Annotated in this window: 55 protein-coding genes and 2 tRNA genes (2 of these 57 only partly in view); 25 read left to right on the plus strand and 32 right to left on the minus strand. The window is 69.7% G+C overall.

Features of this window, described 5'->3' with window-relative positions:
* The 3 genes from ACIBNA_RS09505 to ACIBNA_RS09515 form a co-directional block, all read right to left on the minus strand.
* Window positions 1-127, minus strand: the 5' portion of a protein-coding gene (locus tag ACIBNA_RS09505; protein WP_399164642.1) for a hypothetical protein. Its footprint begins 188 nt before the window's first position; the window shows 127 of its 315 coding nt (coding positions 1-127); its start codon is at window positions 125-127; its stop codon lies off the left edge, out of view.
* Entirely contained in the window at window positions 124-720 is a 597-nt protein-coding gene (locus ACIBNA_RS09510) for an RNA polymerase sigma factor (protein WP_399164643.1), read from the minus strand. The genes ACIBNA_RS09505 and ACIBNA_RS09510 overlap by 4 nt, the downstream gene beginning before the upstream one ends.
* A gap of 80 nt (window positions 721-800) precedes the next feature.
* Window positions 801-1,298, minus strand: a complete 498-nt coding sequence (locus ACIBNA_RS09515) for a hypothetical protein (RefSeq protein ID WP_399164644.1) — start codon at window positions 1,296-1,298, stop codon at window positions 801-803.
* A gap of 230 nt (window positions 1,299-1,528) precedes the next feature.
* Between ACIBNA_RS09515 and ACIBNA_RS09520 the strand changes: the two genes are divergently transcribed.
* The 3 genes from ACIBNA_RS09520 to ACIBNA_RS09530 all read left to right on the plus strand — a co-directional run bounded on the left by ACIBNA_RS09520 (window position 1,529) and on the right by ACIBNA_RS09530 (window position 3,894).
* Window positions 1,529-1,972: a helix-turn-helix domain-containing protein gene (locus ACIBNA_RS09520; protein ID WP_399164645.1), complete on the plus strand. Its 444-nt coding sequence runs from the start codon at window positions 1,529-1,531 to the stop codon at window positions 1,970-1,972.
* A gap of 221 nt (window positions 1,973-2,193) precedes the next feature.
* Window positions 2,194-2,445 carry a hypothetical protein gene (locus ACIBNA_RS09525; RefSeq protein ID WP_399164646.1) on the plus strand — a complete coding sequence of 84 codons (252 nt, stop codon included), beginning with the start codon at window positions 2,194-2,196 and terminating at the stop codon, window positions 2,443-2,445.
* A 15-nt stretch (window positions 2,446-2,460) separates the two neighbouring features.
* Window positions 2,461-3,894 carry a tyrosine-type recombinase/integrase gene (locus ACIBNA_RS09530; RefSeq protein ID WP_399164647.1) on the plus strand — a complete coding sequence of 478 codons (1,434 nt, stop codon included), beginning with the start codon at window positions 2,461-2,463 and terminating at the stop codon, window positions 3,892-3,894.
* A 487-nt stretch (window positions 3,895-4,381) separates the two neighbouring features.
* Here the strand turns inward: ACIBNA_RS09530 and ACIBNA_RS09535 are convergent, their stop codons facing one another.
* Window positions 4,382-4,756, minus strand: a complete 375-nt coding sequence (locus ACIBNA_RS09535; RefSeq protein WP_399164648.1) for a DUF6344 domain-containing protein — start codon at window positions 4,754-4,756, stop codon at window positions 4,382-4,384.
* A gap of 337 nt (window positions 4,757-5,093) precedes the next feature.
* On the opposite strand from ACIBNA_RS09535, the gene ACIBNA_RS09540 reads away from it, so the two are divergent.
* Together ACIBNA_RS09540 and ACIBNA_RS09545 are read left to right on the plus strand one after the other, a co-directional pair.
* Window positions 5,094-5,222, plus strand: coding sequence for a DLW-39 family protein (locus ACIBNA_RS09540; protein WP_003999697.1), 129 nt, complete (start codon window positions 5,094-5,096; stop codon window positions 5,220-5,222).
* 236 nt (window positions 5,223-5,458) lie between these two features.
* Entirely contained in the window at window positions 5,459-6,754 is a 1,296-nt protein-coding gene (locus ACIBNA_RS09545) for a hypothetical protein (protein ID WP_399164649.1), read from the plus strand.
* Window positions 6,755-6,790: 36 nt separating this feature from the next.
* Here the strand turns inward: ACIBNA_RS09545 and ACIBNA_RS09550 are convergent, their stop codons facing one another.
* Together ACIBNA_RS09550 and ACIBNA_RS09555 are read right to left on the minus strand one after the other, a co-directional pair.
* Window positions 6,791-8,350 carry a protein kinase gene (locus tag ACIBNA_RS09550; protein WP_399164650.1) on the minus strand — a complete coding sequence of 520 codons (1,560 nt, stop codon included), beginning with the start codon at window positions 8,348-8,350 and terminating at the stop codon, window positions 6,791-6,793.
* A 241-nt stretch (window positions 8,351-8,591) separates the two neighbouring features.
* On the minus strand, window positions 8,592-9,140 hold the full coding sequence (locus ACIBNA_RS09555) for a DNA-binding protein (protein ID WP_243380052.1): 549 nt from the start codon (window positions 9,138-9,140) through the stop codon (window positions 8,592-8,594).
* A gap of 181 nt (window positions 9,141-9,321) precedes the next feature.
* Here ACIBNA_RS09555 and ACIBNA_RS09560 point away from each other — a divergent pair.
* Window positions 9,322-9,394: transfer RNA gene (locus ACIBNA_RS09560), tRNA-Ala, on the plus strand.
* Between the two features lie 478 nt (window positions 9,395-9,872).
* On the opposite strand, the gene ACIBNA_RS09565 is transcribed toward ACIBNA_RS09560, so the two are convergent.
* The gene (locus ACIBNA_RS09565; protein ID WP_399164651.1) at window positions 9,873-10,562 is read right to left on the minus strand and encodes a DUF5324 family protein; all 690 of its coding nucleotides are present in this window, start codon (window positions 10,560-10,562) and stop codon (window positions 9,873-9,875) included.
* A 387-nt stretch (window positions 10,563-10,949) separates the two neighbouring features.
* On the opposite strand from ACIBNA_RS09565, the gene ACIBNA_RS09570 reads away from it, so the two are divergent.
* Together ACIBNA_RS09570 and ACIBNA_RS09575 are read left to right on the plus strand one after the other, a co-directional pair.
* Window positions 10,950-11,477, plus strand: coding sequence for a peptidylprolyl isomerase (locus tag ACIBNA_RS09570; RefSeq protein ID WP_399164652.1), 528 nt, complete (start codon window positions 10,950-10,952; stop codon window positions 11,475-11,477).
* Between the two features lie 90 nt (window positions 11,478-11,567).
* A complete protein-coding gene (locus ACIBNA_RS09575; RefSeq protein WP_399164653.1) occupies window positions 11,568-12,458 on the plus strand; it encodes a rhomboid family intramembrane serine protease in 891 nt (296 codons plus the stop codon).
* Window positions 12,459-12,715: 257 nt separating this feature from the next.
* Here the strand turns inward: ACIBNA_RS09575 and crgA are convergent, their stop codons facing one another.
* Complete coding sequence (gene crgA, locus ACIBNA_RS09580) at window positions 12,716-12,970, minus strand: cell division protein CrgA (RefSeq protein WP_399164654.1); 255 nt, start codon at window positions 12,968-12,970, stop codon at window positions 12,716-12,718.
* 139 nt (window positions 12,971-13,109) lie between these two features.
* Here crgA and ACIBNA_RS09585 point away from each other — a divergent pair, with 139 nt between their 5' ends.
* Genes ACIBNA_RS09585 through ACIBNA_RS09610 form a run of 6 tightly spaced genes read left to right on the plus strand, consistent with a single transcriptional unit; the run spans window position 13,110 to window position 17,386 of the window.
* Window positions 13,110-13,892 (plus strand): DUF881 domain-containing protein, encoded by a 783-nt coding sequence (locus tag ACIBNA_RS09585; RefSeq protein ID WP_399164655.1) that lies wholly within the window; start codon window positions 13,110-13,112, stop codon window positions 13,890-13,892.
* A gap of 22 nt (window positions 13,893-13,914) precedes the next feature.
* A complete protein-coding gene (locus ACIBNA_RS09590; protein ID WP_399164656.1) occupies window positions 13,915-14,589 on the plus strand; it encodes a class E sortase in 675 nt (224 codons plus the stop codon).
* Window positions 14,590-14,606: 17 nt separating this feature from the next.
* Complete coding sequence (locus ACIBNA_RS09595; RefSeq protein WP_399164724.1) at window positions 14,607-14,804, plus strand: hypothetical protein; 198 nt, start codon at window positions 14,607-14,609, stop codon at window positions 14,802-14,804.
* Window positions 14,801-15,439 (plus strand): aminodeoxychorismate/anthranilate synthase component II, encoded by a 639-nt coding sequence (locus ACIBNA_RS09600; protein ID WP_010032593.1) that lies wholly within the window; start codon window positions 14,801-14,803, stop codon window positions 15,437-15,439. Before ACIBNA_RS09595 ends, ACIBNA_RS09600 begins: the two co-directional genes overlap by 4 nt.
* Window positions 15,436-16,617: a class E sortase gene (locus tag ACIBNA_RS09605; RefSeq protein WP_399164657.1), complete on the plus strand. Its 1,182-nt coding sequence runs from the start codon at window positions 15,436-15,438 to the stop codon at window positions 16,615-16,617. Before ACIBNA_RS09600 ends, ACIBNA_RS09605 begins: the two co-directional genes overlap by 4 nt.
* 13 nt (window positions 16,618-16,630) lie before the next feature.
* Entirely contained in the window at window positions 16,631-17,386 is a 756-nt protein-coding gene (locus ACIBNA_RS09610; protein WP_399164658.1) for a class E sortase, read from the plus strand.
* Window positions 17,387-17,395: 9 nt separating this feature from the next.
* Here the strand turns inward: ACIBNA_RS09610 and ACIBNA_RS09615 are convergent, their stop codons facing one another.
* From ACIBNA_RS09615 to ACIBNA_RS09645, 7 genes are all read right to left on the minus strand, one after another.
* A complete protein-coding gene (locus tag ACIBNA_RS09615; RefSeq protein WP_399164659.1) occupies window positions 17,396-17,998 on the minus strand; it encodes a hypothetical protein in 603 nt (200 codons plus the stop codon).
* A 66-nt stretch (window positions 17,999-18,064) separates the two neighbouring features.
* The gene (gene pknB / locus ACIBNA_RS09620; RefSeq protein ID WP_399164660.1) at window positions 18,065-20,083 is read right to left on the minus strand and encodes a Stk1 family PASTA domain-containing Ser/Thr kinase; all 2,019 of its coding nucleotides are present in this window, start codon (window positions 20,081-20,083) and stop codon (window positions 18,065-18,067) included.
* Between the two features lie 168 nt (window positions 20,084-20,251).
* A complete protein-coding gene (locus ACIBNA_RS09625; protein ID WP_399164661.1) occupies window positions 20,252-21,730 on the minus strand; it encodes a peptidoglycan D,D-transpeptidase FtsI family protein in 1,479 nt (492 codons plus the stop codon).
* Window positions 21,727-23,172, minus strand: a complete 1,446-nt coding sequence (locus tag ACIBNA_RS09630; protein WP_399164662.1) for an FtsW/RodA/SpoVE family cell cycle protein — start codon at window positions 23,170-23,172, stop codon at window positions 21,727-21,729. Before ACIBNA_RS09630 ends, ACIBNA_RS09625 begins: the two co-directional genes overlap by 4 nt.
* Window positions 23,173-23,199: 27 nt before the next feature.
* A complete protein-coding gene (locus tag ACIBNA_RS09635; protein ID WP_399164663.1) occupies window positions 23,200-24,753 on the minus strand; it encodes a Stp1/IreP family PP2C-type Ser/Thr phosphatase in 1,554 nt (517 codons plus the stop codon).
* A 140-nt stretch (window positions 24,754-24,893) separates the two neighbouring features.
* Window positions 24,894-25,403 carry an FHA domain-containing protein gene (locus tag ACIBNA_RS09640; protein ID WP_020273104.1) on the minus strand — a complete coding sequence of 170 codons (510 nt, stop codon included), beginning with the start codon at window positions 25,401-25,403 and terminating at the stop codon, window positions 24,894-24,896.
* 10 nt (window positions 25,404-25,413) lie between these two features.
* On the minus strand, window positions 25,414-26,277 hold the full coding sequence (locus ACIBNA_RS09645; RefSeq protein WP_399164664.1) for an FhaA domain-containing protein: 864 nt from the start codon (window positions 26,275-26,277) through the stop codon (window positions 25,414-25,416).
* A gap of 474 nt (window positions 26,278-26,751) precedes the next feature.
* Between ACIBNA_RS09645 and ACIBNA_RS09650 the strand changes: the two genes are divergently transcribed.
* A tRNA-Leu gene (locus ACIBNA_RS09650) sits at window positions 26,752-26,835 on the plus strand.
* A 792-nt stretch (window positions 26,836-27,627) separates the two neighbouring features.
* Here the strand turns inward: ACIBNA_RS09650 and ACIBNA_RS09655 are convergent.
* The 7 genes from ACIBNA_RS09655 to ACIBNA_RS09685 form a co-directional block, all read right to left on the minus strand.
* Window positions 27,628-30,180, minus strand: coding sequence for an ATP-binding protein (locus ACIBNA_RS09655; RefSeq protein ID WP_399164665.1), 2,553 nt, complete (start codon window positions 30,178-30,180; stop codon window positions 27,628-27,630).
* Between the two features lie 46 nt (window positions 30,181-30,226).
* Window positions 30,227-30,910 (minus strand): response regulator, encoded by a 684-nt coding sequence (locus ACIBNA_RS09660; protein WP_399164666.1) that lies wholly within the window; start codon window positions 30,908-30,910, stop codon window positions 30,227-30,229.
* A gap of 121 nt (window positions 30,911-31,031) precedes the next feature.
* Window positions 31,032-31,643 (minus strand): potassium-transporting ATPase subunit KdpC, encoded by a 612-nt coding sequence (kdpC, locus tag ACIBNA_RS09665; RefSeq protein WP_399164667.1) that lies wholly within the window; start codon window positions 31,641-31,643, stop codon window positions 31,032-31,034.
* Window positions 31,644-31,648: 5 nt separating this feature from the next.
* On the minus strand, window positions 31,649-33,790 hold the full coding sequence (gene kdpB / locus ACIBNA_RS09670; protein WP_399164668.1) for a potassium-transporting ATPase subunit KdpB: 2,142 nt from the start codon (window positions 33,788-33,790) through the stop codon (window positions 31,649-31,651).
* Window positions 33,787-35,451, minus strand: coding sequence for a potassium-transporting ATPase subunit KdpA (gene kdpA / locus ACIBNA_RS09675; protein ID WP_399164669.1), 1,665 nt, complete (start codon window positions 35,449-35,451; stop codon window positions 33,787-33,789). Before kdpA ends, kdpB begins: the two co-directional genes overlap by 4 nt.
* 8 nt (window positions 35,452-35,459) lie before the next feature.
* Window positions 35,460-35,549, minus strand: a complete 90-nt coding sequence (gene kdpF / locus ACIBNA_RS09680) for a K(+)-transporting ATPase subunit F (protein ID WP_399164670.1) — start codon at window positions 35,547-35,549, stop codon at window positions 35,460-35,462.
* A gap of 219 nt (window positions 35,550-35,768) precedes the next feature.
* A complete protein-coding gene (locus ACIBNA_RS09685; protein WP_399164671.1) occupies window positions 35,769-36,095 on the minus strand; it encodes a cation:proton antiporter regulatory subunit in 327 nt (108 codons plus the stop codon).
* Between the two features lie 91 nt (window positions 36,096-36,186).
* On the opposite strand from ACIBNA_RS09685, the gene ACIBNA_RS09690 reads away from it, so the two are divergent.
* From ACIBNA_RS09690 to ACIBNA_RS09700, 3 genes are all read left to right on the plus strand, one after another.
* Window positions 36,187-36,366, plus strand: a complete 180-nt coding sequence (locus ACIBNA_RS09690; protein WP_399164672.1) for a hypothetical protein — start codon at window positions 36,187-36,189, stop codon at window positions 36,364-36,366.
* Between the two features lie 186 nt (window positions 36,367-36,552).
* Window positions 36,553-37,932 carry a TrkH family potassium uptake protein gene (locus ACIBNA_RS09695; RefSeq protein WP_399164673.1) on the plus strand — a complete coding sequence of 460 codons (1,380 nt, stop codon included), beginning with the start codon at window positions 36,553-36,555 and terminating at the stop codon, window positions 37,930-37,932.
* On the plus strand, window positions 37,925-38,644 hold the full coding sequence (locus ACIBNA_RS09700; RefSeq protein ID WP_399164674.1) for a potassium channel family protein: 720 nt from the start codon (window positions 37,925-37,927) through the stop codon (window positions 38,642-38,644). Before ACIBNA_RS09695 ends, ACIBNA_RS09700 begins: the two co-directional genes overlap by 8 nt.
* A gap of 16 nt (window positions 38,645-38,660) precedes the next feature.
* Here the strand turns inward: ACIBNA_RS09700 and ACIBNA_RS09705 are convergent, their stop codons facing one another.
* The 3 genes from ACIBNA_RS09705 to ACIBNA_RS09715 all read right to left on the minus strand — a co-directional run bounded on the left by ACIBNA_RS09705 (window position 38,661) and on the right by ACIBNA_RS09715 (window position 40,773).
* Window positions 38,661-38,888 carry a hypothetical protein gene (locus ACIBNA_RS09705; protein ID WP_399164675.1) on the minus strand — a complete coding sequence of 76 codons (228 nt, stop codon included), beginning with the start codon at window positions 38,886-38,888 and terminating at the stop codon, window positions 38,661-38,663.
* Window positions 38,889-38,991: 103 nt separating this feature from the next.
* Window positions 38,992-39,780 (minus strand): ABC transporter permease subunit, encoded by a 789-nt coding sequence (locus ACIBNA_RS09710; protein WP_399164676.1) that lies wholly within the window; start codon window positions 39,778-39,780, stop codon window positions 38,992-38,994.
* A gap of 66 nt (window positions 39,781-39,846) precedes the next feature.
* Window positions 39,847-40,773 carry an ABC transporter ATP-binding protein gene (locus tag ACIBNA_RS09715; protein WP_399164677.1) on the minus strand — a complete coding sequence of 309 codons (927 nt, stop codon included), beginning with the start codon at window positions 40,771-40,773 and terminating at the stop codon, window positions 39,847-39,849.
* 84 nt (window positions 40,774-40,857) lie between these two features.
* Here ACIBNA_RS09715 and ACIBNA_RS09720 point away from each other — a divergent pair, with 84 nt between their 5' ends.
* On the plus strand, window positions 40,858-41,319 hold the full coding sequence (locus tag ACIBNA_RS09720) for a GbsR/MarR family transcriptional regulator (RefSeq protein ID WP_399164678.1): 462 nt from the start codon (window positions 40,858-40,860) through the stop codon (window positions 41,317-41,319).
* A gap of 368 nt (window positions 41,320-41,687) precedes the next feature.
* Here ACIBNA_RS09720 and ACIBNA_RS09725 read toward each other — a convergent pair whose 3' ends face one another.
* Together ACIBNA_RS09725 and ACIBNA_RS09730 are read right to left on the minus strand one after the other, a co-directional pair.
* Window positions 41,688-42,053 carry a hypothetical protein gene (locus ACIBNA_RS09725; RefSeq protein ID WP_399164679.1) on the minus strand — a complete coding sequence of 122 codons (366 nt, stop codon included), beginning with the start codon at window positions 42,051-42,053 and terminating at the stop codon, window positions 41,688-41,690.
* A 34-nt stretch (window positions 42,054-42,087) separates the two neighbouring features.
* The gene (locus tag ACIBNA_RS09730) at window positions 42,088-42,594 is read right to left on the minus strand and encodes a hypothetical protein (protein WP_399164680.1); all 507 of its coding nucleotides are present in this window, start codon (window positions 42,592-42,594) and stop codon (window positions 42,088-42,090) included.
* 469 nt (window positions 42,595-43,063) lie between these two features.
* Here ACIBNA_RS09730 and ACIBNA_RS09735 point away from each other — a divergent pair, with 469 nt between their 5' ends.
* On the plus strand, window positions 43,064-44,644 hold the full coding sequence (locus tag ACIBNA_RS09735) for an alpha/beta hydrolase (protein ID WP_399164681.1): 1,581 nt from the start codon (window positions 43,064-43,066) through the stop codon (window positions 44,642-44,644).
* A gap of 358 nt (window positions 44,645-45,002) precedes the next feature.
* Here ACIBNA_RS09735 and ACIBNA_RS09740 read toward each other — a convergent pair whose 3' ends face one another.
* Genes ACIBNA_RS09740 through ACIBNA_RS09750 form a run of 3 tightly spaced genes read right to left on the minus strand, consistent with a single transcriptional unit; the run spans window position 45,003 to window position 48,753 of the window.
* The gene (locus ACIBNA_RS09740) at window positions 45,003-45,536 is read right to left on the minus strand and encodes a winged helix-turn-helix transcriptional regulator (protein ID WP_399164682.1); all 534 of its coding nucleotides are present in this window, start codon (window positions 45,534-45,536) and stop codon (window positions 45,003-45,005) included.
* Window positions 45,537-45,595: 59 nt separating this feature from the next.
* Window positions 45,596-48,034, minus strand: coding sequence for an FtsX-like permease family protein (locus tag ACIBNA_RS09745; protein WP_399164683.1), 2,439 nt, complete (start codon window positions 48,032-48,034; stop codon window positions 45,596-45,598).
* Window positions 48,028-48,753 (minus strand): ABC transporter ATP-binding protein, encoded by a 726-nt coding sequence (locus ACIBNA_RS09750; protein WP_399164684.1) that lies wholly within the window; start codon window positions 48,751-48,753, stop codon window positions 48,028-48,030. The genes ACIBNA_RS09745 and ACIBNA_RS09750 overlap by 7 nt, the downstream gene beginning before the upstream one ends.
* A 156-nt stretch (window positions 48,754-48,909) precedes the next feature.
* Between ACIBNA_RS09750 and ACIBNA_RS09755 the strand changes: the two genes are divergently transcribed.
* From ACIBNA_RS09755 to ACIBNA_RS09770, 4 genes are all read left to right on the plus strand, one after another.
* A complete protein-coding gene (locus ACIBNA_RS09755; protein ID WP_399164685.1) occupies window positions 48,910-50,181 on the plus strand; it encodes a sensor histidine kinase in 1,272 nt (423 codons plus the stop codon).
* Window positions 50,171-50,830: a response regulator gene (locus ACIBNA_RS09760; RefSeq protein WP_399164721.1), complete on the plus strand. Its 660-nt coding sequence runs from the start codon at window positions 50,171-50,173 to the stop codon at window positions 50,828-50,830. The genes ACIBNA_RS09755 and ACIBNA_RS09760 overlap by 11 nt, the downstream gene beginning before the upstream one ends.
* A 134-nt stretch (window positions 50,831-50,964) precedes the next feature.
* A complete protein-coding gene (locus tag ACIBNA_RS09765) occupies window positions 50,965-51,696 on the plus strand; it encodes a ScbR family autoregulator-binding transcription factor (protein ID WP_399164686.1) in 732 nt (243 codons plus the stop codon).
* A gap of 145 nt (window positions 51,697-51,841) precedes the next feature.
* Complete coding sequence (locus ACIBNA_RS09770) at window positions 51,842-53,194, plus strand: cytochrome P450 (protein WP_399164687.1); 1,353 nt, start codon at window positions 51,842-51,844, stop codon at window positions 53,192-53,194.
* On the opposite strand, the gene ACIBNA_RS09775 is transcribed toward ACIBNA_RS09770, so the two are convergent.
* Both ACIBNA_RS09775 and ACIBNA_RS09780 read right to left on the minus strand, forming a co-directional pair.
* The gene (locus ACIBNA_RS09775) at window positions 53,139-54,071 is read right to left on the minus strand and encodes an NAD-dependent epimerase/dehydratase family protein (protein WP_399164688.1); all 933 of its coding nucleotides are present in this window, start codon (window positions 54,069-54,071) and stop codon (window positions 53,139-53,141) included. The two genes, ACIBNA_RS09770 and ACIBNA_RS09775, sit on opposite strands and share 56 nt — an antisense overlap.
* Entirely contained in the window at window positions 54,068-55,204 is a 1,137-nt protein-coding gene (locus ACIBNA_RS09780) for a ScbA/BarX family gamma-butyrolactone biosynthesis protein (protein ID WP_399164689.1), read from the minus strand. The genes ACIBNA_RS09775 and ACIBNA_RS09780 overlap by 4 nt, the downstream gene beginning before the upstream one ends.
* Window positions 55,205-55,372: 168 nt before the next feature.
* Between ACIBNA_RS09780 and ACIBNA_RS09785 the strand changes: the two genes are divergently transcribed.
* A protein-coding gene (locus ACIBNA_RS09785; RefSeq protein WP_399164690.1) for a ScbR family autoregulator-binding transcription factor crosses the window boundary here: on the plus strand, window positions 55,373-55,484 show its beginning. 650 nt of this gene lie beyond the right edge of the window; the window shows 112 of its 762 coding nt (coding positions 1-112); the start codon lies at window positions 55,373-55,375; its stop codon lies beyond the right edge, outside the window.

Raw genomic sequence — 55,484 nt, forward strand, 5'->3', positions numbered from 1 at the left:
TCACCCGGTTCGGGAAGATGCCGCTGAAGGTCAAGGACGGGGCCATAAGGCCCGGGTGCAGCTCGGCGAGGCGGGCAATGAACGCCAGCGTGGGCGCCAGCGAACCGAAGCTGGTCTGCTCCGTCATGCCGCCACCGCCTCGGCGGTGAGAGCGCCCCGCATCTGCTGGAGCGCACGGAACTGGACGGTCTTCGTGGCGCCGATGCCCTTGCCCAGCCGAGCGGCCGTCTCCGGCACCGACAGGTCCTCCAGGAACCGCAGCCGCACGCACTCCCGCTGGTACGGGGTGAGCACGGCCAGCGCGGACGCCACGGTCTCCGCCGCCTCGGCGATGTCCAACTCCCGCAGGGCGGACGCCTCAGCGGAGCGGTCCCGCTGGTCACCGTCGGCCATCTCGCTGACCGGGGTCTCCAGCCGCGTGCGGGCCAGCTTCACGTGGTCCAGGTAGATGTTCCGGGCGATGACCATCAGCCACCCCGCGAAGCCGCTGGAGCGGGGGGAGTTGAAGGTCTCCAGGCGGCGCAGGGCCCGCAGGAACACGTCCTGCGTGAGGTCCTCCGCCAGCTGCCGGTCACCACGGGTCCGGTTGTAGAGGAAGCCGAACACGTCGTCGTAGTGCCGGACGTAGAGGGCGGCGAATGCGGCGCGGTCGCCAGCGCAGGCCTGCGCGACGAACTCCGCACCTCCCGCCCTGACCTTGCCGTTAACCTTGTGAGGCACGACCTGTTCTCCTTTGACGTAGGGGTTTTCGGGTGTGTGAGGGCCGTTCCGGGTCGCATCCGGGGCGGCCCTTCCGTGTGTCAGGCGGCGCGCTGCCGCATCGCGTCGAGGACGGCGTGCGGGTCGAACCGCCGCGAGCTGCCGACGTAGATCAGGCCGGGCCAGGTCTCGCCGCGCTGCTTCGCGTCCTGGATCTGCTTGTCGATCCAGCTCCGGGACTTACGCAGGAACTCCGAGAGCTCCCGCTGATCCATCAGCCGCTCGGGCAGCTCCGGCTTCCGCTCCCCCTTGATCTGCGATCTACGCGTAGATGTAGATTCGAGGGTCAAAAAGAGAGAGCTTTCCCCGAAGAGGTCGCCGACCTCCTTGTCGAGTGCTGAGGCGATGAGCTCGGCGGCCCGATCGCTGCACTCTTCGCGGGCCGTCTTGCCCTGCCCGGCGATGAAGCCGACGTAGGCGGCCGACAGGCCCTTGCCCGTCGGGTCTACGTCCTTCGTCTTCGCGGCGAGGCGTGGGATGTCCAGCCCGGCCGCCTTCATGGCGGCCCGCAGCGGGGCACCTTTGTCCAGTCGTCGCATGGTGAAACCTCCGGCGCATGGCCGAACCAGGGGTCCGCAGGTCCTGCTGACCTGCGGTATCTACAATCTACGTGTAGATGCATATCGAGTCAAGGGGTACACACAGGGGCGTGGCTACGCGCGAGAGGGGCGCACAGGGGCGATGTAGATGCGCCGGAGCACCGTCAAGAACGGGTCATCGATCTGCGATCTACTTGCGTATGTAGATGGAAATGCAGGATCCTCAGGACGTGACCAGCCACCAGAACGACCCCGGCGAGCCCGACCCCGCCGAGGACCAAGCCCCCCGCGGCGAGGACCTGGCGGCACTACTTGAGCGCCTCCTCAAACAGGCGCCCGACAGAACCCAGAAGGACCTGGCCACCCAGGCCGGCGTCTCCTACCCGACCCTCAACGCGTGGATGAACCGGACCCGCGGGACCTCCCGCGTCCCCCCGGACACCCTGCGCGCTCTGGTCGACGCCTTCCGTGCCTGGGGGGTGGCCATCACGCCCAAGGAGATGTTCGAGGCGGCCGGCCGACCCGTGCCCGGTCGGGCGGACAAGGAGCGCGAGGATCGACTGCTGGCCCTGTATCGGCAGCTGCCAGAGGGTAGGCAGCGTGACCTGGTCAAGTTCGCCGAGGCCATGCTCCGAGACGCCTCGGCGGCTGTCCGGATTAGTCGCGTCTCGTAGCCGTTGGTAAGGGTTGCCTTAACCCGCATGTCCTGTTTTAAGTCGCACAGTTTGTCTAAATAGGAGGTGTTCTTTCCGGACATAGTTCGCAGTGAAAACAAACCGCTGCGAATATGCCACATCATCTCCTCATCTTCTTCACACACAGGTACGATCAGTCACCCGCTGTCCTCCCGGAGCGGATCATTCCGTGCCCGCACGCACATCCATGGGGGACACCTGTGTGCATCCGTATTGCCGTGGTCGACGATCTCCCGAAGATCGCCTCCTGGGACCCGGACGAGGTCACCATCTTCGTCAACAGGGGCACCCACCCCCACGACCTGATCAGAGAACTGCACGCGATCCTTGCGGTCGACCTCGGCGCGCCAGCCATCCCCGGCGCCGGCCTCTTCTGCTTCTGCGGTACACGCGTTGAACTCCCGCGCGAGCTCACCATCACCGCTGTGCCCGTCGGCGCCTCGAATCTCTGATCAGGAGCACGCCCGATGGTGCGCAAGAAGGCCCAGACCCGGGCCACCAACAACCCACGCCCCAACCCGAGCATGAGGTGCGGCTGCCCGCCCTGCCTGAAGAAGCACCCCGGCAGCCGGCAACCCACCGACGAGCACACCGGCAGCTGGGAAGCCCGATACACCGACCCGTCCGGCAAGGAACGCAGCAAGACCAAGCCGACCTACGACGAGGCGGTGGCCTTCCTGGAGCAGACCCGCACCGAGATGCGGCAGCGCACGTGGATCGACCCGGCCCGCGGCGAGATCACCCTCGCCGCCTGGTGGAAGCTGTGGTGGCCGACCCAGACGAAAGGGGAGCTGCGCATCGAGCACTGGACCCAGCCGCAGCTGCGCGACGAGGCCATGTGGCGGATCCACATCGCTCCGACCCTCGGCAGCTTCAAGCTGTACGAGCTGGCGTGGCTGGAGATCCAAACCTGGACCAATGGCCTGCACGACGAGAACGGCGGCCCGCTCGCCGCCAGCTCGGTCGTGAAGTGCTTCCAGGTGCTCGACAGGATGTTGACGGCGGCGAAGCTGGACCGGCGCATCCCGTTCAACCCGGCCGAGGGCATCCGCATGCCGACCATCCGGAAGAAGCACCCGGAGGACCGGCGGCCGCCGACATACGCCCAGCTCTGGCTCATCCGGAACAAGCTGCCCGAGTACTTCCATGCGCTGCTCATCGTGGCCCAGGAGACCGGGCTGCGGTTCCAGGAGCTTGCCGGATTGCGGTGGTGCAACGTCGACTTCGAGGGCCGCCGCATCCACGTGCGCGAGGTCCTGGTCGAGCCGCGCGGGAAGATCAAGCGGAAGGCCTACCCGAAGAGCGACGCTGGCCTTCGCACCGTGCCGCTCACCGGGCTCGCAGCTCGGATGCTCCGGGAACTTTGGGCAGAGGAGAGTAAGGAGGGCACCCCCAGTCGCGCTGTGTCCGAGCCGAAGGACGGACTGTGCGAGGACGAGCTGGTCTTCCACGGCCGGAACAAGGTCCGGCGTGGGAGCAAGGTGAATGGTGGTGAGGGCGAGCCGTACCGTGCCCCGCTGCGGCGGTCGGCGTTCCGGCGGGTGTGGACGGATGCCATCGAGAAGGCCGGTGTCGTCCGGAAGACGGTCCGCACCGTCACCGTCCAAAAGACGGACGAGGAGACGGGGCGTACCCGGCCGGAGAAGGTGGAGCGGACGGACTGGTGGCCCGACTTCCACGACACTCGGCACGCGTTCGCCTCTCGGCTGCACGCCCGCGGGGTGCCGGAGGTGATCACGCAGGAGATCCTCGGGCACGAGCGCGCTGGCGAGGTGACGTGGATCTACACGCACGCGGCTGCGGACTATGCGGGCCAGGTCCTGGCGGCGCTGGAGGACGGGAAGCCGGGTGTCCCGCAGCAGAGGCCGCAGCGGCGATTGCAGGTGGTCACGGCGGCGTGAGCTACCCCGTGACTACCCCGGAAGTACCCCGGGAAAGGCGTACGTTGCACAGGGGCGGGACGGATATGGGCAAGGTAGAAGAGTGTAGATGCCGGGTTGGGCCGCAGGTCAGCTGACCTGCGAAGATCATCCACTTAGGCCTGAATCCTGATAAGGATGAGGCCACAGGTTCAAATCCTGTTAGCCCCACCAGCGAAAAGACCCCCGGTCCGCTTGGGCCAGGGGTCTTTTGACATCTACGGGGAACATCAGCCGCCAGGGCAGGCGTCAGGTGGCGAGCGACGTACCCGCGGATGGCACTGGCTGACCGTGGTGTCGTTCTTCGCCACGGCAATCAGCTCGGCGATCAAGGCAACCAACTGACCCCGACGTGCCTCCACAGCGCCTCCGCTTGTGACATCAACGCCTGACACAGGCCAGAAGAAGGCCCGGCAGCTTCGAGGAGCTGCCGGGCCTGTACGCGGGTCGCCGGGAGGTGCTGGGGATATCAGCGCTGTAGAGGAGTGAGATGGTCCGCTGGGTCGCCTTCGCCGTCGGCGTCCGTGTCGCCGTCGGTGCAGTCGGCGGTGGGTGATGCCGTTGTGTCCGCGAGCGGGCGGTGGCGGCAGCTGGGGGACTTGCCGTGGGCCTCGGCGCGGATGCGCTGCTTCATCGTGGGGGGCAGGGCCCTGGCGTAGGACAAGGACCAGGGGGCCGTCGCCGGCGCCGTCCGCTGCTGCGGGATGAGCGCGCTGTTGCGCTTCTGCTCGGGCTGCGGTACCGCCGCGGCGGCGGTCGTTGTGACGAATCCGAGCGACGTGCACAGCGCGAGGAAGGCGGTGACGATGGCGGTCCACAGCTTCATGACCTTGTTCCGGGCCATAACCCCTCACTTTCGGGTTGGGCGATTTGCGTACTTTCCTCATGATGTGTATGGGGGTCGAGAAGTGGTGGACCGACGCCCGTGGCGCGGCGATGTTCAGATGAACACCACTCGAATGGACGCAAGAAGGGTGAAAAGGTGAGGAAGGAGGAGAAGAGTGGTCGAAGTAACCGACCGTCGGCGTGTGATCACTCTCCGGTCGGAGCGGCAGACTCCGCTTCTATCCCGGTTCGCCGGGCGGGAGTTGAGGGCCGACTCAGGTCACCGATCGGTATCGGTCGGTGTGTATAGTCGGGCGCCAGAGGTCCCCTACGTCAACGAAAGACGAGGTCGCGCGGTGAAGAAGCTTCTCCTGGTCGCACTGGCCGCCATCGGCGGGCTCCTCGTGTACCGCCAGATCCAGGCGGATCGCGCCGAGCAGGATCTGTGGACGGAGGCGACTGACTCCGTGCCCACGGGTTCGTGAGTCACGACATCCCAAACCGAGCACACCCCGGCCGCCTCGCGGTCGGGGTTTTGTGTGTTTGCGGAGACAGCGGGACGGTGGACACGGCTGCGGGGCAGGATGGGCCACGGTTCCACGGTTTGACGGCTGCGGTGTCACGGCGTTCTGCGGTCCGGTGACGTGAGGGGTGGCGCGTGAGGGGACGGTGTCGTACGGCGTGGGGGCGTTCGGGCGCGTGGCGCGGTCGTCGTCCTTCGGTGGTCGCGCGTGTGGGCGTCGTGGCGGTGGTGCTGGGTACGACGGCTGCCGTGGCGCCCGTACCGGACGCCCTGGCCGCCGCCGGGGCGTCCGGTACGGCGGCGTCGCCGAGCCCGTACGCCTTCGCCGACGACGCCCGGAGCATCAAGGGGGCGCGGAGCACCGGTGAGGCCGTGCTGCTGACGCCCGGCACGGCCTACAAGAGCTCCCTCCCGAGCAGCGGCAAGGTCAGCTACCGCCTCCAGCTCGACGCCACGTCGAACGCGTACGTCTCCGTCACCGCCGTCCCCTCCCCCGGCAGCACCGTCTCCGTCATCGACGGGCTCAAGGTGTCCGTGCAGGACGACGACGGCACCTCATGCTCCGACGACACCGCGAATTTCGGCGCCGCCCGCAGTCCGCACCCGATCGCGGCGTGGGGCCGGCGCGAGATCTCGCCCACCAAGTCGTTGTGCCAGGAAACCGGGAACTACTACGTGTCCGTCGAGCGCGTCGACCCGAAGGGCCAGGGCTCCTCGCCCGACGCCTGGGATCTCGAACTCGTCGCCATGACGGAGCCCCGGACGGCGAAGACCGGGCCGACCAGCGCACCCGGGGTGTGGAACTCCGCCTCGCCCGAGCCGCTCCTGGGGGAGGCCGAGCGCCGCCGGGGCGGTGCGGGATTCGCCGGGGCCACCCCGCTGGACCAGGGGGTCTGGCGGGACGACATCCGGCCTGGCCAGACGCTCTTCTACGAGGTCCCGGTCGACTGGGGCCAGCAGCTCCACGTCACCGCCGACCTGGGCAGCTCGACCTCCGGCGGCACCGGTTACACGCCCGGCGCACTGGAGTTGGCCCTGTACAACCCGGCGCGGGGCCCCGTCGCCGACGTGGGCGTCGGCTACGACGGCGACCAGAAGTCCGGCAGTCTGCCTCCCCTGCCGCCGGTCGACCACGCCAACCGCCACGCCGTCATCGGCCAGGTCGGTGCGATGCGCTTCGCCGGCTCCTACTACCTCGTCGCGCACCTCGCAAAGAGCGTCACCGACAGCTTCGGGGACGGGCCGTTCCTGATGACGCTGCGGGTCCGGGTGAGCGGGGAGGCGCGGGGCGGGCCCGACTACGTGGGGGAGTCCGAGCCGAAGGGCGTCTTCGAGGTCTCCGACCAGGACCGGGAGGCGGCGGCCGAGGGCGTGGCCGGGGGTGACGACACCGCGATGCGGGTCGTCGCCGTGGGCGGGATCGGCACCGGGAGCGCGCTGCTGGTGGGGCTCGGGGTGTGGACCGTGGTGGCTCGGCGGAGGAGCGCGGGGTGAGGGAGCCGGGGGCGCCCGGGCTGGTGCCCGGGGGGCTCAGATTTGGGTCAGGGCCCAGAACCCTACGGCGTAGCAGACCAGGGCGAGGAGCAGGAGCGGGACCGCCACCTTGGCCGGGGGGCCGGGGCGGCGGGGAGGGCGCTGTGCTCGGTGGCGTGAGGTCCGCTGTCCGGGCAATGGGGCTTGCGGGGTCTGCGGGATCTGCGGGGTCTGGGCGGTGTAGGGGGCGGTGGAGGTGTTGGTGGGCTGGTGTGTTGCCGGGGGCAGCGGCTGGCCTGGATAGCCCGCGTGATGCGGGTGGCTCGGGTACGCAGGTGGGAGCGGTTGGGACGGGGACAGGGGGTACGTGGCGTCGTAGGGGGAGTAGGCGGCCTGCTGGTGCGAGGCCTGTACTTGTGCCTGTGCGTCGTGGCCTGGTGTGGGGGAGTTGGTGACGGTGGCCTGGGGCGGCGGCAGGTGGAAGCTGCCGGTGTCCGACATGGAGGGCGGCTGAGCCGGGGTGGCCGGCGGGGCGGTGCCCTGGCGGGGGCCGGGCTGGACGACCACTGCGCCCGGGTCGGACCAGGCGTCGCCGTTGCCGGAGGTGTCCTGCCGGGGCCGCTCCGCGTCCGCCGCCGGACCGGACCGCTCCTCCTCCGCCGCCGAACCTGGTCTCTCCTCGCCCGTCACCGGACCCGGCGGCTCGTCCTCCCTCGGCCGTAGCCCCCGCGCTCGCTCCAGCGGGCCCTCCGGAGCGAACTCCGGGGGGAGCGGGCCGATTTGGTCGAAGATCTCGATCAGCTCGTCGTCCGGGCCGGGCTCGGGCAGGAGCTCCACGGCGGCGGCGAGCGCCTTGCGCGCCCCCGTGGCCGTACGGAACCGGGCCTGCGGGTCCGGCTGGAGCAGCATGGCCACCACCTGCCACAGCGGCTCCGGAATGCCCTTGGGCGCACCGGGCGTTCCGTGCTCGGCGAAGTACTGGATGAGCGCCTTGCTGTCCGGCTTGGCACCCTCCATCAGATACAGCGCGACCAGGCCCACGGCGAACAGGTCGGCGGGGAAGTCCGGCTCCGCGCCCATCATCTGCTCGGGCGCGAGATAACCGGGCGTCCCCACCACGAGGTTGGTCTCCGTCAGACGGGGCTCGCCCAGCCGCATCGCGATGCCGAAGTCGGACAGCCGCAGCCGCGGCCGGCCCGTGCCCGTGGCCTCCAGCAGGATGTTGGCGGGTTTCACGTCACGGTGCACGACGTCCTCCGCGTGCACCGCGGCCAGTCCCGCCAGCAGTTGGTCGAGCAGCGTGCAGACGAAGGCCGGCGGGAGAGGGCCGTAGTCCCCGACGAGGTGGACCAGTGAGCCGCCCGCGACCAGGTCCATGGTGAAGAGGACCTTGTCGTCGTCGGCGGCCCAGCTGGTGGGGGCGAGCACATGGGGATGGTCGATCCGCAGGGCCTGTTCGCGCACGAAGCGCAGCAGCGAGTGCGCATCGCTCTGGAGCAGGACCTTGGCGGCCACATAGCGGCGGCGGCGGTGGTCCCAGGCACGCCAGACGGCGCCGACCCCTCCGCGTCCGATCGGGTCGACCAGTTCGTACCGGCCGGCGAACACCTCACCCATGGCTGTACGTCGCTCCTCCCCCTGTGGTCTCCCCCCTTGCTTCCCCCTCGACGAGCGTTACGACTCCCCGACGGGCGAAACGGCTCCCCACGACTCCCCCGATGAGCGATACACGTCCCCCTCGCGTCGACCGGTCCCCCGTACGGCACACGACCCCTCGTGCCCGCCCGTACCGTGACGCAGCCCCCGTCACCTCACCCGAACCCGGTGCCGAACCCCCTTCGGCGGCCGGGTGGTGGGATCAGTTCTGGTGGGACTGGTAGTGCGCGACCGCGTCCGAGGTGCGGCCGGCTCCGTACACCCGGAGGAACTCCGCCAGTTCCGGGTGGGTCGGGGCGAGGGTCTCCGCGGCGTCGATGATGTCGCCCGCCGCCGCGACCGAGCGCAGCAGCGACTGGATCTCCCGGACGACGCGCTTGACCGTGGGCGCCCCCGAACTGCTCGTCGTCTGTGTGGTGTTGCTGAGCACCGAACCCCCTTGTGACTTCTTGATCTCCTCCATGCGCTCGGTGGCCTCGGCCGCGCTCACGCTGCCGTCCGCGACCTGCCCCGCCAGGTCCTGGAGCAGCTGCACCCGCTGCACCACGGCGGGGTTGCCGATCTTCGCCCGCTGACCGCTCATCAGCTGCGACAGCATCGGCGCGGACAGTCCCAGAACCCCCGCGAGACGAGCTTGGTTCAGACCAAGATCGTCGATGAGCCTACGGAAGAGCGCCCCCAACGGCTCCCCGTACCAGTTCCGCTGCAGTTCCCGCGCTCTTGCGGTGGCTTCCTGCTGTGCGGCGTCCATTGCGTCTCCCCATCGCTTCCCCAAGTACGGCGGTTCGCGGTAGCGAACCACGCCGAGCATCTTACGGAGAGTGGTCGGCGACGGGGACCCCCAATCCTTTTGCGGAATCATGGGGGTGACCCGGTACTCTGGTCTCCGACGCCCGCCGGGACGTGGTTTTTCCGGGCGGATGTTCTCTTCCGGGGCCTTAGCTCAGTTGGTAGAGCGCTGTCTTTGCATGGCAGATGTCAGGGGTTCGACTCCCCTAGGCTCCACCCTCGAGTGCCCTCCGAACTGCGGAAACATGGTTCGGAGGGCATTTTTGCGTGGGCTGTGCCGCCCTGGTCGGTGAGCATCACCGGCTTCTCGCGGGTGGAGCGGGTGACGGGGTGGCCCTCGTGTGGATCTGGTGGCCAGGGCCATGGCTCGGAGAGCGAGGGGTTGTGGCCGGCCGAGGGTCGGGGGCCGGGGCCCGGGCCCGAGGGCCGCCGGCCCGTCGACTGACCGCGTGGCGGCGGCACCGGCGTGCGCGACGACGTCTTCCGGGAGCCCAGGCTGCGGCCGTGGTGCTGGGTCCGGGGCGTTCCTGGTCGGGGTGGGCCGGGCACGCAAAGGCACCTGAGAGGCCGACCATGTTTCACGTGAAACAGCACGGCGGGGCAGGAGACCCCCAAGGCTCTCGAAGCTGAGCCTCAAGTCTCCCGCCCCGCCGTGCCGTTGAGTCCGTGGCCGAGCTTTCGGATCCGGCGGCCGTCAGGAACCGTCGTCGCGCCGGGCGGCCTCGTCCTCGGCCTGCTTCGCCTCGACCTCCGGGTCCAGAACCGACTGACCGCTGCCGTCCACGGAGGTCAGGCGGCCCGACTCGGGAACCTCGGTCGCGGCGGGCGGCTCCACCAGCCAGTCCGGGTTGGCTTGCTTGTCCCACCACTTCCAGGCCGCGAAGGCACCGCCCGCGAGGGCGCCCACAACGACCAGCGTCTTCATGGCCCGGCCGGCCCTCGCCCGCCGTTCCTGCTTGCGGATCAGCTTCTGGACCTCCTTCGACGAGACCTGACCGCGCAACGCGGCCATCGCGGCCACACTCCGGGCAGCGGCCTCGGTCGTGACGGGCACGGCCGCGGCCATCGCCTGCTCGAGCCTCGGCCTGGAGTACTCCGCCGCCTGCCGGGCGGCCTGACGCGTGCGGACGGCGGCCTGGTCGACCTTCGGCGGCACATGCGTGCGGGCCTGCTCCAGATACGGCTGCACATGGGCGCCGTACTGGACGCGCGCCTGCCCGGCGGCCTGCGTCACCTTGGGCGCTAGCCGTACGCGTGCCTCGTGTGCGTAGTGCGCGGCCCTGTCCTTGGCCGTGTCGGCGTAGGGCGCCACCACTTCCGCGGCGTGCAGCACGCTGTCCTTCGCCGAACCAGTCGCGGCGCGCACGCTGTCGATGCGGGTCACGGGTTCCTCCTCCTCGGTGGCGTACGGTATTTCGACTTTCCACCCTTTTACGGATCATGCCTCCCAGTGCGCCGCCAGGCATGCGCGGGCGGGCATCCGGGTCACGGGAGCCGGCTCCGGGCCATCTTCGGTCGGAAAAGCGATCAAGAGCGGACCGAGTGCTGATCGGGAGCCGATCACATGCAATAGCGGATGAATAGGGGGTAACGGGAGCTTGTCGTCGACAATGCCACGGATCGCCGCCGCGCGCCCCCGCCCCGGGGCTACTCGACTGGTTTTTCTGCAAGCGATCGGCCCGGTTTACCCCCGGTGAACGGAGGTCGGGCGACGCGGAGCCCCGTCCATGCGAGGATCAGGGAGTCACGGAAAGACAACGGAAGGCAGATCGTGGCTGAGCAGCTCTACGCCACCCTGAAGACCAACCACGGCGATATCGAGGTCCGGCTTCTGCCGAACCACGCCCCCAAGACGGTCAAGAACTTCGTCGAGCTCGCCCAGGGCGAGCGGGAGTGGATTCACCCGGAGACGGGGCAGAAGACCACGGACAGGCTCTACGACGGCACGGTCTTCCACCGGGTGATCAGTGGCTTCATGATCCAGGGCGGTGACCCGCTGGGCAACGGCACCGGCGGCCCCGGCTACCAGTTCGAGGACGAGTTCCACCCGGACCTGCGCTTCGACAAGCCCTACCTGCTGGCGATGGCCAATGCCGGCCCGGGTACCAACGGCTCGCAGTTCTTCGTCACCGTCTCCCCGACGGCGTGGCTGAACCGCAAGCACACCATCTTCGGCGAGGTCACCGGCGCGGCCAGCCAGAAGGTCGTGGACACCATCGCCGCGACCCAGACGAACCCGCGCACCGACCGCCCGCTCAACGACGTGGTCATCGAGTCGGTCGTCATCGAGACCCGCTGAACGCGGAAGCCCCCGACAGGGAACCAATCGCCCCGCTCGTCCGTAAAGATGAGCGGGGCGGGCTTTTCTCATCACGACCTAGGGGATCTCATGGACGACCAGGCTGCGGGCAGCCCGCAGGACGCCCACAGCGTCCCCATGTGCTACCGCCACCCGGGCCGCGAGACCGGCATCCGCTGCACCCGCTGCGAGCGCCCGATCTGCCCCGAGTGCATGGTCAACGCCTCCGTCGGCTTCCAGTGCCCCGAGTGCGTCCGCGGCGGCTCCGGCACCGGGCACGCGCCCACGGCCGCCATGCCCCGCACGATCGCGGGCGGCGCCGTCACCGCCGACCCCCGCCTGCTGACCAAGATCCTCATCGGTATCAACCTGGCGGTGTTCATCGCCGTCTCCGTCCGCGAGTCGCTCCTGAACGACCTCGTCCTGCTCGGCGCCTGGCCGCCGGCGCCCTTCACGCCCACACAGGGCGTGGCGGGAGGCGAGTGGTACCGCATGGTGACCTCGATGTTCACCCACCAGGAGATCTGGCACATCGCGTTCAACATGCTCAGCCTGTGGTGGCTCGGCGGCCCGCTCGAAGCGGCTCTCGGCCGGGTCCGCTACCTCGCGCTCTACTTGGTCTCGGGCCTCGCGGGCAGCGCCCTGGCCTATCTGCTGACCTCCCCGAACACGGCGACGCTGGGCGCCTCCGGCGCGATCTTCGGCCTGTTCGGTGCCACGGCCGTGTTGATGCGCCGGCTCAACTACGACATGCGGCCGATCATCGCGCTGCTGGTGATCAACCTGATCTTCACCTTCAGCCCGGGCTTCAACATCTCCTGGCAGGCCCACATCGGCGGTCTCGTCGCCGGTGTCGTCGTCGGATACGCCATGGTCCACGCCCCGCGCGAGCGACGTGCCCTGATCCAGTACGGCACATGTGCCCTGGTCCTCGGCGTGGTCGTCCTGTTGACCCTGTTGAGGACGGCCCAGCTCAGCTGAGCGCGGGTGTTGTCCACAGCGGGTGGCGGATCTTGTGCATAGCGTGCGGGAACACATGTGCCCCCTGTCGCCGACCCACGTTTCCGCAGGTCAGGCAGGGGGCGAACAAGCTTTCGAGTTCCGGTACTTCCGTCATACCGGCGTCAACGCTCGACGAGTTATCCACAGATCGTCGTTTCTTTTCCACCTGTGGAAAACGGCTGTGGATAACTCAGCGAACAGCCCTGGGGAGAGCTGCGTTCACCGTCCGGTGGCCGCTACTTCCACTGGGTCGAGACACCGAACCCGGCGGCGATGAAGCCGAAGCCCACCACGATGTTCCAGTTGCCCAGCGAGTCGATGGGCAGCGAACCGTCGGTTACGTAGAAGACGACGATCCAGGCCAGGCCGATGAGGAACATGGCCAGCATGACGGGCGCGACCCAGGCACGGCTGTTCAGCTTGATGGCGGTCGTCTGCCTCGCAGGCGGCGGCGTGTAGTCGGCCTTCTTGCGGATACGTGACTTCGGCACGAGGGTCTCTCCTGTCGATGCGCTGCGTGGCCGCGCAGGTAACTGGGTCGGTCTCGGGGCAGCGTGAGGGGACTCTGAGTGCTCCCCCGGGCGTCCGTTAGCGTAGTGCTTCCGTGGCGCCGAAGGAGATAAGGGTACGTTGAGCAATTCTGCCGACTCCCCCGGGACGGGATCCACCCCTGAGCGCGCGCGCCGTTTCCGGCCCGTGCGGATCCTCGCGGCGGCCGTCTTCGCCCTCGCGGGACTCCTATTCTTCACCAGCTTCAACACCGCCAAGGGCACCAACATCCGCACGGACACCTCGCTGCTGAAGCTGTCCGATCTCATCCACGAGCGCAGCCGGGAGAACGGCGAGCTGGACGAGACCAACGGGGTCCTGCGCAAGGAGATAGAGGCTCTGGCCGAGCGCGACGACGGCAGCACCAAGGCGGAGGACGACAAGCTCGCCGCCCTGGAGAAGCGCGCGGGCACGCAGAAGCTCAAGGGCGAGTCGCTCACGGTCACGCTCAACGACGCCCCGCCGGATGCCACCGCCAAGCTGCCCGGCTATCCCGAGCCGCAGCCCGACTACCTGGTCATCCACCAGCAGGACCTCCAGGCCGTGGTGAACGCGCTGTGGCAGGGCGGCGCCAAGGGCATCAAGGTCATGGACCAGCGGCTGATCTCCACCAGCGCGGTGCGCTGCGTGGGCAACACCCTGATCCTGCAGGGGCGCGTCTACTCACCGCCGTACAAGATCACGGCGGTCGGCGACCCGGGCAAGCTCCAGAAGGCGCTCGCGGCGTCCCCGGCGATCCAGAACTACATGGTGTACGTCAATGTCTACGGGCTCGGCTGGAAAGTCGAGGAGAACGGGCCGGTGACTCTTCCCGGCTACTCGGGCACAGTGGATCTGCACTACGCGAAGCCTGTGGAGGAGTAGAGCCTGGCTGGGGGAGCCGCCGGTGCGTGTGATCGTCAGGACAGTCAGCGAACTGTGTATCACCGTCGGCAGCGTGATCGTGCTGTTCGTCGTCTACGTGCTGTTCTGGACCGGCGTGAAGGCCGACGACGTCATGGACGACCAGATCGAACTGCTCCGGAAGGAGTGGTCGAAGACCCGGCCGACGGCACGCTCCCCCGCGAGCCCTCCGAAACCGGCGCCCTACGCCAGGGGCAAGCCCTTCGCGATCATGTACATCCCGCGTCTTGGTTTCACGTGGAACAAGCCGGTGCTCGAGGGCACGGCGACCGGCACCCTGAAGAAGGGCCTGGGCCACTATGCGGAGACGGCCCAGCTCGGCCAGAAGGGGAACTTCGCGGTCGCCGGCCACCGCCGTACCCACGGCGACCCCTTCAAGGACTTTTCCAAGCTCCGGCGGGGTGACGCCGTGGTGCTGACCGACGGCATGACCTGGTTCACGTATCGGATCGACAAAGGCCCGCACAAAACAGTGCCCTCCGACATCGAGGTGATCGACCCTGTTCCACGTACATCCGGGTACACGCGCTCGGGCCGTTATCTGACGCTGACCACGTGCGAACCGGAATGGGGACACAGTCATCGGCTGATCGTCTGGGCGCACCTGGACTCCACCCAGCCTGTGGACGCCGGGAAACCTGAGGCGTTGCGCGGTTAGTCTGGTGGCTGTACGGCGTGGGTCTGGTGCCGTGGTACGACGGAAGGGACGGCATGTACGGCTGGATCTGGCGGCATCTGCCGGGGAGCATGTGGGTGAAGGCGCTGATCTCACTCGCCCTGGTCGTGGCCGTGGTCTACGTCCTCTTCCAGTACGTCTTCCCGTGGGCGGAACCGCTGCTGCCCTTCAACGATGTGACGGTGGACAGCCAGTGAGCGCGCGCATTCTCGTCGTCGACAACTACGACAGCTTCGTCTTCAACCTGGTCCAGTACCTGTACCAGCTGGGCGCCGAGTGCGAGGTCCTGCGCAACGACGAGGTGTCGACGGCGCACGCCCAGGACGGCTTCGACGGTGTTCTGCTCTCCCCGGGCCCGGGCACGCCGGAGGAGGCGGGCGTCTGCGTCGACATGGTCCGGCACTGCGCCGCCACGGGCGTCCCGGTCTTCGGCGTGTGCCTCGGCATGCAGTCGATGCAGGTGGCATACGGCGGGGTCGTGGACCGCGCGCCCGAGCTGCTGCACGGCAAGACCTCGCTGGTCGAGCACACGAGCCGGGGGGTCTTCGCCGGCCTGCCCTCGCCCTTCACGGCGACGCGCTACCACTCGCTGGCCGCCGAGCCCGCGACGGTCCCGGCCGAGCTGGAGGTCACGGCCCGGACGCACGACGGCATCGTCATGGGCCTGCGGCACCGCGAACTTCCCGTCGAGGGCGTGCAGTTCCACCCGGAGTCGGTGCTGACCGAGCACGGGCACCGGATGCTGGCCAACTGGCTGGTGGAGTGCGGCGACCAGGGTGCGGTGGCGAGGTCGGCCGGGCTCGCCCCGGTGGTGGGCAGGGCCACGGCGTGACGGCGCTGCGCCCCGAGCGCGAGTCCGACACCTCGTACGGGCAGCAGTCGTACGGGGTGCCGGGTGCGTTCGAGGACTGGTCGGGTGGAGGGGCGTACGGTGCTTCTCCGGGGCCGGAACCGCAGCCGCAGTCACTGTCACAGCCGTACATGTCGGAGCCGGAACCGCAGCCACAGCCGTATGCGCCGGAGTCGTACCCGGCGTCGTACGAGCCCGTCCCGGACGAGCCGTACCGGCCTGTCGTCGACGAGGAGACGGTGGCGCTGCGGATACCGGATCCGCCGCCCGCGGCCGGTGACCCCATATCCGGTTCTACGGGCTCTTCCGCCACCCGGCACGACGGACCCGCCCACGGCGGCCGCGCGGCCCGCAGAAAGGCCTCCAAACGCCGTCACGGGCGCCATAGCGGCGCTTCGGAGACCCGCTCGGCCCAGGACTCGGCCCGGGAGGAGCGGCGGGCGCCGCTGTCGAGGGTCGAGGCGCGACGGCAGGCGCGGGCGCGCAAGCCGGGCCCGGCGGTGGTGGCCAGCCGGGCGATAGGCGAGGTGTTCATCACGACCGGCGTGCTGATGCTGCTGTTCGTGACCTACCAGCTGTGGTGGACGAACGTCCAGGCGCAGGCACAGGCCGGCAAGGAGGCCAGCAGCCTCCAGGACGACTGGGCGAACGGCAAACGCAACCCGGGGGCCTTCGAGCCGGGGCAGGGCTTCGCCATCCTGCACATCCCGAAGCTGGACGTGGTCGTGCCGATCGCCGAGGGCATCGGCAGCAAGGGTGTTCTCGACCGGGGCATGGTCGGTCACTACGCCGAGGGTGCGCTGAAGACCGCGATGCCCAGTGACAAGACCGGGAACTTCGGGCTCGCGGGCCACCGCAACACCCACGGAGAACCGTTCCGGTACATCAACAAGCTCACTCCGGGCGATCCGATCGTCGTGGAGACGCAGGACGAGTACTACGTCTACAAGATGGCGTCGATCCTGCCGGTCACCTCGCCCAGCAACACGAGCGTCCTGAACCCGATCCCGCCGGGGTCGGGATTCACCGAGCCCGGCCGTTACATCACGCTGACCACGTGCACGCCGGAGTTCACCAGCAAGTACCGGATGATCGTATGGGGCAAGATGGTCGAGGAACGGCCGCGCAGCAAGGGCAAGCCGGATGCGCTCGTCAGTTAAGGGCAGATGACCAGTGGCAGCGACCACCGACACGGAGCACGAAGAGCACACCGGCGCGGCTGCGTCTCGGCCGTCCGCGGCCCGGCGCCGTCCCGGCCCGTTCGCCATGGCGGTGAGCGTCTTCGGGGAACTCCTCATCACCGCCGGCCTTGTCCTGGGCCTGTTCGTCGCCTACTCGCTCTGGTGGACGAACGTGGTCGCCGACCGCGCGGCCGGACAGCAGGCGGACAAGGTCCGTGACCACTGGGCTCACGGCCGGGGTGGGCCCGGTGCGCTGGACACCAAGAACGGCATCGGGTTCCTGCACGTGCCGGCGATGAGGAACGGCGAGGTCCTGGTCGAGAAGGGCACGTCGAACAAGATCCTCAACGACGGTGTCGCCGGGTACTACACCGATCCGATCAAGTCGGCCCTGCCGATGTCGGGCAAGACCGGCAACTTCTCCCTCGCCGCCCACCGCGACGGTCACGGCGCCAAGTTCCACAACATCGACAAGATAAAGAAGGGCGACCCGATCGTCTTCGAGACGAAGGACAAGTGGTACGTCTACAAGGCCTACGCCGTCCTTCCCGAGACCTCGAAGTACAACGTCAAGGTCCTCTCGGCGGTCCCCGAGGAGTCCGGCAAGAAGAAGCCCGGGCACTACATCACGCTGACGACCTGCACGCCGGTGTACACGAGCACGTACCGCTACATCGTGTGGGGCGAGCTGGAGCGGGTCGAGAAGGTGAACGCGGACCGGACACCGCCGGAGGAACTGCGCTCCTAGGCCCTGTCGTCAAATTCCCGCCTGCCCCGCGACGCCATGCACGCACTCTCGCCGCACCGGGCACAGACCCACGTACAACCAGTACGAGGGCCTGCGCCCGGCACGGCGAGAGCACGCACCTGACGCCGCGGGGCCCGCACTTCGGGCGGACGACGGGAATTTGACGACAGGGCCTAGCGGCGGACGGTGACGGTTGGCCGTCGGACCCCAGCGCTGAAGCAGCGCCCCGAGCACCAGGCGGATGCCGGGCTCGGGGCCGAAGTGCGCCCGGGGCAGGACCACCTGGTGGAACATCATGCCGTCGAGGTAGTCGAACAGGACGCGGCAGTGCTCTTGGGGCTCGGGTGAGCCCAGGGTGGCCGGCCACTGGGCCGCCCAGCTGATCAGGGAGTCCTGTGCGCGGCTCAGTGGTGCGCGGACGGCGGGGCGGGCGAGGCCTTCGAGGATCAGGGCGTAGCGGTGCGAGGGCGGGCCGGGCCGAGGGCGTGGCGGATCATGCGCGCGCCGCCCGCCTGATGAACCGCGCGTGCACACCCGACGCCCGCTCGCCCCGGTGCGGAACACCGCGATGCGCCTGTTCCTCACGGTCGGCAGGCCGCCGGCCTGACACACGGCAGGGCCCCGGCGCCCTGTCGAGGCTGCCGGGGCCCTGCCGTTACTCGGGTGCGACCCGACGGGTCAGTCCTCTTCTCGGCCGGTGATGCCGCCGAAGATGCCGCCGTTTCCGCCGCCGCCGTTGTTGTTGCCGCCGTTGTTCCCGAAGCCGACGGTCTGGAGGGTGATCGTCGTGCCCGCCGGGTCGTCGACCTCGGTGTTGCCCTGCGGGTCCTGGCCGGAGACGATGGCGCTGTCGCTCTGGTCGCTGCCGCCCGCGAACTGGATGTTCGTGAAGCCGGCCGCCGCAAGGATCTGCTTGGCCTGGCCGACGTTCTGGCCTACGACGTTCGGCACCGGAGTCTTCTTCTGCTCTTCCTTCTTGCCGATCTGGATGTTGACCGACGAGTTCCTGTCGACGGAGGTGCCGGCCTGCGGGGTGGTCGCGATGACCTTGCCGACCTGGTTGTCGTCGCCGGTCGGCACTTCGGTGCAGTTGCCGACCAGGTTGCTGGCCTGCATCTGCTGCTTGGCCTGGTCACAGCTCTGGCCGAGGACGTCCGGGACGGTCGACTTCGCCGCCTCCTTGGCGACGGTGAGGGTGATCGTGGAGCCCTTCTCCTGGTCCGTGTCGCCCTCGGGGTCCTGCTTGATGACCACACCGGGGGTGCGGTCGGACTCCTCCGTCTTCTGCTCGACCTTGAAACCCTTGTCCTCAAGCTCGGCCTGGGCCTTCTCGTACGTCAGGCCTGTCACGTCCGGGACCGTCACCTTCGGCGCCCCGGTCGACACCACCAGCGAGATGGTGTCGCCCTTCTTGACGTTCGTTCCGGCTGTCGGATCCTGCGAGCAGATGTTGCCCTTGGCCTGGTCCTCGCAGGGCTTCTTGGTGAAGGACAGTTCCAGGTCGGCGTTGGTGGCGAGTTTCCGGGCATTCTGCTCGGTCTCACCGACGAAGTTGGGCGCGGCGAGCGTGTCGTCGCCCACGCCTCCGTTGCCACTGAACGCCCACCGCCCGATCAGGATCGCTCCGACCAGCACCAGGATGCCCGCCACCACCAGCAGGATCGTCGAGGTGTTGGACTTGCGCTGCTGCTGGCGGCGCCGGTCGGGGCGGTCGTCGTAGCCGCCGTCGTCCGGGCTCATGGGGGGCAGCATCGACGTGGCGCCCGCGCCGGAGTCCGCGCGCAGGGCCGTCGTCGGCTGGTCGTCGGGGTAGCCGCCGTAGCCCACCGAGCCCATCGCGGCCGTGGCCGCGACCGGCTGGCCGTCGAGGCAGGCCTCGATGTCGGCGCGCATCTCGTCGGCCGACTGGTAGCGGTAGTCCGGGTCCTTGACCAGCGCCTTCAGTACGATCGCGTCCATCTCGGGCGTGATCTCGGGGTCGAAGACCGAGGGGGCCTGCGCCTCTTCGCGCACGTGCTGGTACGCGACGGCGACCGGGGAGTCGCCGACGAAGGGGGGCCTCACCGTCAGGAGCTCGTAGAGCAGGCAGCCGGTGGAGTAGAGGTCCGACCTCGCGTCGACCTGCTCGCCCTTGGCCTGCTCCGGTGAGAGGTACTGGGCGGTGCCGATGACCGCTGCCGTCTGCGTCATGGTCATGCCGGAGTCGCCCATGGCGCGGGCGATGCCGAAGTCCATCACCTTGACCTGGCCGTTGCGCGTCAGCATGACGTTCGCGGGCTTGATGTCGCGGTGGACGATGCCGTTGCGGTGGGCGTACTCCAGGCCCTGGAGAATGCCGATGGTCATCTCCATGGACCGCTCCGGCAGCAGCTTGCGGCCGGAGTGGAGCAGTTCGCGGAGCGTCGAGCCGTCCACGTACTCCATGACGATGTACGGGATCGAGACCCCGTCGATGTAGTCCTCGCCCGTGTCGTAGACCGCGACGATCGCGGGATGGTTGAGCGAGGCGGCCGACTGGGCCTCCCGGCGGAACCGGGCCTGGAAGGAAGGGTCACGCGCGAGATCCGCGCGCAGCGTCTTCACCGCCACGGTGCGGCCGAGGCGGGTGTCATGCGCGAGGTAGACCTCCGCCATGCCACCACGCCCGAGCACCTGGCCCAGTTCGTACCGGCCGCCGAGGCGACGCGGCTCTTCCATAGCTACCTACCAGCCCTCTCCGTCGGTCCCGACCGGAAGTTTGTACGGTCGGAGGCTGCCGTCCGGGCCTACCGTACCCGGCTCGCTTTGTGTGACCTGGCCAAGCCCGTCAGCCGATACAGGACCGGTATCGCAACGTGCACCGTTGTGAAGCAGACGTGAGCGGGGTCACTGCTTGCTCTTGATGACCGCCTCCATCACGTTCCTCGCGATCGGCGCCGCGAGGCCGCCGCCGGAGATGTCGTCACGGACGGCGTTGTCGTCCTCGATCACGACCGCCACGGCGACCGGCGAGCTGCCGTCGTCACCCTTGGCGTACGAGATGAACCACGCGTAGGGGTTCTCGCTGTTGTCGACACCGTGCTGGGCGGTACCGGTCTTGCCGCCCACCTTGACGCCCGGGATCTTGGCGTTGGAGCCCGTGCCCTTCTCGACGACCGTCTCCATCATCGACTGGAGCTTCTGGGCGTTCTCCGAGGACAGCGGCTGGCTGAGCTCCTCGGGGTCGGTCTTCTCGAGGGTGTCGACGCTGCGGGCCTGGAGCTCGTCGACCATGTACGGCTTCATCAGCTTGCCGTCGTTGGCGACGGCCGAGGCGACCATGGCCATCTGCAGCGGGGTCGCGGCGGTGTTGAACTGGCCGATGGAGGACAGCGCGGTCTGCGAGGCGTTCATGTCGTCGGAGAACACCGAGGCGTTGGAGCGGACCGGCGTGAACTGCTCCTCGGTGAAGCCGAACTTCTTGGCCATGTCCAGCATCTTGTCGTTGCCGAGGTCGGCGCCGATCTTGCCGAAGACGGTGTTGCAGGAGTACTGCAGGGCGACCCGGAGCGTGGCGTTCTTACAGGGGATGTTGCCCTCGTTCTTCAGCGGAGTCGTGGTGCCCGGCATGATCCACGGCAGCGGTGTCTCCGTCTTCTGGTTCGGGTCCGTGTACAGACCGTCCTCCAGGGCGGCGGCCGCGGTGAGCACCTTGAAGGTGGAGCCGGGCGGGTAGGTCTCGCGCAGCGCCCGGTTGAGCATCGGGTCGTCCGGGTTGTTCTTCTTCTGGAGCTTCTGCCAGGCCTCGGTGTCCGTCGTCGTGGAGTTCCCGGCGAAGGACGACGGGTCGTACGACGGGTAGGAGGCCAGGGCCAGGATCTTGCCGGTGGACGGCTCCAGGGCGACGACGGCGCCCTTGCCGCCCTGCTTCTTCAGACCGTTGTACGCGGCCTTCTGCGCGTCGGCGTTCAGCGTCGTGACGACGTTGCCGCCTTCCTGCTTCTTGCCGGTGAGCATGTCGAGGGTGTTGCGGAAGAAGAGCCGGTCGTCGTTGCCGGTGAGGATGCCGTCCTCGATGGACTCCAGCTGGGTGGCGCCGAAGGCCTGCGATGCGTAGCCGGTGACCGGCGCCCACATCGGGCCGTCCTTGTAGGTCCGCTTGAACTTGAAGTCGCTGCCGGACGTCTCGGTCGAGCCGGTGATCGGCTGTCCGCCGACGATGATGTCGCCGCGCGGGGAGGCGTAGCGCTGGATGATGACGCGGCGGTTGTTCTTGTCGGTCCTGAGCTCGTCGGCCTGGACGTACTGGAGCCAGTTGTCGCGGATGAGCAGTGCCAGGACGAGCAGACCGCAGAAGATCGCGATCCGGCGCAGGGGCTTGTTCATGACGGGCGGACCACCTGGGTCATCTCGGCGTCGGGGTTGGCGGCGGGAGCGGGAGCCGGCCTGCGGGCGGTGTCGCTGATCCTGAGCAGGATGCCGATCAGCGCCCAGTTGGCGATGACGGAGGAACCGCCGTACGCCAGGAACGGCATCGTCATACCGGTCAGCGGGATGAGCCCCATCACGCCGCCGGCCACGACGAACACCTGGAGTGCGAAGGCGCCGGACAGGCCGATGGCGAGCAGCTTGCCGAACGGGTCGCGGGCGGCGAGGGCGGTGCGCACGCCGCGCTCCACGATCAACGCGTACAGCAGCAGGATCGCCATGATGCCGGCCAGGCCCAACTCCTCGCCGAAGGTCGCGAGGATGAAGTCGGAGTTGGCGGCGAACCGGATCAGGTCGGAGTGGCCCTGGCCCCACCCGGTGCCGAGGGTGCCGCCGGAGCCGAAGGCCCACAGCGCCTGCATGGCCTGCTCGGAGTGGCCGACCTGGTTCGCGCGGGAGAGCATGTACTCGCGCATCGGGTCGAGCCAGGCGTTGACGCGCTGCTGGATGTGCGGCTCGAAGCTGGCCACGCCGACCGCGCCGACCGCGGACATCAGCAGACCGAAGACGATCCAGCTGGTCCGCTCGGTGGCGACGTACAACATGATCACGAACATGCCGAAGAACAGCAGCGACGTACCGAGGTCGGTCTCGAAGACCAAGATGAGGATCGAGATCGCCCAGACGACGACGATCGGGCCGAGGTCGCGGCCGCGCGGCAGGTACAGGCCCATGAAGCGGCGGCTGGCGAGCGCGAGCGCGTCCCGCTTGACCATCAGATAGCCCGCGAAGAACACCGCGAGCACGATCTTCGCGAACTCACCGGGCTGGATGGAGAAGCTGCCGACCTGGATCCAGATCCTCGCGCCGAAGACGTCCCGGCCGAGGCCCGGAACCAGCGGCAGGAGCAGCAGGATCAGCGCGCCGACCATCGAGATGTAGGTGTAGCGCTGCAGGACGCGGTGATCCTTGAGGAAGACCAACACGGCGACGAACAAGGCGATGCCCAGGGCCGTGTAGATCAGCTGCCGGGGCGCGGCCGTGCCTGCCTGCTTGATCTGCTGCAGCAGCTCGGACTGGTCGAGCCGCCAGATGGCTACGAGCCCCAGCCCGTTCAGCAGCGTCGCCAGCGGCAGCATCAGCGGGTCCGCGTACGGCGCGAACTTCCGTACGACGAGATGGCCGACGCCCGCGAGCAGGCCGAGCCCGAGCCCGTAGCTCAACAGGCCCGGCGGCACCGAGTCGTTGATGGCCAGCCCGACGTTGGCATAGGCGAACACCGGAATGACCACGGCGAACGCCAGCAGCGCCAGCTCGGTGTTGCGCCGGCTCGGCGCACCGATCGCGCCGATCGTGGACGTGTGGTGCGTCGGCGAGTGCGATGTGTTCGTACCGCTCATCGTGTAACAGGGCCTCTCACGGCTTGCCTACTGCTTACCGCACAGCGAGACGACCTTCTGCTCTTCCTCCGAGAGGCTGGGGCCGGGGCTGGGAGTAGGTGCGGTCGTGGACGGGTTCGGGGACTTCTCAGGCGCCGACGGCGAGCCCGACGGGTTCGACGGGTTCGGTGTCGGTGTGGCCTTGGACGTGAAGGAGGCAGGAGTGGTTCCCGTGGTGCCCCCGGCCTCGCCTTCTCCGGTCTTGGAGTTGTTCTGGCTCTCGGCTTGACGCCGCTGCGCCTCCTTCTTGCACGCGGAGGCCTGCACCGACAGTTCCTGGATCTTCGCCTGGGCGTTCTCCAGACCGCCCTCGGCGATGGTCGCCTTGACCAGCTTCTGCTGGTAGGGCGGCAGGTACTTGAGCTCGATCTCGGGGTGGTCCCTCTCGACCTCCGAGAGCGACACCCACGCCAGGTCCTGGCTGATGCCCCGGTACAGCGCGATGTGCTCGCCCTCGGCGCCGACGTAGTACTGCGTCTGCGTCCAGCGCCAGCCGCCGTACAGGCCGCCGCCGATGACGGCCAGCGCGAGGACGCCGTAGAGGGATCTCTTCAGCCAGCGGCCCTTCCTGCGCGGCTTGTCGAAGTCGTCGTCGCCGTAGCCCAGGCCGGCCGCCGGGATGTAGCCGGTGGTGTCGCCGGAGCCGGGCGGGCCGAACTCGCCGCCGCCGCCCTGTCCGTGCCCTTGGCGGCCGAGGCCGGAGGCGCGGCCGGCGGGGGTCTGCATGAAGGCGTTGTCCTGCAGCTGGTGCTGGTTCTCGGCGACGGCGCCGACCACGACCGGGGTGTCGGACAGCTGCCCCGCGAGGGTGTCGCCGGTGTCGAGGTCGAGGACGTCGGCGACGATGACGGTGATGTTGTCCGGGCCGCCGCCGCGCAGTGCCAGCTCGATGAGGTTCTGGACGGTCTCCTGAGGGCCCTGGTAGCTGGCGAGGGTGTCCTCCAGGGTCTGGTGGGACACCACGCCGGACAGGCCGTCGGAGCAGATCAGGTAGCGATCGCCGGCGCGGACCTCGCGGATGGACAGGTCCGGCTCGACGTGGTCGCCGCTGCCGAGGGCGCGCATGAGCAGCGAGCGCTGCGGGTGGGTCGTGGCCTCTTCCTCGGTGATGCGGCCCTCGTCGACCAGGCGCTGCACCCAGGTGTGGTCCTGCGTGATCTGCGTCAGTACGCCGTCGCGCAGGAGGTAGGCGCGGGAGTCGCCGACGTGGACCAGGCCGAGGCGCTGGCCGGTCCAGAGCAGGGCGGTGAGGGTGGTCCCCATGCCCTCCAGCTGGGGGTCCTCCTCGACCATGGCGCGCAGCTGGTCGTTGGCGCGCTGTACGGCCGTGCCGAGCGAGGTGAGGAGGTCGGAGCCGGGGACGTCGTCGTCGAGCGCGACGATCGTGGAGATGGCCTCGGAGGAGGCGACCTCGCCCGCCGCGGCGCCGCCCATGCCGTCGGCGATGGCGAGCAGGCGCGGGCCGGCGTATCCGGAGTCCTCGTTGCCCTCCCGGATCATGCCCTTGTGCGATCCGGCCGCGAAGCGCAGTGACAGACTCATGCGCACCTCGCCTGTCGGCTCCGGGTACAGCCGGTCGTGTCGAGCCACACTGCCCACCCTCCGGTCGGGAGCGCGCCGGGGCCCGGGGTGGGGCCCGCCACTGCGTGCTCGCTCCGCTCGCGCCTATCCATGATGTAGCACTACTTCCGCAGCTCGATGACGGTCTTGCCGATGCGGATCGGCGCGCCCAGCGCAATCGGTGTGGGAGTCGTCAGCCGGTTCCGGTCCAGGTACGTGCCGTTGGTGGAGCCGAGGTCCTCGACGATCCACTGGCCGTCGCGGTCCGGGTAGATCCTGGCATGGCGGCTGGAGGCGTAGTCGTCGTCCAGCACGATCGTCGAGTCGTGCGCCCGGCCCAGGGTGATGGTCTGGCCCTGGAGCGCGACCGTGGTGCCGGTGAGGGTGCCCTCGGTCACGACCAGCTTGGTGGGGGCGTTACGGCCGCGCCGGCCGCCGCCGGACTGCTGGCGCTGCTGCGGCGGGGCCTGGCGGGCGGCCTGCTGCTGCCGGCCTGCCTCCCGTCGCGATCCGCGCTGGGTGACGCGCGTACCGAACAGGTCGCTCCGGATGACCTGCACGGCCACGATCACGAACAGCCACAGAACGGCCAGGAAACCCAGCCGCATGACCGTGAGGGTCAGCTCTGACATTGCCCCCGCTTCACCCTTCGGCTTGCCGGTAAATGATGGTGGTGCTGCCCACGACGATCCGCGAGCCGTCGCGGAGCGTAGCGCGGGTGGTGTGCTGCCCGTCCACCACGATGCCGTTGGTGGATCCGAGATCCTGGATCGTCGAGGGCGTTCCGGTCCGGATCTCGCAGTGCCGGCGGGAGACGCCGGGGTCGTCGATCCGCACGTCGGCGTCGGTGCTGCGGCCCAGCACCAGCGTCGCGCGGGAGATCTGATGGCGTGTGCCGTTGATCTCGATCCAGTGGCGGGTGCGTCCGCCGGCCGCCGGGGCGGCCGGGGACCGCTGGGCGCCCGCGGGCTGCGGGTAGCCGTACCCGCCGGGGCGGCCGCCGGGCGGCGGCGCGGCCGGCATGGGCGGGGCGCCCGCGGGCGCGGCGGCCGGCGGGTAGCCGTAGCCGCCGGGGCGTCCGGCGGGCGGGGCTGCGGGCGCGGCGGCGCCTGGCGGGGCCTGCTGGCTGCTGGAGGAGGCGAGCGTACGGCTGCGCACCCGGTACAGGCCGGTGTCCAGGTCGTCCGCCTTCTCCAGGTTCACCTTGATCGGGCCCATGAAGGTGTAGCGCTGCTGCTTGGCGTAGTCACGCACCATGCCGGCGAGCTCGTCGCCGAGCTGGCCGGAGTAGGGGCTGAGCCGCTCGAAGTCCGGCGTGCTCAGCTCCACGATGAAGTCGTTGGGCACGACCGTCCGGTCGCGGTTCCAGATGGTGGCGTTGTTGTCGCACTCGCGCTGGAGCGCGCCGGCGATCTCCACGGGCTGGACCTCGGACTTGAACACCTTGGCGAAGGTGCCGTTGACCAGACCTTCGAGACGCTGCTCGAACTTCTTCAGGACTCCCATGGGGCACCTCCTCCGTCGCTGCCGTCCTGTGTACTGCCCTGCGGGCCGCTTGCCTGGTACTGCTTACTGATCGTATCCACGCGCCGGTCGATCGGCTGGTTCCCCCTGTCAGCCCGGTCGACGGATGTCGACGCCTGACGAAGTTCCCTGTGGAGCTCCCCTTCGAACTCCTCCGGTGCTACGGCTGCCGCGCAACCGCTCTCGCGTACTCCTGACAAGGATCGTAGAGGCGGCCGAAGACCAGTGTCCCGCACCCGACTGTGGACCCCGACCGCCTCCTGGGGAGAAGGGGGGTACCGGTACGAGGTTGATACGTGAAGCGCTACGCGTTGATACGTGGCCAGGGCACCGAAGGTTCGGCGGCCTGTCTGCCTGCGGAAGAAGGGATGTGAATCCACCCCGCCCCGCGTGCTAATGTTCTGGGTGTCGGCAGGCGCCAGGCCCCAAGGGGTAGGAGCCCACGACACACCCAATGCGCGGGTGGCGGAATAGGCAGACGCGCTGGATTCAGGTTCCAGTGCCCGCAAGGGCGTGGGGGTTCAACTCCCCCCTCGCGCACCGTGGAGCACCGACGAAAGTGCTCTACCTGCACCGACGGAATGGGCGGCATCGCGATGGCGATGCCGCCCATTCCTGTTTCTGCGGTGTGATGTCTGTCTCTGGGCACGGTGAAGCGGACGTCGGTGGCTGAGGGCCGTCGGCGGTCCGCGTTCGTGTTGTGGATCTTGCTTGAGGAGCTCTCGGGGCGTTCCCTCTGTGAGGAAGGTCTCAGCGCTGGGTGATGTGGCCCTTGGGGTCCAAGTGCCCAGAGGCTTGGTCCTGCGGCGGCGGGTGGGCCGTCGGCGGGGCCGTTCGCCGCCCAGGGCGATGGCGTCGGCTCAGGAGGCGAGTTTGCGGCGGTTGCCGTGGGCGAGCAGAGGTTCGCGCCGGCCTCCGGAGGGACGGTGACGGTGCGCTGGGAGCAGCACGCCGGTGAGCCGGCCGGGTTCGGGGCGGGGTCGACGAGGGGCAGGTGGATGCCTCGGCCGAGCGTGCGGGGCTTGAGGGGGCACTGCGCGCGGTTGGCTTCTGCCGGGCACATCACGCGGCGGTGGCCTTCTCGTAGACGGGCCCGTAGCCCATGGCTCGGATGGGGAGCTGGAAGTTCTCGGAAACGCTGCCTCTGCTCATGGAGGGCTACTGGGACGGGTGGCTGCCCGATGGGGAGGTATCGCTCGAGTGAGCACCGGTGTATCCCCCTGCCCGCACAGGGACGCACGAGCATCAGCCTTCCCGCAATCCGTACGGCGCTGGAGCACTGTCGGCTCCATCAGGGTCGATCGGTGCTGCGGGGCCTCCCCCCCCGAACCGTTACGTCATGGTCGTGGCCGAGACATCGGCGCTGACGGGTGGGCGACCCGCAGCCGATGGGAGGCTGAGCACCATGGTGAGGCCGCCGCCCGGTGTGTCCTCGGCGTTGAGGGTGCCGCCCATCGTCTCCGCGAAGCCGCGCGCCACCGCCAGGCCGAGGCCGACGCCGGCGCCGCGCGGGGCGTCGCCGTACCGCTGGAACGGCTCGAAAATGCGGGTCTTGGCCTCGTCTGGGACGCCTGAACCGCGGTCCACCACACGGATCTCGACCCGGTCGGTGATGGCGCTCGCCGAGACCAGCACCGGCTCACCAGGCGGGCTGTACTTGACCGCGTTCTCCACGATGTTGGCGACCGACCGTTCCAGCAGTCCCGGGTCCACGGCGACCATCGGCAGTGTCTCGGGGATGTCCAGCTCCACGGTCTCCTCGGGGTCCGGTATGCCGCCCAGCGCCATCGGCACCACCTCGTCCAGGTCGATCTCCCGGATCAAAGGAGCGACGGTGCCGGTCTGCACCCGGGACATGTCGAGGAGATTTCCCACGAGGTGGTCGAGGCGGTCTGCGCCCTCTTCGATCCCGGCGAGGAGTGCGGCCTGGTCCTCCTCGGACCAGTCGACGTCGTCCGACCGGAGCGATGTGACCGCGGCCTTGATCGCCGCCAGTGGGGTGCGCAGGTCGTGGCTGACGGCGGCCAGCAGGGCGGTGCGGATGCGGTTGCCCTCGGCCAGTTCCTTGGCCTGGTCGGCCTGGTGCTGCAGGCGTTGTCGGTCCAGGACGACGGCGGCCTGGGCGGCGAAGGCCGCGAGCACCCGGCGGTCCTCGGCCGGCAGGACGCGGCCGGACAGGGCGAGCGTCAGGTGGTCGCCGACGGGCATGTCGACGTCGGCGTCCTCAGGACGCGTCACGGAGCGGGTGCCTCCGACGCCGGCCGTGACCGTCCACGGGGCGACATCCGACTCCCGTTCCATCAGGGCGACCGTGTCCATGCTGAAGGTCTCGCGGACTCGTTCCAGCAGTGCCTCCAGGCTGGTCTCGCCGCGCAGGACGCTGCCGGCGAGGAAGGAGAGGATCTCGGCCTCGGCCCGGAGCCGGGCAGCCTGGTGCGTACGACGGGCTGCCAGGTCGACGACCGAGGCGACGGAGACGCCGACCGCGAAGAACACGGCGATGGCGACGATGTTCTCCGGGTCGGCGATCGTCCAGGTGTGCACCGGCGGCGTGAAGTACCAGTTGAGCAGCAGCGAGCCGGCAGTCGCCGATGCCAGGGCGGGCAGGAGCCCGCCGAGCAGGGCGGCCCCGACCGTCAGGGCCAGGAACAGCAGCACGTCGCTGGTCAGGTCCGGCCCGGTGTCGATGTGCGTGAGGACGAAGGCGAGCAGGAGCGGGCCGAGTACGCCGACCAGCCATCCCCAGATGATGCGGGCACGGCCCAGTCGGGCGCCGCGCGCGATCGGCAGTCCGCGTCCCTTGGCCACCTCGTCGTGGGTGACGATGTGGACGTCCAGGTCCGGGCCGGACTCGCGGGCCACGATGGCGCTCACGCCGGGGCCGAACATGTACTGCCAGGACCGGCGGCGGCTGGCACCGAGCACTATCTGGGTCGCGTTCACCCCGCGCGCGAAGTCCAGCAGAGCGGTCGGGATGTCGTCGCCGACGACGTGGTGGAAGGTGCCGCCCAGGTCCTCCACCAGGGTGCGCTGGACGGCCAGCTCCTTGGGCGAGGCCGACGTCAGCCCGTCGCTGCGCGCGATGTAGACGGCCAGCACCTCGCCACCGGCGCCCTTCTCGGCGAGGCGTGCGGCGCGGCGGATCAGCGTACGCCCCTCGGGACCGCCCGTGAGTCCGACCACGATCCGCTCGCGCGAGCCCCATATCTTGGAGACGCCGTGCTCGCCCCTGTACTGCTGCAGGTATTCGTCCACCCGGTCGGCCACCCACAGCAGCGCCAGCTCTCGCAGGGCGGTGAGGTTGCCGGGCCGGAAGTAGTTGGAGAGGGCCGCGTCGATCTTGTCCGGCTTGTAGATGTTGCCGTGCGCCATCCGGCGGCGCAGCGCCTCGGGTGACATGTCGACCAGTTCGATCTGGTCGGCGCGGCGTACCACCTCGTCGGGAACCGTCTCCTTCTGCCGTACCCCCGTGATCGACTCGACGACGTCGCCCAGCGACTCCAGATGCTGGATGTTCACCGTCGAGACGACGTTGATGCCTGCTTCGAGCAGTTCCTCGACGTCCTGCCACCGCTTGGCGTTGCGGGAGCCGGGGATGTTGGTGTGGGCGAGTTCGTCCACCAGCGCCACCTGCGGGCGGCGGTCGAGGACGGCGTCGACGTCCATCTCCGTGAACGTCGTGCCCCGGTACGCCAGCTGCTTCCTCTGTACCTGCTCCAGGCCGTGCAGCATCACCTCGGTGCGTGGCCGGTCGTGGTGCTCGACGAAGGCGACCACGCAGTCGGTGCCCCGCTCGATACGGCGGTGGGCTTCGGACAGCATGGCGTAGGTCTTGCCGACGCCGGGTGCCGCGCCGAGGTAGATCCGAAGCTTGCCGCGTGCCATGGTCTGGTCTCTCGGTTTCCTTGCGTGGTGGAATTCGGGGAGGCGGTCAGGCCTCGAAGCGGTAACCCATGCCGGGCTCGGTGATCAGGTAGCGCGGATGGGAAGGGTCCGTTTCGAGTTTGCGCCTGAGCTGGGCCATGTACACCCGAAGATAGTTCGTCCTGTTTCCCGAGATCGGTCCCCAGACCTCCTGCAGGAGCTGCTGCTGCGTGATCAGACGGCCCGGGTTGGTCACCAGGAGCTCCAGCAGGTGCCATTCGGTCGGGGTGAGCCTGAGGTCGCGGCCGTGCCGGGTGGCCTTCTTGGCGAGCAGGTCGATGGTGAAGTCGTCTGTCTCCACCAGCGTCGTCCCGGGAGCGAGCGCGCCGTCCTCGGCGCGGCGCACGGCGGCACGCAGGCGCGCCAGGAGCTCGTCCATGCTGAACGGCTTGGTGATGTAGTCGTCGGCGCCCGCGTCAAGGGCGGCGACCTTCTCCTCGGAGGCGCGGCGCGCGGACAGGACCAAGATGGGCGTGCGGGTCCAGCCGCGCAGCGCCTTGATCACGTCGACGCCGTCCATGTCGGGCAGTCCCAGGTCGAGCAGGATCACGTCGGGCTGTCTCGCGGCGGCCAGCCGGAGGGCTGTGGTGCCGTCCGGTGCCGCATCGACTCCGTAGTGGCGGGCCTGCATGTTGATCAAGAGGGCTCGTACGAGTTGTGGATCGTCCTCCACCACCAGCACCCGGGTCATCGGTGTGCGGCCTTCCTGTCTTCGGTGGACGGGGCGGCGAGTTCCGGACGGCGGTCGGGATCCGGCGGATCCGGGGCTTCCGGTCCGCCGCCTCCCGACCGTGTCCTTCGGCGCAGGGCCATCAGTTCCTGGCCAGTTCCTTCAGCGCGATGTTGAGTTCGAGGACGTTGACGCGAGGCTGGTCGAGGAAGCCGAGGGTCCGGCCCCGGATGTGGTCCTTGACCAGCTTCTCGACCTCGGAGACCGGCAGCCCGTTCGCCTCGGCGACCCGCTTGACCTGGATCTGCGCGTACTCGGGAGAGATGTCCGGGTCGATGGCGGAGGCGGAGCCGGTGACCGCGTCGACGGGCACCTCCGACTCGGGGACGCCGTTGAACTCGGCGACCTGCTTCTTCGCCGCTGTCACCGCCTTGACCAGCCGCGGGTCACTGGCGCCGAGCTGGCTGGAGCCGGTGGCCAGCGGGTCGTAGTCGCTGTGGGAGGGGCGGCCCTGGAACCATTTCGGGTCCGGCTTGTCGGTGCCCTTGATGTTCCAGCTCTGTCCGATCAGTTTCGAGCCGACCTCCTTGCCGTCGACCTTGACGATCGAGCCGTTCGCCTTGTCGTGGAAGGCAAGTTGGCCGATGCCGGTGACCACCAGGGGATAGATGATGCCGGTCACGACGGTGAGGACGAGGAGCATGCGCAGGGCCGCCCATGCCAGGCGTCCGGTGTTCGCCACGGAGTTGTTCATGTCCTTCACCCGATCCCGGGGATGAGCGAGATGAGCAGGTCGATGAGCTTGATGCCGATGAACGGGACGATCAGCCCGCCCAGGCCGTAGATCCCGAGGTTGCGACGCAGCATCCGGTCAGCGCTCATCGGCCGGTAGCGCACGCCGCGCAGGGCCAGCGGGACGAGCGCGATGATGATCAGCGCGTTGAAGATCACCGCGGAGAGGATCGCCGACTCGGGGGAGGCCAGGCCCATGACGTTGAGCCTGTCCAGCGAGGGGTAGGCGACAGCGAACATCGCCGGGATGATCGCGAAGTACTTCGCGACGTCGTTGGCTATGGAGAACGTCGTGAGCGCGCCACGCGTGATGAGGAGTTGCTTGCCGATCTCGACGATCTCGATGAGCTTGGTCGGGTTCGAGTCGAGGTCGACCATGTTGCCGGCCTCCTTCGCGGCCGACGTACCGGTGTTCATCGCCACGCCGACGTCCGCCTGGGCGAGCGCCGGGGCGTCGTTGGTGCCGTCGCCGGTCATGGCGACCAGCTTGCCGCCCGCCTGTTCCCGCTTGATGAGGGCCATCTTGTCCTCGGGGGTGGCCTCGGCGAGGAAGTCGTCGACACCGGCCTCCTCCGCGATCGCCTTGGCTGTCAGCGGATTGTCGCCCGTGATCATGACCGTCTTGATGCCCATGCGGCGCAGCTCCTCGAACCGCTCCCGCATGCCGTCCTTGACGACGTCCTTCAGGTGGATCACGCCGAGGACACGGGCGCCCTGGTCATTCTGGACGGCGACCAACAACGGGGTGCCGCCTGCCTCGGAGATCCTGTTCGCGATCTCGCCCGCGTCCTCGGCGACTTCGCCTCCCTGCTCCCGCACCCACGCGACGACCGAACCGGCGGCGCCCTTGCGAATCTTCCTTCCGTCGACGTCCACGCCCGACATGCGGGTCTGGGCGGTGAACTCGATCCACGTGGCGTGCGCCAGCTCGCCCTGATGCCGCTCGCGCAGCCCGTACTTCGCCTTCGCCAGGACGACGACGGAGCGGCCCTCCGGCGTCTCATCGGCGAGCGACGAAAGCTGCGCGGCATCCGCCACCTCGGCCTCCGTGGTACCGCGCACCGGCACGAACTCGGCCGCCTGCCGGTTGCCCAGCGTGATCGTGCCCGTCTTGTCCAGCAGCAGTGTGGAGACGTCACCGGCGGCCTCGACCGCCCGGCCGGACATGGCCAGCACGTTGCGCTGCACCAGCCGGTCCATGCCCGCGATGCCGATCGCCGACAGCAGCGCGCCGATCGTCGTGGGGATGAGGCAGACCAGCAGGGCAGTGAGCACGATCAGCGAGGTCTGCTTGTCGGCCCCCGCGTAGATCGCGAACGGCTTCAGCGTCACAACCGCCAGCAGGAAGACGATCGTCAGTGAGGCCAGCAGGATGTTCAGCGCGATCTCGTTCGGCGTCTTCTGCCGGGCCGCGCCCTCCACCAGGTTGATCATCCGGTCGATGAAGGTTTCGCCTGGCCTCGTCGTGATCTTGATGACGATGCGGTCGGAAAGGACCTTCGTACCACCGGTGACCGCCGAACGGTCGCCGCCGGACTCACGGATGACCGGGGCCGACTCTCCGGTGATGGCCGACTCGTCGACGGAGGCGACGCCTTCGACGACGTCACCGTCGCCGGGGATGATGTCGCCCGCCTCGCAGACGACCAGGTCGCCGACCTTGAGCTCGGTACCCGGCACGCGTTCTTCCGCGCCGTCCTTGATGAGGCGGCGCGCCACGGTGTCGGTCTTGGCCTTGCGCAGGGTGTCGGCCTGTGCCTTGCCACGGCCCTCGGCGACCGCCTCCGCCAGGTTCGCGAAGACGACCGTCAGCCACAGCCAGGCGGCGATGACCCAGCCGAACCAGTCGCCCGGGTCCTTGATGGCCAGCATCGTGGTGACAACCGAGCCGATGAGCACGACGAACATGACGGGAGACTTGACCATCACCCGGGGGTCGAGCTTGCGGAAGGCATCCGGCAGCGACTTGACCAGCTGCTTGGGATCGAACAGTCCCACGCCGACGCGGCCCTCTGCCGGCTCGTGTCCGATCGGTACGTCCTGGTGCGGTGCCCGGGGCGGGGTAACCGGGGACATCGGGTCCTCTTGCTTCTTCGTGTGGGTGGTCATGCCGCCAGCCCCTCGGCGAGCGGGCCCAGCGCGAGGGCCGGGAAGAACGTCAGACCGGTGATGATCATGATTGCTCCGACCAGCAGGCCGGTGAACAGCGGCTTTTCGGTGCGCAGGGTGCCCGCCGTCTCCGGGACGGGCTTCTGCTCGGCGAGGGAGCCGGCCAGCGCCAGCACGAACACCATCGGCAGGAACCGGCCCAGCGCCATGCACAGACCCAACGTCGTGTTGAAGAACGGGGTGTCGGCACCGAAACCGGCGAACGCGGAGCCGTTGTTGTTCGAGGCCGACGTGTAGGCGTACAGCACTTCGGAGAAGCCGTGCGCGCCGATGTTGGTCATGGCGTCCTTGCCGTCCGGCAGGGCCATCGCGGCCGCGGTGCCGATGAGCACCAGGGCCGGGGTGATGAGGATGTAGCAGGCGGCCAGCTTGATCTCGCGGGTGCCGATCTTCTTGCCCAGGTACTCCGGCGTACGGCCGACCATGAGCCCGGCGATGAAGACCGCGATGATCGCCATGATCAGCATGCCGTAGAGGCCGGAGCCGACACCGCCGGGCGCGATCTCGCCGAGCATCATGCCCAGCAGCAGCACGCCGCCCGACAGACCCTGGTAGGAGTCGTGGAAGGAGTTGACCGAGCCGGTCGAGGTCATCGTCGTGGAGACCGCGAACAGCGAGGACGGACCTTCGCCGAACCGCTGCTCCTTCCCTTCCATCGACCCGCCGGCGATCTGGGAGGCGGTGCCGGGGTGGGCGTACTCGATCCAGGTCACGGCGACGACGCCGAGGAACCAGATGATGCCCATGGCCGCGACGATGGCGTAGCCCTGCCTGACGTTGCCGACCATCTTCCCGAAGGTGCGCGGCAGCGAGAACGGGATCACCAGCAGCAGGAAGATCTCCAGCAGGTTGGTGAAGCCACCTGGGTTCTCGAACGGATGCGAGCTGTTGGCGTTGAAAAAGCCGCCGCCGTTCGTGCCCACGTCCTTGATGGCCTCCTGCGAGGCCACGGCTCCCGGGCTGATGGCCTGCTGGTCGCCGGTCAGGGTGGTGAGGCTGTGGATGCCGCCGAAGTTCTGGATGGCGCCGGCGGCGATGAGCAGCACCGCCGCGACCACGGAGATGGGAAGCAGGATGCGGACGGTGCCGCGCACCAGGTCCGCCCAGAAGTTGCCCAGGTCACCGGTGCGGGACCGGGTGAAGCCGCGTACGAGCGCCACCGCGACGGCGATGCCGACGGCCGCGGAAACGAAGTTCTGCACGGCGAGCCCGGCGGTCTGGGTGACGTGGCTCATCGCCGACTCACCCGAGTACGACTGCCAGTTGGTGTTCGACACGAACGACACGGCCGTGTTGAACGCCTGGTCCGGGCTGATCGGCTTGAAGCCGAGCGACAGGGGCAGCTTGTCCTGGACGCGCTGGAGCACGTACAGGAAGATCACGCCGACCGCGGAGAAGGCCAGTACACCGCGCAGATAGGCGGGCCAGCGCATCTCCGTGTCCGGGTTCGCACCCACCGCGCGGTAGATCCACTTCTCGACGCGCAGGTGCTTCTTGGCGGAGTAGACGGCGGCCATGTAGTCGCCGAGCGGCCGGTGCGCCAGGGCGAGCGCGCCGATGAGCGCGGTCACCAGAAGCACGTCAGCAAGAACGGGGCTCATGGGCGTGCTCAGAACCTCTCCGGGAAGATCAGGGCGAGGACGAGGTAACCCAGCAGGGCGACGGCGACGACCAGGCCGATGATGTCCTCGGCGGTCACAGCTTCGTCACCCCTTTGGCGAAGAGAGCCACGAGCGCGAACACCGCGATCGTGGTGACGACGAAGGCCACGTCGGCCATCGTGAGCTCCTGGATGAGGTGCGGAAAATCCCCGTGGGGATGCGGACCGCTTCAGGAAACCCGCCCGGCCGGTCGGCGTCAGCAGCTCTTAACGCTTCCCTGACTGCGTCCCGGCCACCTTTGACGCACTCCATACGCCTCAGCTGAGCTCGGCGAAGGTCTCCAGCGCGTGGGTCTTGCCGGTGGCCACGATGACGTCGCCCTCCTGCACGGCCTTGTCGGGCGTGGCGTACGTGAAGTCCACACCGGGGCGTTTCATGCCGACGACGGTGACGCCGTGCTTGGGGCGGACCTGGCTCCGCCCAGCGGGATGACTGATGAGCACGCAGAACGCCACGCCGGAGCCGGCCGAGCACTCGGGGCCGCCCCGGTGGGCTCCGCGCTGCTGACCGCAACCGTCTCCTGGGTTCTCGGCATCCATCCCGCTCTGGCCCGGCGCCGGGCGCTGGCGCTGCGGAGCTGCCATCTGCGCCGCGCCGGTCTGACACCGCAGCAACTGGACTCTGTTGCCGTGGCCGCAGTGCTGGACGGACTCGCCTGCGACGTCGCCCGGGGCTGTGTGGACTTCACCCAGTACCCCAGCGGCGGGCGGAACACGCGGGTATCCGCCTCGCGGCTTCGGTACTCGCCGCAGCCTCGACGACCTCGCCGCCGTACTCGACGACCGCTTCCTGCACACGCGAGCCGCCGCACAGAAGGTCCTGGCCGCCTACGCGCACGACCACGGCAGCCGCTGAACCTGAACGCCTCCGCGCCCTGTCGGCGTGGGCTGCCTGGGCGAGCACGCAGCGGTGCGTCGGCATCGCACGGAGCATGCTCAGTGGGCGCGACCCACGGGTAGGGTGTGCGGCTGGGATCTTGATGGGCACTTGCCGCAGGCGGGTAAGGACAGCGACCGTCGGGCAGACGGGGAGAGGACAGCCATGGCGGGCCTGGCGACGCGGTTGCGGTCATGGTCGTCGCTGCTCACCGCCCACCCTGCCCGAGCGGTTGTCCTGGCGTTCGCGGTGGTGGTCCTTCTCGGCGCTGTGCTGCTGTCCCTGCCCTTCGCCGCGGAGGGGGGTTCCTCGCCCGGTTTCGTGACCGCGCTGTTCACGGCCACCTCGGCGGTGTGCGTGACGGGTCTGGCCGTGGTGGACACCGGAACGTACTGGAGCGGCTTCGGTGAGGGCGTGATCCTCGCCCTGATCCAGGTCGGCGGTTTCGGCATCATGACCCTGGCTTCACTGCTGGCGGTGCTGATCTCGGGCCGGCTGCGGCTGCGGATGCAGCTGACCGCGCAGGCGGAGACCAAGAGCCTGGGCATCGGTGACGTACGGCGAGTCTTGCTCGGCGTGGCCGGTACCACGCTGATCGTCGAACTCGCGGTGGGCGCGGTGCTGTCGCTGCGCTTCCGGTACGGCTACGGCGAAGGCATCGGCAGCGCCGTGTACCTCGGCTACTTCCACGCCGTGTCAGCGTTCAACAACGCCGGTTTCGGGCTGCACGCCGACAGCCTCACCCGCTACGCCCAGGATCCCTGGGTGACCCTGCCCGTCGCCGCCGCGGTGATCCTGGGAGGCCTCGGTTTCCCGGTGCTGCTGGAACTGATGCGCCACCGCCGCCGGCGCCGTACGACGGGGCACCGCACCTGGAGCCTGCACGCCAAACTCACGCTGATCACCACCGCCGTCCTGCTCGTCGCCGGAACGCTGCTGACCTGCCTGCTGGAGTGGACCAACCCCGGCACGCTCGGCCCGCACACCACGGCGGGCAAGATCCTCGACGGCTTCTTCCACTCCGCCATGAGCCGCACGGCCGGCTTCAACGCGATCGACGTCGGCGCGCTGCACTCCTCGACGCTGCTGATGACGTGCGTGCTGATGTTCATCGGCGGAGGCAGCGCCGGAACCGCGGGCGGGATCAAGGTCACCACCTTCGCGGTGCTGCTCGCCGCGATCCTTGCCGAAGTGCGCGGTGAGCCCACCTCCACGGTGCTGGGCCGCCGTCTGGCACCGCACGTGCTGCGCCAGGCTCTGACGGTGGCGCTGCTCGGGGTGGGCCTCGTCATGAGCTCGACGCTCGTCCTGCTCACGCTTACCGACGAGCCCATGGACGCGGTGCTGTTCGAGACCGTGTCCGCCTTCGCCACCGTCGGTCTGTCCACCGGTATCACCGCCGACCTGCCCACGGCCGGGCAACTGCTGCTGGTCGTCCTGATGTTCGTCGGCCGCCTCGGCCCCATCACGCTCGTCTCGGCCCTCGCCCTGCGCGAGCGCACCCGCCGTTACGACCTGCCAGAGGAGCGACCCGTCATTGGTTAACAAGCTGCATGCCCTGCGCCGTCGCCACCGCAAGCGCCCGACGGAGACCGACGCCCATGGCGGTGACCAGCGCGTCGCCGTCATCGGACTCGGCCGCTTCGGCTCCTCGCTGGCCAGCGAGCTGATGCGGCGCGGCTGGGACGTCCTCGGCATCGACACCGACGCCCGGCTTGTCCAGAAGTACAGCGACGGGCTCACCCACGCCGCCGTCGCCGACTGCACTGACCCGGAGGTGCTTCGCCAGCTCGGCGTGCACGAGTTCACCAGTGCGGTCGTCGCCATCGGCACCGACATCGAGGCGTCCATCCTGGTCAGTTCCAACCTGCTGGAGGCCGAGGTGCCCAATATCTGGGCCAAGGCCATCAGCCGCCAGCACGGCCAGATCCTCGAACGCCTCGGCGTCCACCATGTCGTCCTGCCCGAGCACGAGATGGGTGAGCGCGTCGCCCACCTGGTCACCGGCCGCATGCTGGACTTCATCGAGTTCGACGACGACTACGCCCTGGTGAAGACTGTCGCCCCGGACGTCGCCACCGGCATCCCGCTGGGCCAGAGCCAGGTCCGCAGCAGGTACGGCATCACCGTGGTCGGCATCAAGCGGCCGGGAGAGGGCTTCACCTACGCCACCGCCGAGACGATCGTCCAGAAGGGCGACGTCATCGTCGTCACCGGCAAGACCCGCGCGGTGGAGGCGTTCGCCGAGCTCAGCTGAAGCCCCGTTCCGGGGGCTACTTGTCCGCGCGATAGAGCTTGAGGTCCCTGTTCACGAAGAGGTGCACGAACCCGCACCGCCAGCAGATGAGCCCGGTCGCCGTCTCGTCCGCCCAGGCCATCTTCATGAACTCCAGGCCGACGCTGTTCAGCAGCACGTCCCGTTCCCGGAACACATCACTGCCGCAGACCTGGCAGGTGATCCGTATCTCCCCGATCGCTGCCCGGACCGGCTTGGGTGCCATGGCGGTCTCCTCTTCCTCTGGTGGTCACCAGCCTGGTCGAGGCCGGTGATCACGGAGGCTATCCCGCACGCGGGTGCGGCGGCTCTGCGGATCCGCCGGCTCGTCAGCCGTTGATGTCGCGGTGGTTGAAGCGGTACGTCCCTGCGGCCACCAGCACCGCGGCGGCTGCCGCGAGAATGCCCGCGTCGGCCCACTGGAAGCCGTGCTTGAGCGGCTCTCCGCCGATGTAGTAGTGGAACGGTGACAGGTACGCGGCCCAGTCGGCGCCCAGCTGGTCGGCGAAGGTGTGCGCGGCGTAGGTGAGGACGCCGATGCCCGCAGTGGCGGCGAAGACCACGGCACGGCGTCCGGTGGCGGCACCGAGGCCCATGGCGAGCGCACCGAACGCCACAGCCAGCAGTGCCAGGTTGAGGCACTGAGCCAGGAACTCGGCCGGGCTGATGGAGGTGAGATCGGCACTATTCCTGATGGCGAGCAGCGCGACCCACACGGCGGCGGCGATTGCGCAGGCCCCGGCGGTCAGGGCTCCGAACCGCTGCAGGATCAGACGGGTCCGGGTGACCGGGTGGGCGAGGAGAAGGTCGAGGGTGCCGGACTCCTCGTCGCCCGCCGTGGCGCGGGCCCCGGTCGCCGCCCCGTAGAAGAGGGCGAGCAGCGGCAGGATGAGGCCGAAGACGGAGGACTGCAGATATCCGGCGGCCGAGGTCAGATCGTCGAGGTGGAAAGCCTCGCGCATCGCTTCGGGGAAGTTCTGGACGGACTCGGCCCCGCCGGTGGCCATCTGAGGGTAGAAGCTCGCGTACATGGCGGCGGCCAGGGTGGTGCCGATCGTCCAGCCGATGAGCGGGCGGCGGTTGTCGCGGAGGGTCTTGGTGAACACGGTGGTGTGCATGGCGGGTTGGCTCCTCGGTGAGCAGCTGAGCAGCTGAGCAGCTGAGCAGGTGATGGTGCGGTCAGGTCAGACGGTCGCGGCGGTCGGCCGGGGCGCGGCCTCCGCTTCGGCGTAGTAGGCGTGGAAGAGGTCGTCGAGGGCGGGTTCGGTGGCCCGCAGCGCGGTGACGTGGTGCTTGGCGGCGGCCTTGACGAGGGCGTCGGGATCACCCGTGAGCTGTCCGCGCAGGGTGGTCCCGTCCGCGTCGAGCACGAGGTCGTGTACGCCGGGCAGCTGGGCGAACTCCTCGGCGGTGACCGGCTCGGCGAAGCTGATCTCGATCTCCCGGATCGCTCCGGCACGCAGTTGGGCCACGGTGTCCAGGGCCACCAGACGCCCGTCCCGCAGGATGCCGACCCGGTCGGCGACGGCCTCGACCTCGTCCATGATGTGGCTGGACATGAAGACGGTCTGGCCGTTCGCGGCGGCCTCGGCGACCAGCTCCAGGAACGTCTGCTGCACCAGCGGGTCGAGCCCCGAGGTGGGCTCGTCGAGGATCAGCAGCTCCGGGGTGTGCATGAAGGCCTGCACAAGACCGACCTTCTGCCGGTTGCCCTTGGACAGCTTCTTGATGGGCGCGCTCGGGTCGAGGCCGAGCCGGTCGGACAGGTCGTCGATGCGCTGCTGGGACACGCCGCCGCGCAGGTCGGCCAGGAAGCGCAGGCAATCACGCACTTTCTGCCGTCCGTCGACGACGAAGTCACCGGCGAGGTAGCCGACGCGGCGGCGCAGCTCGACACCGTCGGCACGCGGGTCCAGACCGAGGACCGTTGCGTGACCGGAGGTGGGGCGGATCAGGTCGAGAAGCAGCCGGATGGTGGTGGATTTCCCCGCGCCGTTCGGCCCCAGATAGCCGAAGACCTCCCCGACGCGCACGTCAAGGGACAGGCCGGTCAGGCCGCGACGGGAACCGTACGTCTTGGTGAGCTCACGGAGCTCGATCGCGTTCTCCATGTCTTGGAACGTATCGAGCTTTCAGAGATTTGTAAACACACGGAAATCGCTGAGTACTCGAAAACATTCGCTACCCTGAGAGGCATGGACGCGAAGGAGCAGCTGCGCCACGCAGCGGAGAAGCTGGCCCTGACCCTGGCCCAGAACGGCATGCAGAAGACCACGGCCCGGGTGATGACCGCCCTGCTCTTCACCGAGCGGGACACCATGACCGCCGCCGACCTGTGCGAGGAGCTGTCGATCAGCTCAGGAGCCGTCTCCACCGCGATCAAGCAGCTCATCCCCGTCGGACTCGTCGAACGCGTCCCCGCCCCCGGCAGCCGCCGCGACCACTACCGCTTCCGCGAGGGCGCCTGGGCAACCCTCATGTCCCAGCAGAACGTCATGCTGGATGTGATGCTCGACGCCGCTCAGGAGGGCATCGGCACCGCGCGGGATGGTTCCCCCACCGCCCGGCGTCTGCACGAGATGCAGGACTTCTACGCCTACATGGCACGGGAAATGCCCGCACTGATCGAGAACTGGCGCAAGACCTACCAGGTGTAGTCCTGTCCTGCGCAGCGCAGGGCAGCCGCCTTCCTCGGCCCCCACCACCGGACCACGCCCGGTCAGGGCCGAACTGAGATCGTGCTCCGCGTCAACCGCGTCACCAACCTGTCCGATCAGCACATCTAAGCCCTTATAGCCAAGGCTCCCTTGGCAGCGCTGGGAGTCCGAAGCGAAACCTGGACATCCGGGAACCGATGTGCGCCTGTGGGGCCCGCGCCGGCGAACGGGCGCGGACGAGCACCCCGACGGCACACACGGGCACCATCAGGGTCTTCGCCACGGGTCAGGTTCGCCGGCCGCCCCCCGGCCCGGTGCTCGGGGCGTCCGCTCCGGCCGGCCGCACGACGCAGCAGCCGTTGCTCCGTTCACCGCTCGGCGGACCGCCCCAGGCTCTTGATCTTCTCGAACGGGTAGGCACCCACGATCACCACGGCCAGGCCGTAGAGGGCGAGGACCACAAGTCCCCAGGTGCCGACCATTCGGCCACCGCCGCTCATGATGACCGTGCCGATCGGCACCAACGGAGCGAAGCTGAGCACCGCGGCCCCAGTGCACCAGAAGGCCACCAGGTCGTTCGCCCGTTTCCTCAGCCCCGGGTCGGACTTCACCTCCGCAGGGACCTCGTACCCGTCGGACCGGTCACAGACCTTGCCCCGGTACCCGGTGCGTGCGGCCAGCGAACTGGCTACGCCCAGCAGGAGGAAACAACCGAAGATGAAGATGTAGGCCATGGATGCCCCAGGATTCGCGCGGTGCCGAGCAACTTCAGCGGATGTACTTGATGATGAAGGCGATCACCATGTTGACGGCCTTGTTCTTGACCCAGCCCGGCAGGAACTTCCAGACGACGCCCCCGATCTCGCCCCCGAGGCAGCCGATGACGGCGTTCCTGACGTAGGTCTTCTTGCTGGACGCCTTGCCCGCCGCGATGTCGCTGAGCACCGAGGTGGGAATGCTGGCCAGCGCCCCCTTCGCGCACCATGCCGCGGCACCGATGGCCGCCGCGGCGATCGGGAAGGCGAAGCCACCGGACCGGCTCATGGCCTTCTCGATCTCGGCCAGCGCCTCCGGTCCCATCTCCTGCTCGATGAACTGGCGCTGCTCCGCGGTCAGTTCAGGAGACTGCGTCGCGGCTGAGGCAGCCACGGCGCGAGCCGTTCCCCGGCTGTCGTCGGCGGCCGTGGCGCTGGGAGCCGCGGTGGCGAGCAGGGCGGCACTGGTGACGGCGGCTATTCCGGCCAGAGAGACGCGGCGCGTGGTGGTCTTACGCATGTTGAATTCCCCGGTAGTCGTTCATTCGTCTCCAGGTCAGGGAGACGGTTCCGTGGTCCTCACCTCCAGGTCATGGAGGTGATCACGGACGAGACTCTGACATCCCGAGGGAGGCCCGGCATGAGAGAAGACGCGTGAAAAGGATCACGACTACCGACCGGAACGTCCCGCTTGAATCAGGCCTCTTGTCGAAGACGCCGGTGGAATCACAACTGGCACCGCAAGGAAGCGAAGAAATTCCTTGAAATGCGGATCACTTGGGATCGTACAGGACTCAACTTTATTTCAGCAGACCGCTTGAGGTAGATGGCATAGAGCCAGTCGCGGTTGTCCGACTCCAGCACGATCCGCTCCAACTCCCCGTACGTCCAGGGTGGGAGAAACACTGCCCCGCGGAGTGATCAATCCGCATTCCGCGCGCGGCAGGGTGGGTGCGTCCCGTACGCATCGACCCAAGGACCCAACGCACGTGCGCAACAGTCGAATACCCCTCTTCCTGGCGGTCAGCGCCGTCACCACGCTGGTCCCCGCGCTGACCCCCGCCACGGCATCCGCCGCGGAGAACCCCCTCCGCCCCTACCTCCAGCAGAAACCGGCCTGGCACCGCTGCGACACGGCGCTGCCCGCCTCCCTTCAGTGCGCCACGATCAAGGTGCCGCTCGACTACGGCAAACCGGGAGCCAAGAAGCTCGACCTCGCGATATCGAGGATGAAGACGAGCGTCAAGAAGGAACGGCGCGGTGTGCTTCTGCTCAACCCGGGTGGCCCGGGCGGGCCGGGCGTCGACATGCCGCAGTACATGGCCGGCGAGCTGCCGAAGGCCGTTAAGGACAAGTACGACCTCGTCGGCTTCGACCCGCGGGGTATCGGCCGGAGTTCCCCCGTCGGCTGCGGCCTGACGTCCGAGGAGCGGAACTGGGAACGGCCGTACAAGGCCGAGACGTTCACCAAGGACGTGAAGTGGGCCCGGACCGTCGCCGAGAAATGCGACAAAAGGCAGGGCGACAAGCTGCGCCACATCACCACCCGCAACACCGCCCGGGACATGGACGTCATCCGCGCCGTGCTCGGCGAGAAGAAGGTCTCCTATCTCGGATACTCCTACGGCACCTACCTCGGCGCCGTCTACACGCAGATGTTCCCCAAGCGCTCCGACCGCTTCGTGCTGGACAGCGCCGTCGACCCGGCCCGGGTCTGGCGCGGGATGATCCAGGTCTGGGCGGAGGGCGCCGAGCCCGCCTTCACCCGGTGGACCGAGTGGACCGCCGCGCGGCATGCCACCTACAAGCTGGGCCGGACTCCCGAGGCGGTCCGCAAGACCTTCTACGGCCTGGTCGCCCAGGCCGACCGCAAGCCGATCGACCTCGACGGCACGCTGCTGACCGGAGACGAAATCCGCCACGGCTTCCGGGGCATGTTCTTCGGCACGCGCGACGCCGCCGAAGCGGTCGCCGAGCTGAAGAAGGCCGCCGCCGGAGCTCGCCCGACCGCCGATCGGGAGATCAGGACACCCGAGCGGGTTCCGCCGTCCTTCGGCCGGACCGTGCCCGAGGACAACGGCGACGCCGGCTTCTGGGCCGTCGTCTGCGCCGACACCCGCGCCTGGCCGCGCGATCCCGAGCAGTACCGCAAGGACGCGATCCGGGACAAGGCCAGGTACCCGCTGTACGGCGACTTCGCCTCCCACATCAAGCCGTGCGCCTTCTGGAAGAAGAACGGCAGCGAGCCCGCCACCAGGATCGGTAACAAGGTGCACGCGCTGATCCTCCAGAACGAGTGGGATTCCCAGACGCCGCTGACCAGCGGCCAGGGCCTGCGCCGCGCCATGAAGGGCGCGAGGATGGTCACGGTCGCCGGAGGCGTCGGACACGGCATCTACGGCACCAAGTCGTGCGCCGACAAGACGGCCACCACCTACCTGACCAGCGGCAAGCTCCCCGCGAAGGACATGACCTGCAAGGCCGCTCCGGCCGCGGACGAACGCAACGCCCCCAACCGGCTGCCGGTCCCGACACCTCCGGGCATCCCGGGGATGGTCAGCCGCTTCTGATCGCCAGGGGCCCCCTGGACCGGACCCGTGCGTCGTCTGCCGAGCGGCGCGACAACTCGCACCGAGGGCGACGTCCCTTCGAAGAGCCGGCTCATGAAGTCATGGGGTGCTCCACACCTCTGCGGCGGCCGAGCCGACCAGGGCTGTCCGGTCCGCGGACACCCTGATGTACGTGACGCGCGAGCCTGTCTGGCGCGGGAAACGATCTTTGGAGTCTCTGCGTCGGCGCTGACCAGCGCATTTCCGTCGGTGCCCCACCGTCGGAACGGGCGGCATCGATCAGATGTCGCCCGTTTTCGTGTCTGCGATGTGATGGTTGTCTCGCGGCGCCCGTGGTTGCGCTTGTGTGAGGAAGCTCTCAGGACTGGTCGTCTCGGGGGTCCCCCAGCGACCGCCCGGGGGCGAAGCGTTCCCGTACCGCGGGGTCGTCGAGGAGGCGGGCCGGGTAGCCGGGACCGGTGCGGGCGGTCATGTCCTGGTGGCGCAGTGGCTCGCCGCAGGAGGAGCAGACGACGCGGGCCTCGGTGTCGTGGTCGCAGGGCGTGTGGTGCAGGACCACCGGGGCGCCCTCGTCGCCGGCCAGCCAGCGGTCGCCCCAGGCGTTGATCGCGGCGAGTACGCCGAAGAAGTCGCGGCCCTTGTCCGTCAGCAGGTACTCGTGGCGGACCGGGTCGCTGCGGTAGGCCTGCCGGCACAGCAGGCCCTCGGCTTCCAGGCGCCGCAGCCGATCGGTGAGGGTGTTGCGGGCGATGCCGAGCGAGCCGATGAAGCCGTCGAAGCGGGATTCGCCGTAGAAGACCTCGCGCAGCACCAGCAGGCTCCAGGCATCGCCCAGGATGTCCGCGGTGCGGGCGATGGAGCAGGGCCAGGTGTCGAACGAGGTCCGTTTCACGGCTGCCAGATTATCGGTTTCATCATGAGATGGACTCGCCCTCGGGGTCCCCGGATTTGTCACTCCCGTACGCCCGCCGGTTCCGCCGGGCGGCGGCGCAGGGCGAGGGCGGCCGGGGCGAGTGCGGAGGTCACGGCGAGGAGGGCGCAGACGGCCGTCGTCGTGCCGAGGGCCTGCCACGGGAGCGCGATCGTGGCCGGGGCCGACAGCAGGGCGAGGGCGCTTGCCATGCCGGCCAGGTTGACGGCGGCGACCAGGAGGCCGAGGAGCGCGCCGGCCGCCACGACCGTCAGGGCCTCGGCGCCGGTCAGCCGCAGGACCTGCCGGCGGGTGGCACCGGCCAGCCGCAGCACGGCCAGGTCGCGGGCCCGGTCGGACGTCGCCATGACCATGGTGTTGGCCACGGCGATGCCCGTGTAGAGGAGGGCGATGCCGAGGACCAGCAGGAGGCCGAGGCGGGTGGTGCGGTCGGTCTCGGGGTGGGTGGCGCGGATCCATGCCTCGCGGGTGAGGATCTGCCCGTTGCCGGTGCCGAGCGCCTGCTGCAGAGCGGTGGCGACGGTTTTCGGGTCCGCGTCGGCGGTCAGGGCCACGTCGATCCGGTCGACCGTGGCGCCCGGGGCGTTGCGCGGGGTGACGTAGACGCCGTTGTCGCCCGTGCCGGTGGTCATCACCGCGGCGATCCGCAGGGTGCGCGGCGTTCCGTCGCCGAGCCAGACACGGACCCGGTCGCCCACCCGGTGGCGCTGCCACTCCTCGTTGACGATGATCGAGTCGTCGTCGAGGTCGCTCACCGCGCCGGCGGCCAGGGGCAGGCGAGTGGTGGCCGCGAGGGGGCCGGGGGTGGCGGCGCGGGCCTCGGAGCGGACGAGGGCCACGTCGTCCTCCAAGACGTGGACGGCCGTCGACGACGTCGGCGACATCTCGGCGCCCGGGACGGCGCGCAGTCTGCGCAGGGCGGCGTCGTCGAAGCCGGTGCCGGCCGGCGGGGTCACGACGAAGGCGGCGGTGGTGCGCTCGCTCGTCTCGGTGGTCCTCGCCCGGTTCAGGGTCGCGGTGGCGCCGAGCAGGGAACCCGCGAGGGCGACGGTGACCAGGACGGGGGCCGCGAGCGCTGCGGTGCGGCGCATCCCGGCGGCGGTGTTCTCGCGGACCAGCAGGGCGCAGGCGCCCGGCAGCCACGTCAGCAGCCGGGTCAGGGGGCGCAGCACGAGCGGGGAGAGCAGGGCGGCCGCGGTGATCAGCAGCATCGGGCGGCTGATGTAGGACTTGCGCTGCAGCAGGTCGGCCGGGTCGCCGGCCAGGGACAGGCCCAGTGTCACCGCGGACGTCAGCAGCAGGGCCGTGCCGGACAGCAGGCGGCCCCGGGTGATCGTCCCGCTCTCCGCCGAGGCCTCGCGAAGTGCCTCGGTGGGGCCGGTGCGGCCGGCCCGCCAGGACGCCGCGGTCGCTCCGCACAGCGCGACGAGCAGGCCGGTCCAGAAGGCCGCGTGGTACGGCCAGGTGTGGTCGCCGATGGTGAACCAGGCCGGGGCGAGGCCGTTGTCGACGACCCAGGCGGCGAGGCGCGGCGCTGCGTGGGAGCCGAGGGCGCAGCCGGTGGCGGAGGCGAGGGCGCCGACGGCGAGCGCCTCGGTGAGGACGGTCCGGCGGATCTGGCCCGGGACGGCCCCGGCGGTGCGCAGCAGGGCGAACTCCCGGCGCCGCTGGGCGACCGCGAAGGCGAAGGTCGACGCCACGACGAAGACCGACACGAAGGCGGTGACGCCGCCGGCGGTGCCGAACAGGGAGTTCATCGCCGTGAGCGCCTCGCTGTCCCGGCCGGGGTCGGCATCGGCGAGGCGGCGCGCGTTGCCGGTGAGGACCTGGGCGCTGTCACCCACCGCCTCCCGTACGGCCGCCGGATCGGCCTCGACGGCCAACTGCGTGACCGTGGGCGCCAGTCGGGCGGCGCGGGCGTCGGTGAAGAACACGGCGTTCTCGAAGCCGCGTGAGGTGAGCGTGCCGACGACGCGTACCGGGCCCCGGTCGGTGTGGAGCCGCCGGCCGGGGCGTGTCCAGTCGCCGGTGACGGCGACCTCGTCGGCGGTGCGGGGAGCTCGGCCGGTGGCGAGGTCGTAGAGGGCGAACGCGGCGGTGGACCAGGGATGGCCGACCAGGTCCGCGGGGGCGCCCGTGGCGCGGACGGCGAAGGACCTGTCCGCCACGACCGGGCCCAGCTTCCGCAACTCGGCGACGGTCGTGGCGGGTACCGGGCGCGGGTGGGCGAGCCGGGACTCGCGGTCGCCGATCGGGGTCGGTACGCGCAGCGTGTCCTGGCCCTTGACGACGACCGGTTCCGCCGCGAAGCGCTCGGGGGCGCGCTCCGGGGCGGTGGCCGACGAGGCCAGGGCCAGGCCCGTCACGGTCAGCAGTGCCACGCCCAGCGCGAGCGCGACGAAGCTGCCGGTGAAGGTGGCCCAGCGGGTGCGCAGGGCGCGCAGGGCGACGCTCAGCACGGCGCGGCCTCCAGGTGGGTCATGCGCGCGGCGACGGCGTCGGCGCTCGGACCGGTCAACTCCCCGTGCACGCGCCCGTCGACGAGGAAGAGCACGCGGTCCGCGTACGCCGCGGCCACCGGGTCGTGCGTGACCATGACGACCGTCTGTCCCTCGCGGTCGACCATGCCGCGCAGCAGCCCGAGCACCTCGCGGCCGGTCCGCGTGTCCAGGGCGCCGGTCGGTTCGTCGGCGAACAGCACGTCGGGCCGGGTGATCAACGCGCGGGCCAGGGCGACGCGTTGCTGCTGGCCGCCGGAGAGCCGGGCCGGTCTGTGCCGGGCCCGGTCGGCGAGGCCGACCTGCTGGAGCGCCTGGCGCACCCGGGCCTTCGGGACGCGCCGGCCGGCCAGGCGCAGGGGCAGGGCGACGTTCTGCTCGGCGGTCAGCGAGGGCAGCAGGTTGAACGCCTGGAAGACGAACCCGACGCGCTCGCGGCGCAGCAGGGTCAGCCGCCGCTCGCTCAGCCCGGTCAGCTCGGTGCCGGCGAGGGTGACCGAGCCGGAGGTGGGCCGGTCCAGGCCGGCGGCGCACTGGAGCAGGGTCGACTTGCCGGAGCCGGAGGGGCCCATCACGGCGGTGAAGGTCCCGGCGGGGAACGCCAGGCAGACCTCGTCGAGTGCGGTCACGGTTCCGTACGCCCTGGTGACGGAGTCCAGCCGGATGGCGTCGTGTGTCATGGGTTCCCCCTGGTGTCGGTGTCGCTTCCACGAAACCGGGCGCGGGCGGGCCGGCGCAGTGCGGCGAGGCCTAGACCTGGGGTAGGGCCAGGCATACCATCCAGCCTCGGCCTGAGCCCATGGCCGGGGCCCCGGCCCGCTTCTACGGTGATCCCCATGCATCCTCGGAACGTGTGGCAGGCCATGTCCCGCCCCGGCTATCTGCTGGGGGCGTGGCCGTGGCGGTCGGCCGGATATCTGCTCACCGGCGCGGTGACCGGTGCCGTCGTGCTCGTGGGGATCGTGGTCTCGGTGGCGGCCGGCGGGGTGCTCGCCCTCGCTCTGGTGGGGCTGCCTCTGCTGCTGGGGACGGTCCTGGCGGGCATTGCGGTGGCGGCTCTCGAGCGGTTCCGGCTGCGGCTGGTCGACGCGGAGCCGGCGTCCGACCCGCACGAGGCGCCCGGGGCGCCGGGGCTGCGGGCCTGGCTGTCGACCCGGCTGCGGGAGCGGGCCACCTGGCGGGAGCTGGGCCACGCCCTGCTGTTCGCGGGGCTGTTGTGGCCGGTCGATGCTCTCGCGTTCACCGCCTTCCTGCTGGGGCCGCTCTCCGTGGTGGCGACTCCGTTGCTCATGGCCGTCTTCGGAGAGGCGAAGGTGCTCAAGGTGTGGCTGGTCACCACCTGGCCGGCTGCCGTCGGGTTCGCCGTCCTCGGACTGCTCCTGCTCGCCCTGGGCGCATACCTGCTGGGCGTCGCCGCCGGTGCGCGGGCCGGGCTGACGCGGCTGCTGATCGCCCCGCGCGAGGCCGACCTGGGGGCCAGGGTGGTCGAACTGGCCCGGTCCCGGGTGCGGTTGGTGGACGCGTTCGAGGCGGAACGTCGGCGCATCGAGCGCGATCTGCACGACGGGGCGCAGCAGCGGCTCGTCGCGTTGACGATGACGCTCGGCCTGGCCCGGCTGGACGCCCCGCCGGGTCCGCTGGCCGACCAGCTCGCCAAGGCCCACGAGGAGGCGGGCACGGCGCTCGCGGAACTGCGCGAGCTCATCCACGGCATCCACCCCAAGGTCCTCGCCGACTACGGCCTCGAAGCCGCCGTCGCCGACGCCGCCGACCGCTCGGCCGTGCCCGTGGACGTCGCCCTGGAGCTGCCCGGTCGGCTCCCCCAAGCCGTCGAGGCCGCCGCGTACTTCGTGGTGTGCGAGGCGCTGGCCAACGTGGGCAGGCACAGCGGGGCGAGCCGGGCGGAGGTGAGCGGCGGGCACCGCGACGGCCGGCTGGTCCTTCGGATCCGCGACGACGGGCGCGGCGGTGCGCGGGCCGGGGAGGGCAGCGGACTGACCGGACTCGCCGACCGGGTGTCGGTGCTCGATGGCAGACTCTCCCTGTCCAGTCCGCCCGGCGGACCGACCCTGCTGCGTGTGGAGATCCCTTGTGGCCCTGCGAGTTGAGCGACCGCTGCGGGTGGTCCTGGCCGAGGACAGCGTGCTGCTGCGGGACGGGCTCGTCGGGCTGCTCGGCCGCTGCGGACACGAGGTCGTCGCGGCCGTGGGGGATGCCGAGGCACTGATCACGGCCGTCGGGGAGCACACCCCCGACGTGGTCGTGACGGACGTGCGGATGCCGCCCGGCTTCCAGGACGAGGGCCTGCACGCGGCCGTGCGGCTGCGCCGCGACCGGCCCACGCTGCCCGTCCTGGTCCTGAGCCAGTACGTGCAGCGCCGCTACGCCGCCGAGCTGCTGGACTCCGGTGACGGCACGGGCGTCGGCTATCTGCTCAAGGACCGCGTCGGCCAGGTCGAGGAGTTCGTCGAGGCGCTCGGCGAGGTGGCCGACGGCGGCACGGTCGTCGACCCCGAGGTCGTACGGCAGTTGCTGCGCCGCCGCCGCGACCCGCTGGAGCGCCTCACCCCGCGGGAGCGCGAGGTGCTGGCGCTGATCGCGGAGGGCAGGTCCAACGGCGCTATCGGCCGCGAACTGGTCGTCTCCGAGGCGGCCGTCGGCAAGCACATCTCCGGCATCCTCACCAAACTGGACCTGCCACCGGCGGACGAGACCCATCGGCGGGTGCTGGCCGTGCTGGCGTATCTGCGGGCGTAGGCGCGCGGCGGCCGGCCGGGGCCCGGCGGGCAGGTTCGGCCGGACCCAAGCCCCTCGGGCCGTGCGCGCGTTGTGGAAAAACCAGTGAGTTGGTTTCATTGCGTCGCCATCAGAGCCCTCCACGGGAGCCAGGGGTGACCAAACAGGACCGGGCCGTCCGGACCCGTCTCGCGCTGATCCGGTCGGCGGCCGAGCAGTTCGAGGCACGGGGATACGTCCGGGCCAGTCTTGCGGAGATCAGCGCGGGAGCCGGCGTCAGCTCCGGCGCGCTGCACTTCCACTTCGCGAACAAGGCCGCCGTGGCCGAGGCCGTCGAGCAGGCGGCCGCCCGTGCCCTGCGCCGGGTCGCGGGCCGGGGCCGCGGCGGCGACGGGTGCGCCCTCCAGCGCCTGGTGGACGTCACGCACCACGTCGCCCGGCTGCTGTGCGCCGACATCGTGGTGCGCGCGGGGCTGCGGCTGAACGCCGAGGCGGTCGCCGGGCGGGTGCGTGACCTGCGCCGGGAGTGGCGGGAGTGTGTGCACGAGCTGCTCGCCGAGGCGGAGCGCAAGGGCGAACTCGCCGCCGGGATGCCGCCGCACCGCTCCAGCGCGGTCGTCCTCGCCGCCACGACCGGCATCGAGGTGCTGGCCCGGGAGGACCCCGGCTGGCTCGCCCGGCCCTCCCTGACCGACCTGTGGCACCTGCTCCTGCCGTGCGTGGCCGCACCGCACCTGGCCGGCGCGCTGGACCCGGCCGGGGCCGAGCCGGACCACGCGGAGCCGGCCGTCGGCAGGCAGGCGGACGTCGGCAGGGAGCCGGACGTCGGCAGGAAGGCGGGCGGGGCGTTGGATGAGCCGGGCCGGGCCGGGCTCGCGCTGCGGTAGCCGGGCGTCCCGGCGGGGCTTCCGGCCGACCTTCCCATGGCCAACAGTGGTGGAAGCGGTGGCCAAAACAAACCGGATGCCAAGTTTTTTCCTCACGAGAATCGCACGATGGTTCCCCAGCCTCTGGACCAAGGAGCGATGAGACATGGCACAGCAGGCCTGCCCCTTCCTGGCGATCGACGCGTCCGGCCAGGACCTCTACGACGAGATATCCCGGATCCGGGCCCAGGGCCCCGCCGTGGAGGTGGAACTCCCGGGCGGCGTACGGGCGTGGTGGATCAACGGCCTGGAGCTGAACAAACGGCTCCTGGCCGGCCCCGAGACGAGCAAGGACGCCTTCCAGCACTGGCCGGCCTGGATCAACGGGGACATCTCCCGCACCTGGCCGCTCGCGATCTGGGTGTCGGTGCGCAACATGGTCACCGCCTACGGCACCGACCACAGCCGGCTGCGCAAGCCGATGGCCGCCGCCTTCACCAAGCGCCGTGTCGACGCGCTGCTGCCGCGCGTCCAGGAGATCGTCGACCGGGCGCTGGACGACCTGGAGCGGATCCCCGAGGGTGAAGTCGTCGACCTGCGGGCGGCGTTCGCGGCGCCGGTGCCGCACGAGGTGGTGTGCGAACTCTTCGGCGTACCGCCGGGTGAGGACGGCCCGCGGGGAGCCCTCTACCGCATCATCAGCCGCTTCTTCGACACGGCGATCTCCCTGGAGGACGCCCAGGCCAACGGGGTCGAGCTGTACGGCACGCTGACCGCGTTCCTCCAGTACAAGCGCGAGCACCCGGCCGACGACCTGACGACGGCCCTCATGGCCGCGCACGACGGAGGCAGCCTCAGCGAACAGGAGTTGATGGACAACCTGATCCTGTTGCTCACCGCGGGTTTCGAGACGACCGTCAACCTCATCGACAACACCGTGCACAGCCTGCTTGCCCACCCCGACCAGCTCGAACTGGTCCGATCCGGGCAGGCGACCTGGGAGGACGCCCTCGAGGAGTCGCTGCGCTTCGAGGCGCCCGGTGCCATGTCGGGTCTGCGCTACGCCGTCGAGGACATCGAGATCGAGCCGGGTCTGACGATCCCGAAGGGCGATCCGGTCGTGGTCTCCTTCGCCGGTGCCGGACGCGACCCCGAGCGGCACGGCCCGGACGCCGAACGGTTCGACGTCACCCGGCCCACCAGCCGCGACCACGTCTCCTTCGGCCACGGCGTGCACCACTGCCTGGGCCGGCCCCTGGCCATGGCCGAGGCGACGGCGGCCCTGACGTCCCTGTTCGACCGTTTCCCGCGGCTGGCCCTGGCCGATCCGTCCCGGCCTCCTGAGAGGCTGCGCTCCATCATCTCCACGGGCCACCAGGAGCTGCCCGTGCTGCTCCACGGCCGGGATGCCGGGCCGGAACCGGAACCGGGACCGGGTCCGCGTCCGGAGGAGGCGGAGGCGATCAGGAGGCTTTCCGGCCTTGGAGGAACGAGCGGTACCAGGGTGCCGCGCGCCTGAATGCGGCCCCGAATCCCTCGCCGGGCGAGCAGTCGAGGTCCTTCCAGAAGGTGTCGTCCACGAACCAGTGGTCGACCGTGAGCATGCCGAGGTGATGGAGGGCGAGCGGTTTCCCGGCGGCCCGGTCCAGGGCGGTGGCGACGTCCACCGCCGCACGGCCGCCGGGCTCCTCCAGCAGCGTGCACACGGCGCCGAGCAGGTCCGGGACCCCCACCGGCCCCGGGTGGTTGACGTGGTGCACACCGCCGTCGTGCGCCGGGGACAGGGCCGCGGCCACCACCGCACGGCCCAGGGTGTCGACGTCGATCATCGACTGGAGCGCCTCGCAGCCGGTGAGGGTCGCCGACAACTCGCCCAGCAGCCACACCAGTCCGGGGACGACCCACCGGTCGCCCTCGCCGTACACGAGGTGCGGGCGCAGCACCAGGCCGCCCGCGTCCAGGACGTGCCGTTCGGCGGCGGCCCGGGTGCGGCTGGTGGCCGACGCGGGGGCGATCGGCACCTCCCCGGGGCGCACACCGCGGAAGGGGCCCCGGCCGTAGACGGCGGCCGTGCTCACGTACACGATCCGGCGCACCCCGGCGCGCTGAACCTCCTCGACCAGGGCCCGCGTGCCCAGGTCGTTGACGGCCTCGACGCTCTCGGCGTCGCCGCCGACCCGCGTGGCGCAGTGCACCAGGACGTCGGTGCCGGCGCAGGCGCCGCGCAGGGAGGGCGGATCGAGAAGGTCGCCGTGGACGGACTCGCCGGGCTCGGCTCCCGGTGCGGTACGGCGCGACAAGTGCCGTACGCGGACGCCGGGTTGCCGGTGTGCGGCGGCCGCGACCCTGCTGCCGACGAAGCCGTTCGCGCCCGTGATCAGAAAGGTGACGGTCACGACAGGGACCGTATCCGGGCCGGCTGTGGGGAGGTGAGCGCGGTGGTCAGCGTGGCGCTGAAGACGGACTCGCCGTCCTGCCGTCCCGAGACCCGTACGGTCGTCTCCCCCGGATCTCCCGGATCTCCCGGATCTGCCGGATCTCCCGGATCTCCCGGACGTCCCGGATCTCCCGGATTCCCGTCGAGCAGCTCCGTCTCGATCCAGCACGGGCTGTGCAGCTCGGCGTACCGGGCGAAGGTCGCCGTCATCGAGCGGGGCAGGAAGGGGTGCCGGCCGGACGCGGCGGTCGCCGCCTGGCGGGCCGCCTCGAACAGGACCATGCCGGGCACGTGGTCGTTAGGCCGCGGGAAGAGCACCGGGTGGCCGGTGTCCACGCGCAGCCGCCAGACGCCGGGGCGGTCGGCCGGGGCGAGGACGACGTCCTCGGCGCGCAAGCGGCCGGCGAGCGCCGGCGATATGCCCGGCAGCAGTGGCACCGGGGTGCCGAGTGCGGCCAACTGCTTCTGTCGCAGACGGCGGTAGGCGAGCGGCGAGGTGCAGCCGGTGCTGCCGGTGCCGCGGGCGACGAAGCGGCCCGCGCGGCGGAACTCCATCGTGGTCCGCATGCTGTGCAGACCGCGACCGCGACGGCGTATCTCGGAGCACACGACGTCGACGTCGACCGGTTCGGCAGCGTCCGACTGCAGGAGCGCGGACGGGTCGGTGTGCACCGTCAGGTCCCACATGACGAAGTGGGTATCGGCGGGGGCGCCGAACTCGGCGTGCGCGAGCACCATCGAGGCCTGCCGCAACGTTTCGCCCACGATCATCGGGTCCTGGTGGCGGTCGTCCACGGGGCCGAAGAAGGCGTGGGTGGCCGGCCAGTGAGCGGTGAAGCGGAAGCGGGTCTCGGAAATTCGGCGCCACCGGGTGGGGAAGACGTCTGCCTCGGTGGTGCGGTGGGCCAGTTCCTTGGTGACCGAGGTGGATTCGGGGGCTCCGGGGACTTCGGGGGCTCCGGGGACTTCGGTGGAACCGGTGAGTGCGGCTTGTGGCGCGTTCTCGACGGCCGACGTGGTTCTGTTTGCCGGACGGCCCTCTTGTCCGGTCTGATCGTCCGTGGGTGCGCTTAAAGGTTCTGACTGCGGCATGAGAACCCCCAGGATCGGCAGCCTGGCTGAGGTCGGCGTTTGACTAAGATACGGACGAGCCGGTTTTTTTCAAAGGCTTCAAAGGGTTAGCCAAACTGCTGGGACAGGCTCTCGCGCCCCCGCTGCACAGCGATTTCACAGGAATCGACGGAGATCAGGAGGGACCCGATGGCGCGACAGGAGCGCGCGATCCGCACCCGGCGGACGATCCTCGAAGCGGCAGCGGCCGTCTTCGACGAACGCGGCTACACCTCGGCGACGATCGGGGAGATCCTGGACC

This window comes from Streptomyces sp. NPDC050164 (assembly GCF_044459945.1).
GTDB lineage: Bacteria > Actinomycetota > Actinomycetes > Streptomycetales > Streptomycetaceae > Streptomyces > Streptomyces coeruleorubidus_A.

Excerpts from the sequence above, each read along its gene's own strand:
- ACIBNA_RS09515 (WP_399164644.1), bottom strand. The coding sequence starts at position 1,298 with ATGCGACGACTGGACAAAGGTGCCCCGCTGCGGGCCGCCATGAAGGCG.
- ACIBNA_RS09530 (WP_399164647.1), top strand. The coding sequence starts at position 2,461 with ATGGTGCGCAAGAAGGCCCAGACCCGGGCCACCAACAACCCACGCCCC.
- ACIBNA_RS09535 (WP_399164648.1), bottom strand. The coding sequence starts at position 4,756 with ATGGCCCGGAACAAGGTCATGAAGCTGTGGACCGCCATCGTCACCGCC.
- ACIBNA_RS09550 (WP_399164650.1), bottom strand. The coding sequence starts at position 8,350 with ATGGGTGAGGTGTTCGCCGGCCGGTACGAACTGGTCGACCCGATCGGA.
- ACIBNA_RS09555 (WP_243380052.1), bottom strand. The coding sequence starts at position 9,140 with ATGGACGCCGCACAGCAGGAAGCCACCGCAAGAGCGCGGGAACTGCAG.
- ACIBNA_RS09575 (WP_399164653.1), top strand. The coding sequence starts at position 11,568 with ATGGACGACCAGGCTGCGGGCAGCCCGCAGGACGCCCACAGCGTCCCC.
- pknB (WP_399164660.1), bottom strand. The coding sequence starts at position 20,083 with ATGGAAGAGCCGCGTCGCCTCGGCGGCCGGTACGAACTGGGCCAGGTG.
- ACIBNA_RS09625 (WP_399164661.1), bottom strand. The coding sequence starts at position 21,730 with ATGAACAAGCCCCTGCGCCGGATCGCGATCTTCTGCGGTCTGCTCGTC.
- ACIBNA_RS09630 (WP_399164662.1), bottom strand. The coding sequence starts at position 23,172 with ATGAGCGGTACGAACACATCGCACTCGCCGACGCACCACACGTCCACG.
- ACIBNA_RS09635 (WP_399164663.1), bottom strand. The coding sequence starts at position 24,753 with ATGAGTCTGTCACTGCGCTTCGCGGCCGGATCGCACAAGGGCATGATC.
- ACIBNA_RS09640 (WP_020273104.1), bottom strand. The coding sequence starts at position 25,403 with ATGTCAGAGCTGACCCTCACGGTCATGCGGCTGGGTTTCCTGGCCGTT.
- ACIBNA_RS09645 (WP_399164664.1), bottom strand. The coding sequence starts at position 26,277 with ATGGGAGTCCTGAAGAAGTTCGAGCAGCGTCTCGAAGGTCTGGTCAAC.
- ACIBNA_RS09655 (WP_399164665.1), bottom strand. The coding sequence starts at position 30,180 with ATGGCACGCGGCAAGCTTCGGATCTACCTCGGCGCGGCACCCGGCGTC.
- ACIBNA_RS09660 (WP_399164666.1), bottom strand. The coding sequence starts at position 30,910 with ATGACCCGGGTGCTGGTGGTGGAGGACGATCCACAACTCGTACGAGCC.
- kdpC (WP_399164667.1), bottom strand. The coding sequence starts at position 31,643 with ATGAACAACTCCGTGGCGAACACCGGACGCCTGGCATGGGCGGCCCTG.
- kdpB (WP_399164668.1), bottom strand. The coding sequence starts at position 33,790 with ATGACCACCCACACGAAGAAGCAAGAGGACCCGATGTCCCCGGTTACC.
- kdpA (WP_399164669.1), bottom strand. The coding sequence starts at position 35,451 with ATGAGCCCCGTTCTTGCTGACGTGCTTCTGGTGACCGCGCTCATCGGC.
- ACIBNA_RS09685 (WP_399164671.1), bottom strand. The coding sequence starts at position 36,095 with ATGGCAGCTCCGCAGCGCCAGCGCCCGGCGCCGGGCCAGAGCGGGATG.
- ACIBNA_RS09695 (WP_399164673.1), top strand. The coding sequence starts at position 36,553 with ATGGCGGGCCTGGCGACGCGGTTGCGGTCATGGTCGTCGCTGCTCACC.
- ACIBNA_RS09705 (WP_399164675.1), bottom strand. The coding sequence starts at position 38,888 with ATGGCACCCAAGCCGGTCCGGGCAGCGATCGGGGAGATACGGATCACC.
- ACIBNA_RS09710 (WP_399164676.1), bottom strand. The coding sequence starts at position 39,780 with ATGCACACCACCGTGTTCACCAAGACCCTCCGCGACAACCGCCGCCCG.
- ACIBNA_RS09715 (WP_399164677.1), bottom strand. The coding sequence starts at position 40,773 with ATGGAGAACGCGATCGAGCTCCGTGAGCTCACCAAGACGTACGGTTCC.
- ACIBNA_RS09720 (WP_399164678.1), top strand. The coding sequence starts at position 40,858 with ATGGACGCGAAGGAGCAGCTGCGCCACGCAGCGGAGAAGCTGGCCCTG.
- ACIBNA_RS09725 (WP_399164679.1), bottom strand. The coding sequence starts at position 42,053 with ATGGCCTACATCTTCATCTTCGGTTGTTTCCTCCTGCTGGGCGTAGCC.
- ACIBNA_RS09730 (WP_399164680.1), bottom strand. The coding sequence starts at position 42,594 with ATGCGTAAGACCACCACGCGCCGCGTCTCTCTGGCCGGAATAGCCGCC.
- ACIBNA_RS09750 (WP_399164684.1), bottom strand. The coding sequence starts at position 48,753 with ATGACACACGACGCCATCCGGCTGGACTCCGTCACCAGGGCGTACGGA.
- ACIBNA_RS09755 (WP_399164685.1), top strand. The coding sequence starts at position 48,910 with ATGCATCCTCGGAACGTGTGGCAGGCCATGTCCCGCCCCGGCTATCTG.
- ACIBNA_RS09770 (WP_399164687.1), top strand. The coding sequence starts at position 51,842 with ATGGCACAGCAGGCCTGCCCCTTCCTGGCGATCGACGCGTCCGGCCAG.
- ACIBNA_RS09780 (WP_399164689.1), bottom strand. The coding sequence starts at position 55,204 with ATGCCGCAGTCAGAACCTTTAAGCGCACCCACGGACGATCAGACCGGA.